The following is a 57,671-nucleotide window of genomic DNA, read 5'->3' as shown; positions in this document are numbered from 1 at the left end:
GATTGTCGAACAGGAAATATTGGAATGTACAACATAATATCTGTTATGTTGTTTATGGACAGATTAATTTTCGCAAGATATAATATTAAATAACACCCTGTTATCTGTTATGCTGTTCATATTACATAGTTCTTTTCTGATTTTTTTGGTAGCTGTGCCCTATTTAAGTACCGCTCTTGGTAAATTGGCTATAATCTTTATTATTTTTATTGCTTAAAGTTCTCTTTTAGAGGAAATGAATGACTTGCAGAAATAGGGTAGAACAGGTTAATAGAGGCACTGTACAACATAACAGATATTATGTTGTATTGATTTGGCAATGGATAAGGAGTAACGATGGGATATACTGTAAGAAAATTACTTGAATCAGAACAATTTCCAAAAATGAAGCTGCTTTGCGGTGAAAAAGGTCTAGATTTGGAAGTGAAAGGCATTCGAATAATCGAAATTGAAGATATGGAGCGATACCTGACGGGTGGTGAAATACTCATAACCAGTCTTCAGGTATATTTATCATGCAGTGATCGAGAAGTAGAGCAGCATTTTGAAGATTTAGTTAAAAGTGATATAAGTGGATTCATTGTAAAGAAAAGAATATGATCCTACAGGACGCAGATTGAGTTTATTAGAAAAACACTGCAAAAAATATGAAATTCCTCTGGTAGAAATTCCAGAAGATTTATATTACTGGGGAATTATCCGCCATGTTATAATGCAGGTATTCGATAAAGAAACTGCACGCTTAAAGTATTTTAAAATCACACATGATAATTTTAATACGTTTATTTTAAAAAATAATGGATCAAGCAATACAGCAAGTGATATTATCAAATTTTTAAGTATCATGATCGAGAATCCTGTTGTATTGTATTATGGTAATCTTAATTGTATGGTTTCAACAAACTCGGACAACTCCAAGTTAATATTGTCAGATGAAATTCAGCCATATAAACCCAATATTATTACGAAATTTCAATATATGAAGCAGATGAAGGGAAGCCGTGTTCAATATGTAGTGAAATTTGCCATATTGAGTGAGGTGGAAATATATATAACAATAACAGAAGAAAATAGAGAACTGATAGAACTTGATTATATGGCAATCGAGAATGCGATTATTAACTTGCAGTATGGATTTTTGAGTGAATTTGCACAGGATGAAGTGAAAAAGAAGTATCAGAGAGATATTATCCATAATATTCTGAATGGATTACTGAGTTCGAAAGAAATGACTGAAGCGGCAGCACAGCTCGGCATGAAAGAAAGCGATACTTACAGGGTTGTTGATTTTCATACCATCAAAAAAAATGTACAAAGAAAATATACAAAAGAACAGCTTCACGAAGTAGGTGTTATCGTGGGTGAATTGACGTATCTTTTGCCGGATGCGCTTATTTACAGAAATATGGATCAGATTGTTATGATTCAACAGGTAGATTCCAATCAGACAGAACTGGAGTATCAGAAAGAGATGGAAGAAGTAGAGGAGCTTATCCAGCGAAGCATCCTTTATAGAAAGAAAGATACAGACTTTCAGATTGGTATAGGAAAAAGTGTGGAAGGGTATCAACGGCTGAAAGAATCTTATCACGAAGCAAGTCGGGCTATCAAGTATATAGACATTATCCGCCTGGTGACTGGTGATAAGAATAAGTCAGTAGTACATTATTCGAACCTCGGATTTTTCCAGATATTCGGCGAAATTGATGATGTGATGGAACTGGAAAGATACATTCCGGAAACATTAAAGAAATTATATTTATATGATGATGAACATAAGGGAGAATTGATTACAACCTTGCAGATGTATCTTAGAAATAAGCAAAGTATTAGGAAAACTGCAGACGAAATGTTTGTTCATTATAGAACAATATCTTACAGGCTTGAAAAAATAAAACAAATTTCCGGAATAAATTTTGACAATGCAAATGAAGTACTGGCAGTCAGTAATGGCCTGATTATTTATAAAATGTTAAAAGAAATAGAATAGAAAAAGAAAGAGAAATCGTGTTGCGGCATGGTTTCTTTTTTTGAACGAAGTTCATAAAAAGATATTAATGGAAGAGTATCAATACAATGGAATAGATTTTACAAAAAAATAAAAAAACTTTTCCTGTTTGGAACATTATAAAAACAATTAAAAGGGTATACAATTTAGAAACATTGATGAGAAACATTCTCTGATTTAAATAGACAATGAGAAAAAATTATATTGAAAACCCATCATCGCATTACTATATGTTGCGATATTATTATTTATAGAATTCTAGATCTTATATCTGATGATAGAGTAGAACGATCCCCATATCTTGATGAAATTGATGGAAATTTCTGAATAATCGATTTCATCGTCCGCCAGGAACTCACTAATTTTTTTAGGACGAACTAATACTTGAAATAGTTTAGTTAAGGGAAGGGGGAAAACTATGCAGCTTACAATTACAACGGATTATGCTATCAGAATCGTATGTTATCTGGCAGCACAAAGGCAGATGATCTCTACATCAGAATTATCTCAGGAACTAAGTGTTCCATCCAGTTATATTCCAAAAATAACAAAAAAGTTAAAGCAAGCAGGAATCATAAAAGCCTGTGAAGGGATAAATGGTGGATATCAGATTGCAAAACAGCCAGAGAATATATCTTTAAGGGATGTGATATCGTGTACAGAATCCACCATGGCAATTAGTAGGTGCCTGGAAAAAGAAGGAGGTTGTTCCAGAAATTATATATACTGCTGTAAAGTACATCAGATTCTGCTGGAACTGCAAAATATATACAATAACCGCTTGGAAAGCGTAAAGATATCAGACATTATCCGTCCTGGTAAGGATGAATATTTTGGAAGATTTTATGTGGTTATAAAAGTTAATCTGAGAGAAAAAAATTATGAATGTATTTATTCTAATAATCATGATGTCTATGAACAAGTAAAAACAGCAGAATCATATGATGATTTTATAAAAAAATATGCAGAAAAATATATTTGTGAAGCAGACTGGGTGAATGTCCAGAAATGTCTTGCAGGTGAGAATTTAACAGAACATCTTGTAGATGGATGTGTGGAAGAAGAAATTTTCTATCGCGGAATCATCGAAAATAACGGTACATCGTATGTATGGATGAAAGCTAGTAAGTATGTGGATGTAAAGGAAAATACAGCAATTATTACATTTCATAATACAAAAGTGATTCCGAATACGATTGTAACAATAGAACAGGAGCTAAGAAAAAAAGAACAGGATGTTTGTATGGAACTCGAAAATGCGACTATTAACTTACATGATGGATTTTTGAGTGAATTTGCACAGGATGAAGAAAAAAAGACGTATCAGAGAGATATTATCCAAAATATTCTGAATGGATTACTGAGTTCGAAAGAAATGACTGAAGCGGCAGCACAGCTCGGAATGAAAGAAAGCGATACTTACAGGGTTGTTGATTTTCATACCATCACAAAAAATGTACAAAGAAAATATACAAAAGAACAGCTTCACGAAGTAGGTGTTATCGAGGGTGAATTGATGCATCTTTTACCGGATGCGCTTATTTACAGAAATATGGATCAGATTGTTATGATTCAACGGGTAGATTCCGATCAGACAGAACTGGAATATCAGAAAGAGATGGAAGAAATAGAGGAGGTTATCCAGCAAAGCATCCTTCATAGAAAGAAAGATACAGACTTTCAGATTGGTATAGGAAAAAGTGTGGAAGGGTATCAACGATTGAAAGAATCTTATCACGAAGCAAGTCAGGCTATCAAGTATATTGAGATTATCCGCCAGGTGACTGGTGATAAGAGTAAGTCAGTCGTACATTATTCAAACCTCGGATTTTTCCAGATATTCGACAAAGTTGATGATATGACGGAATTGGAAAGATGCATTCCGGAAACATTAAAGAAATTATATTTATATGATGATGAACATAAGGGAGAATTGATTACAACATTGCAGATGTATCTTAGAAATAACCAAAGCATCAAGAAAACAGCAGGTGCAATGTTTGTTCATTATAGAACGATATCTTACAGGATTGAAAAAATAAAACAAATTTCCGGAATTAATTTTGACAATGCAAATGAAGTGCTGGCAGTCAGTAATGGTCTGATTATTTATAAAATGTTAAAAGAAATAGAATAGAAAAAGATAAAGAAATCGTGTTGAGGCATGGTTTCTTTTTTTGAACGAAATTCATAAAAAGATATTATATGGAGAATATCGATATAATGGAACAGATTTTACAAAAAAACGGATAAATATTTTCATTGATTGTACATTATATTAACCGGTTTCAATCTGTATAATTGGGAAACTGATGAGAAAATATTTCAGGAAAAGAATGACTGCTACAGAGGATAGTATTTTTTTGATACAAACTAAGACTTTGCAGGGCTTAGATTAGAGGTTCGGATATGAAGAAAAAAAGAAGGATAAAGAACAGAATTATCGCAGTAATACTATGTATGGCTATCTTATTTTCTCAAGTGAATATTGCGGATGCGGCAGACGTAAATCCATCGGGTACCAACACTAGTCAAGTGACACTTTCTGATGATGCCAATAAGAGTAATGGTGAAGTATCAACCGAGTCCACAGTTTCAGATGAAATAAATGACACCACGGAATCCGAATCTAAGATATCGGAGGAAACAAGTGAAAACTCGAAAAATGACGAATCGGAATCGTCCGGTGGAAATGTTAAAGCGGAATCAACAGATAATATAGATGCTTATTATAAGGATAGTAAAATATGCATCTATAATTATGAACAATTAAAACAGATTGGTTCAGATGCTTATATTTACACAGGTGATAAGGATGGAAAGATTGGTTCTGGAGAAGTAGTAAAGAGTGAAGGCACAGAGCTGAAATACGGTGCAGATGCCCAGTACATTTTGATGAATGATATCCAGATGAACTTGGAACAGATGTGGTCAGTGCCGGATTCCTTTACCGGAACTATCACAGGTACGAAAGTAGAAGAAAACGAAACACCAACGCTGTATGATAAGGAAACGGATACCATCTACATATACAATCCATATCAGTTAATGGTACTTGCACAGGAAGAATCTGAAACGGAACCTGTTATGACATTAGATTATGATGCACCACAGTTTGGTATGGGGCAGATGATTTACCCGGATGGAGAAGATCAGGAGTATCTGACTTATAGTAAGTCTCATAATTATGTGTTATCGCAGAAGTTTAATTCGGATAAGCCAGAACTGGTTGCAGATCAATTGACAGAAAAATCAGCGAATGGAGTTCAGTGGCTAGATGGTGAGCATGCAGATGGAAGAACAAAACCGGGACAATTATATGTAGAAGTTTCCGGCAAGAAATATATTCTGATCGGAAATGAGTCACAGTTGCGGGCGATTGGAAGCAATAAGAGCGTAACTCCGAGACTGTATGTTTATTACCGTCAGGGGTTAGTAAGCGGATTACTTGGCGGAAAGCCTTTCTACACACCATACTATCCAGGCGATGCGGATCTTGGACTTGATGCTGTTGCTGCAGAAGGGGCAACTACCCATCTTTCTGGATTCCAACAAAAGCCAGATACAGTGAAAGGTGATAACTCGTATCTATATTATAAAGATAATGGTAAGTATAAGCTGGCAGATGTCGATTTGACAAGCGATGATATTGTTACGGGTCTGTTGAAGGGAGTAGGCGGACTGTTAGGGACATTATTGGGTGGTCTTACAGTAGGAACTGGTAGTTTATGTGGCGTTAACGACCAAGGGTTACCTGACAATGAAACAGCGAGTCTGATGAAGTTAAAGCAAGAATATGGTGGCTTAAAATATTCATCCAATGCAAATTACATCATTTTTCGAGATATTGACTTATCCAAGGATGGTGTGAACTCAAATAAAGAAGATGATCTGTGGACACCGCTTATGGTGTCGGGGGACATCAAAGGTGCAAAGTTAGCAGATGGACAGGCGACACTTACGGATGGAAATTCTATTTTGGCAACTGGAAAACCTGTAATTTCTAATGTGAATGTGAACCAGACAGAAGAAATGGATGGTTCTAAGTATATAGGAATTGGATTTTTTGGAACAATTACGAATGAGGTGAATGTAAACAACATTGGTGTCAGCGCCGGAACGGTTTCCGTATCAAACCTGGAATTACAAAATGTAAATGTACAAAATAACACGAATAAACATAAAAACACTCAGACCATAATAAGTGGACTCACATCAGGACTTGGATGGCTTGTAGGTGGTGTAGTTGATTTACTAGTAGGAGTTTTAACATTTGGAAACGTAAACCTGAATTTGAAAGATACATTATCAGCACTTTTAAATGCAAGAGCAAAGGATCCGACGATTTATGCAACAGGTGCATTCGCTGGAAGGCTAGTGGGTGATGTTTCCATTGAAAACTGTGATGTGACAGGAAAAGTCAGTGTTTCGAATATTAATGATCGTACTGGTGGGTTTGTCGGTTATACAGAAGGTGTAACAGAGTATGACGGATTGTCAAAAGCTCTTGGAGTAACGGTGAATGCATTATCATCATTGTTAAATGCAATTCCGGGACTTGGGCTTGGAGATTTGATCACAATTCTTCTGGACAATGCATTGCCGGTTGGTAGTTTAATCCCTACTGGATACAAAAATGTAAATATCAAATACTGTCATGTAGAGAATCTGGCAGGAACTATCGGAGCTGCGGATAAAGATTATGCAGGTGGTTTTGTAGGACAGCAGGTAGGAACAAGAATCTTTGACTGCTCCGTGAAAAACAGTAGTTATTCTGTAACGGCAAAAGAATACGGCGGAGGATTTGCAGGAATCAGCAGAGATGCAGAAATCCGAGGTTTGTTAAGTGATGTAGGTGTTGAACTTATTCGAGTAATGCAGCCACAGAGTATCTTGTTAAATTGCAATCTGACAGGATGTAATGTCTCAGTATCTGGTGAAAATTATCAAGGTGGTATTGTAGGAGCACAGACAAACAGCTATGCAGTCAATTGCGGAGTGAGCGGAAGCATTGCAGTTAAAGCAAGCGGAAGTTATGCCGGTGGTGTGAGTGGTATTTCAACAGTTGGATGGATTACAAACCTTGGAAATAAAGAAGTCAAGGATGCAAGCCTTTTAACAACAGTGAAAGACTTGTTGACAGGTCTTTTGTCGAGTAATCCGGAAAAAGCAGGTATGCTCTTGTCACTTGTAGGAATTGCACCATCAGCAATCTTGGGATGTAACATGGATTGTTCATCAGTTTCAGTTGAGGCTGGTAAGAGCTATTCCGGTGGTATTCTTGGTGGCGGTGATGGCGTCTATATTGCAGAATCCAGTTCCGAATATTTAAATAAACTTCCGTATTGGAAACATGGCGGAGGAGATGCGAGCAGTGTAGCCCAAAGAGATAATGTGCTTACAGGATTAAAAACAGTTACGGCAGGTGAAAATCGTGTCGGCGGTATTGCAGGAAGTGTAACAACAGCAAATGTCACAGGACTTTTAAATAATACGCTTGGAATCGGAAACTTCCTTGGATTTACTGTGCATCATGTAACGGTGACTGGAGTAAATGATGGATATACAGTAGAAGCAAAAGAAAATTATGCCGGCGGAGCGCTTGGTGAGGCTGTTGGTGGAGATGTGGATACTGTAACATTAAATCAGGTAAAATTTGTTACAGCAAAAAACAGAGTCGGTGGTTTTGCTGGTTGTGCAGGTCCAGGAGATCTGGCAGGTGGAAACGGACTGACTTTGAATCTGTTAGGACTGAATAACTTGCTGAAAGTAGAAAATCTGCTTTCTGTGGCAGAAGGTGTCAGAGTTAAAATCAACGAAGCTCATGTAAATGGCATCGCAGCTCATGTAAATGGCATCGCAGGAGGCATGACTGTAGAAGCAACAGGTACAAATTCCAACGGCGAAGTAGTGGATTATACGGCCGGTGGTTTCATCGGAAAGAGTAACAGCTGTGAGATCATTAAGTCCGATGTGAAAAATTTAAAAGAAGTAACAGCAAATGATACAGATGGTTTTGCAGGAGGATTTGTAGGTTCTTCACAGACCGGAGGGCTTGCAGATGTAGCTGGTGAAGCGGATGTTAAGGCTTTGTTAAATGCAAATAAGTTGTTAGGTGCTGTCACGTACTTGCTTCCTTCTTATACAGAGTGCACGGTTACTTATGTTGATAAAGGCGGAGTTGCTGCAGATACAGCAGGCGGTTTTGCCGGAAACTTCCAGAGTGGAACGGTTAACAACCAGGGCGCAGGAGAAGGTAACTATTATTCTGTATATAATCTTGACCATGTAAACGGGCAATCTTATGCCGGAGGCTTTGGTGGAAATGTTTACTCCGGAGCATTGGCAGATGCTGGAGGTGGAATCAGCATTCTTGGAAAACTCAACGGGCTGACTATTAATGTCGGTGATCTACTGAACCTGATCAATGCTTACATTCCATATGTACAGTATGCAGGAGTCAAGTCAGACAACGGATTTACAGTCACTGCGAACAAGATGAAATCAGAGGACAGCCATTCTGGAAGTGCCGGAGGATTTATCGGATATGGAAGTGGTGTTCAGGTAAGCTACTGTGATGTTACGAGTCTGAAACATACAAGTGTAACAGAACCTGTGAAAGGTTTGGAAGACACAGATGGCTCAACCTATTTTAATGATGTAAAGAGCCAGTATGCAGTAACCGGTGCAAGATATGCTGGTGGTTATATCGGCTATATGGATATTGGTTCCGCAGCTTCTGTTGGAAAAGGCTTGAGTATTCTTGGAAAATCGATAGGAATTAATAATGTGCTGGATGCATTAAATGTCGTTGTTTCTACAATTGAGCATTCAAATGTCACAGGAAATGTTGGAGGATTTGCAGTAAAGGCTTCTTGGAAAAATACTGCTTCTGATGCGTCAGAAAATGATGTTTTTGGAGATGCCGGTGGATTTGCCGGAAAGATTTCCGGTGGACACATTCAGGACTCCAACGCAAATAACTTTTCTTATATCATTGGTCAGATTACAGCCGGTGGTTATGTAGGAGACTTGCAGCCGGGAAATGTGGCAAATGTTCTTGGAAACACAACTATTTTAGAAGGACTTGTTAATGTAAAAAGTGCATTAGCATCTGTTGCAGAGGACTTTGTACCAACGATCAGAAACAGTTCTACAACATGTATTCCTTGCGGTGGTGCAGTTCGTGCAGATGCGGCTTCCACAACACAGGTACAACGAGGTATGGCCGGAGGTTATGCAGGACATAATGAAGGTGGTCACATCTGGGGAAACAATACAAAGAATTGGAAAGGTAAAGAATATACCGAACCAACAAGTACTTGTAAAGCAGTAAGAATCCGCTCGGTATACGGAAAAGAAATCGCAGGTGGTTTCACAGGTCTTATGGAGTCAGCCGATACGGCAAGTACCGGAAATCTGTCCTTATTATGGGGACTGGTAAAAGCAGATAACATCCTTGGAGCACTCAGCGTTGTCTATCCAACGGAAGAAAATACGGCAGTTTACGGTCCACTTGCCTTGATGGATTATAAAACTTGGAATGATTGGGTAGAATTCGTTGGTAAATATAAAGGTTACGGAAGTGATCTTGCAAAGAATGGTAAAGTAAACAGTCAAGAAGAACTTGATGCGATTATTGGGAAATATATATATGGATACAATATTGTAGCAGGAAGAGTCAATTACCGGGATGAGACAAAACTGGCAAATGGCGGAGCAGCCGGTGGCTATGTCGGATCAATGCAGACCGGAACTATTACAAATGGACAGGCTTATCAGGCGAAGACGATTAAGGGACTTCGATGCGCCGGAGGTTTTGCCGGAGAAATGGTGAATGGAGGAGCAGCAAATCTAGGAGACGTTGATATCCTTGGTCTTAATCTGCAATTAGGACGAATGATAGATGTTCTTAATGTATTTGTACCAGTAATTAAGCAGTCTTCTGTGGAAGGTTATCAGAGTGGACTGATTGTCCAGTCTGAAGGAATAAATGACAAGGATGCCTGTGGTTATGCAGGTGGTTATGTAGGAAAACTGATTGGTGGGCAGATATGGGGCGAAAATGATACACGCTGCAAGGTCACAAAGCTGAGACGAGTTGACGGAAGGAGCTATGTCGGAGGATTTGTTGGAAGCTCCAGACCGGGAAGTGTTGCGACGGTAGATCCATTGGCTGGGGAAGGATTATTTTTAAGCAAATTATTAAATAAACTGCTAGATGCTCCGTCAGATTTTATAAAAGTTATGGATGCGACCGTAGCAACAATCCGTTATGCAGATGTTATTTCCTGGGATGACTGGGGAATCATTATAAATGGAGCTTATTCAAGTGGAGGCAGCAACACTTCATACGCAAAAGCAGCAGGAGGATTTGGCGGAAGTCTGGTAGGAACCGTACTTGGGAAAAAAGACACAAAAGAAGCGGGAATTTCTGTACAGGGAATTCGGTCTGTTATCGCCGGTGAATATGCCGGAGGCTGCTTTGGAATCGCAGATGTCGATGCTGGAGTGCAGGTTTCAGGAAAGACAGAGACAGAACTATTAAAAAATCTGCTTCAGCTTGGGCGGACAGATGTCTTAGATGCGTTCCGTACCTATGTATACGATGGAGCTGTAAGTGGAAGTGCGGATGCGGGCTTAAGCGTAAGTGCTCATACAGCCGTGAAAAGTGGACAGAATGATGCCGTAACATACAGTGGAACAGCCGGAGGATTTGGTGGGTCTCTATTAAATAGCTCTGTAAAAAACAGTAGTGTTACAAAGCTTTCTAATGTAACCGGGCAAAACAGCACCGGAGGCTTTATCGGTTATTCAGGAAAAAGTGGTGTTGTGGACATGAACAAAATCGATGTCCTTGGCAATAATAAATGGCAGCTCCTCGGAGGAGCAGCAGGTGTCTTGGATGTATTCGGTTCACATATTGAGGACAGCACTGTAGCCGGAGTGGATGGCGGTTATACCGTACAAAGCAGTGGAGGCAAGGAACAGATTGCCGGAGGTTTTATCGGTTATGCAAATCTTGCAAGAATGTCAGGGTGTATAGCCGGAGACAGTAATATTCAGGCAAACGGGCTCAAACAGGTTGCATCCGGAGGAACAGCAGGAGGCTTTGCCGGAAGGACAAGCTACGAATACCTTGGAAATATAGATCTGGATTCCACATTAGTGAATTCATTACTTACAATTTTAAATCAACTAGTGAAAGCACTCTATCTGGATAAGCTTCAGGCAGCTAATCTGTTGAATATTGATCTGGGAATTATTCAGATCAAGGCAGCCTATGAAGGTGATTTGCTGAGTGTCAATCTGTTAGGATTAAAAATCTCTGTAGGCCTATCCAAAGCTTCTACAGAAAATCAACAGCAGACAGATTTTGCGATTATTAAAATCGGAGATTCCACAATCAAGCTTCCATGTGATTCAAATGGAATCAAACAGGATGATGATACAAAGTCGAATATCAGTATCAGTTTGATTAAAGCGAACCGTACAAAGATTACAGACAGCAATGTCTATGGCATCAGTTATGGATATGATGTCTATGCCGGTGGAGCCGGAAACGATAAAGATGGTTCTGTCGAGGCTGGTCAAAGTGGAGGTTTTGTTGGATTCAACGACGAAGGTCTTCTTCAGAATAACAACATGTACTACTGTGACGTAGTTCGAGGAACAAAAAATCTTGTCGGACCATTTAGCGGAAAAAGTAAATTGGATTCTGTATATGAATTTAATACACAGGAAAAGGTGGAAGGCGAGAATAACGATTATCGTATTTATAGAAAGCTGGATATGAGACTGGATCAAATCAAAAAGAATTCGAATAAGTTGAATCTCAGCTATGCAAAAGATACATCCAGTGGATGGGATATTTACACACTGGGACATATGAATACGGTAAAAAGCTATGATACTTTGCAAAATGCAAAGCTGACAGATGGAACATCGTCTACAACAGCGGAGCTTAAAGCTTACGAATCGTCAGCAAAAGCAGTATTGATGTCAGATACCAAAACAACATTGAACACGGGAGATAGTGATACACCGGAACCATCCGAGTCACAGGATCCATGTGATGAGAACATCAAGCTGACGATCAATAAAGTTTGGAAGGATTTAAACAATTTTGATAATTCAAGACCAAACAGTATTACGGTAACAATATCACGTACCTGGAAAGATAAGGCAGGAAAGGAAACGACAGAAACAGTTTCAGGTTACGGGAATTATAAAATAGAAGGTTCCAGCGATAAATCTAAATGGCAGAAGGTAATAAAAGGACTCCCGGCATACAAGACAGATGGAGATGATATTTATTATTACACGTATTCCATCACAGAAGCAAAAGTGGATGGTTATACAACAACGATAGATAAATCGCCAGATGGATTTACATTCACGATAACCAATCAACATTTCCCGGGACTTCCGGATACCGGAGGACAAGGAAGAAACCTTATTTATTTGATAGCTGTTCTGCTTTTCCTGGCATATTTCGTAATAAGATATAAAAAATGCAAGGAAAATAAAAAAGCAGAAAAACTATAAAAGAAAAATTCTCAAGAAAAGGAGACAATAGTTATGAAGAAAATGAAAAAAATCATGGCAGTGCTGATGACAGTAATTATGACAATGGCAATGGCAGTCACAGCGTTTGCTGATGAAGGAGTAGCAGCGGCTACAGGAACAAACACACTTACAGTTAGCGTGAAATCAACAACACCAGCACAGGATCTGAATGGTCAGACAATTAATCTGTACAAATTATTTGATGTGACAGAGTCTGGTACAACAGAATCAAAGAACTATGCATATACAGTGAATACAGCAACTGGTTATAAAGATGCAATTAAATCAGCCCTTGGAACATCATTTACGGGAACAACAGATGAGGAGTATGCAGCAGCTGTTTTAGCTCTTAAAGATACAGAAGGTGCAGTACAGAAGTTTGCAAATGATTTTACTGCAGAGGCACTGACAAAGAATTTATCAGCTACAGAAAATTCTGGAAAAATCGCAGAAGAAAATAAAACATCTTATACATTTAATAATTTAGCAGCTGGTTACTATCTTGTATATGTAACAGGTGGAAAAGAGATTCAGTCTTCTTTAGTTACAGTTGATGAGACAACAACTACAGTAAACTTAAAAACAGAAGCACCAAGTATTGAAAAAACAGCTGATAAAGCAACAGTAAATATCGGTGATGTTGTAACATATACCGTAAAAGGTTCTATCCCGGATACAACAGGATATGCACAGTATGTGTACAAAATCCACGATGAATTATCAACAGGTCTTGATTTTGTAAATGATGCAACAGGAACAGCTCTTGGAGAGGGTGCTACAACAGTTAATGTAACAGTAGCATTTACTGATAATAGTGTTACAGCAGCAGGAACAACACCAACAGCAGCAACACTTGATATAGCAAACAATAGAAAAATGTCTCTTGACCTGTCAGAATGGGTAAGAGATAACCAGGCAAACAAGGGAAAAGAATTTACCGTTACATATTATGCAAAAGTAAATAAAGACGCAGTTGTAACAGAAAAGAACAAGGCTCAGTTAGAGTATGGTAATAAACCAGGTGAAACAACAACTACAACACCAAGTGAAGCAAAGACACCGACTTATCCATTAGATATCTTAAAAATTAAAAAAGGTACAGAAGAAATCTTAGCAGGTGCACATTTTACTTTATACGCTTCAACTACAGCAGGTGCAATTGATGAAAGCAAACCTATCAAAGTAACAAAAGTAGATGATGGTAAATATTCTTATGCTGCTGATCAGACATCAACAGATCCTAGTGTGATTACTGATATGGTAACAGTTGCAAGTAAAATTGAGGGACAGGGATACAATTTACACATTAATGGTCTGGCAGCAGGAACTTATTATCTGAAAGAGACAAAGGCTCCAGATGGTTACAATAAGCTGACAGAAGCTATTAAAGTAACAATCACAAAGAGTACTACTGCGGATGAGAATGACTGGACTCTTACTGTAGATAAAGGAACGGTAGATGGCAAAATTGTCAAAGTTGAAAACAGCACAGGTTCCCTCCTTCCATCCACTGGTGGACGTGGAGCAATTGCATTTGCTGTGATTGCAGCTCTTCTTGTATTCGGTGTAGCAGTAAGCTTCATCCGTGATAAGAGAAAAGAAGCATAATAGTTTTACCAGAGATATAAGATAATATTTAAGGGATGGGCGGTTATCTTCCACGGAAGGTAACCGCAATTCCAAGTATAACAACAGGGAGAATGAAATGAAGAGTAAGAAGAAAAAAAAGAAGATAACAATAAAAGATATTATTCGTCTGATCGTGCTTTTGGTTGCATTCTCCGTATTGTTATATCCAACGTTTAGTAGTTATCTGAACGAAAAGAATGGTTCCAAAGTTGTATCCTATTATGATGAGGAAAGTGTAAAGTTAAGTAAGGAAGAAAAAGAGCAGATGCTGGAAGATGCGAGAGCATACAATCAGGAAATGCTGGGGAATATTGATTTGATTGATCCATTTTCGCAAGAAGATACGGAAATAGATGCTCGTTATGAGAGCTTGTTAAATGTAGATGGTTCGGGAATGATGGGATATATCCGTATTCCTAAGATTAATATAGAACTTCCAATTTATCACGGAACAAGTGAATCCGTTTTGCAGGCAGGTGTCGGACATTTCTGGGGAACGTCCCTTCCGGTTGGTGGAGAGAGTACCCACACAGTTCTGACCGGACACAGAGGGCTGCCGACAAAAACACTATTTACAAATATGGATAAACTGAAAATCGGGGACATTTTTTATATTAAAGTTTTAGATGAAACATTGGCATATCAAATAGATCAGATATTAACTGTTTTGCCGGAAGATACAGATGGGTTATCTATTGAATCAGGCAAGGATTATGCTACACTTGTTACCTGTACTCCATATGCAATCAATACACACAGACTTTTAGTTCGCGGACAGCGAATACCATATGAGGAGGCAACGAAACAAGAGCCGGATACAAACGTAAAACCGAAGTTATCCTTTACTGCAAAAGTATTGATTGTAACCATCATAGTTATTTTTATAGGTCTGATTTTAGCGGTGATTTATTGCATAAGGGATAGGAAGAGGAGGAAAGCAGGGTGATAAGGAAGATAAAAAATATTCACATTATTTTAATTGTCACATTTCTTCTTGTCGGCAGTTTTATAGAAGTTTCGACGATTCATGTCGAGGCAGGAACTCGAAAAGGAAGTATTCAAATCATTTATAAAGGAAGAGATAATACGGATAAAGAAGTAATTCTTTCTGGAGCAAGGTTTTCGATATTTCCGATTCAATATGTGAAAAATAATGGATTCATTTGGGCAAGTGATTTTGAGAATGCCGGTGTGTCCTTAGAAGGCAGCAGTGCAGAAGAAAGAGAGAAACAAGCAAAACATTTATTTGAATATGTGAAGAAAAATAATATTTCAGGTTTAACACAAGAAACGGATGTGTTGGGACGTACAAGTTTTGGAAATTTAAATGAAGGAATTTATCTTCTTGCGCAAATCGGAAATGTGCAGAGTGGCACAGATAAATTTGAATCAGCACCATTTCTGGTAAATATTCCATCTGAAATCAATGGAGATGTAGAATATGATGTAATTATAGAGCCAAAAGCGGAATGGGTTTCACCGGAGATGCCACCGGCTTCACCGACAAATCCAGATAATCCAGCTAAGCCAGCTCCACAGAATCCAAAACCATCAAAACCTGATACGCCAGGTAGTATTCAGAAAATTATTAATATTGTGAAGACTGGCGATATGACTAGCATAATCGTTTTTGGGGTGACTGCAATTGTTAGTCTTAGTTTGATTATTGCAGTTTGTAGAAAAAAGAGTAGTGAGTGAAATACAGATAGAAACGATCAGTTATAATTTTGCTGATCGTTTTCTTATATGGAAAGAGATATTGGCAGCATTAAATAACGATTCGATTTCAAAATAATTTTACTTGAATTTAATTAAAAAATGAAATGTCAATGATATTCTATAATGGTTTGATTGGGTTACAACAAAATATATTTACAGAGGCAGAGAAAATGAAAGTAAAAAAAGTAGAGGAATTATATAAAATTTTGGAAAGAAAAGCGATATATCCAGTATTTCAGCCGATTGTAAATCTACAGACCGGTGAGGTGGTGGGATATGAAGCACTTAGTCGTATTAATAAACAGGACACGAATCTTATGATTTCTGATTTATTTGTGATTGCTGAACAGATGGGCTGTGTCTGGAAATTGGAGAAATTATGTAGAAATAAAGCATTAAAAGCAGCTGCAGATAAACCGGAAAAGGCAAAAATATTTCTTAATGTAGATGGGAATATCATTCAGGACAAATCTTTTATACAAGGATTTACAAATCGTAAGGCAGCGAAGGCAGGAGTTCCGGCAAGTGATATTGTATTTGAGATAACAGAACGTTCGGATATAGAAAACTATCAGATTTTACAACAAATTATGAATCATTATGCAAATCAGGGATATGAAATAGCTCTGGATGATGTGGGGGCTGGATACTCTGGTCTGAATCGTGTAGTAAATACGTCACCAAACTATTTAAAAGCCGATATAGAGTTGGTCAGAGATATTCATAAAGATAAGAAGAAAGAGCTTATGATGAAATTTCTATTGCAGTATTGTAATGAAACAGGAATAACTTTAATCGCAGAAGGAATAGAAACAGATGCAGAATTAGAGTGTCTGCACAGATTAGGAGTCCATTATGGACAAGGATATTTTCTTGGAAGACCGAATAAGGGATTCGAAAGTGTAAGTGAAGAAGCAATGGGGGTATTGCAGAAGTTAAATATCAAGTTGTATAATTAATAGTTTGTCACATTAATGAATCACTTGGGCAACGAAAAAAATCGTTGCCTTTTGTTCTATCTAAAATTAATTGCTAATATTCCTTTTTACGATTATAATATGCAGTAGACGTATAAATAAGACTTATAATATATATAAACAGAATACTGTGTAAAGGAGAAGAATTATGCCAAAAAGACTTATAGATACTACAGCAAGTGAATTAGTACGATACAGTAAGTCGGAGCTTTTGACTGCTATTGCTGAGAGTGAAGGTAGAACGTTGGCGGCGGAGACGATAGGAACAGTAACTCCAATGTTAGTTAATATTACCAACGCAGAATTTGTAGCATCTCTTGGAACCGATTTGATTATGCTAAATATTTTTGATGTGAATAATCCAATGATTCAGGGACTGCCGCAGGTGGCACCGGAAGATACAATCCGCGAGGTGAAACGTCTTACAGGAAGAATGGTTGCAATTAATTTGGAACCGGCGGTGATAAAAGAAGGAGAAGAAGAATCTGTCTGGAATCTTACAACGGGACGTCAGGCTACAGTGGAAAATGCAATAAAGGCTGCAGATATGGGAGTAGACATGATTGTCCTGACGGGAAATCCGGGAGTAGGAGTAGATAACGAAGCAATCATACAGGCACTTTCAACATTAAGAGAGGTCGTTGGTGACAGAGTGATTCTTACAGCTGGTAAGATGCATGCATCCGGAATTATTTCAGAGGCTGGCGAAAAGATTTTAACAAAAAAAGATGTAGAGGCATTTGTCGATGCGGGAGCAGATGTGATATTGCTTCCGGCACCGGGAACAGTTCCTGGAATTACCATGGAATATGCACGAAAGCTTATCAAGAAAGCACATGAAAAAGGTGCTTTGGCGATGACAACCATTGGAACATCTCAGGAAGGTGCGGATGAAGCTACAATCCGTCAGATTGCACTTATGTGCAAGATGGCAGGTGCAGATATTCACCATATTGGGGACAGTGGATATATGGGGATGGCATTGCCGGAAAATATTACAGCGTACAGTGTGGCTATACGAGGAAAACGCCATACATATCGTAGAATGGCAATGTCGCTTGAGCGATAAACGCTCCGCGAGGATGCGCAGTGATTCTGTAAAGAATGTGTCAGTTTACGCTGACCAGAATCACGCGCCAAGTCTCGCGGCTGCTCGACTTGAATAGTTTCGAGGGATAAAATCAGCAGATAGCCGGTCTTCGGTTATCTGCGTAAAATTTTAATGAAAATGAGGGGTGGTTTTATGGGTGGAGAGAGTAAAACGAGGATGACGGAGGGAAGCATCTCCAAAAAAATCATTTTATTTGCAATCCCATTGTTTCTTGGAAATTTATTTCAACAGTTATACAATACAGCTGATTCACTGATTGTGGGGAATTTTCTTGGCAGTAATGCGCTGGCAGCAGTCAGCTCTTCGGGAAATTTGATTTTTCTTATGGTAGGATTTATTAATGGAATAGCCATGGGAGCAGGTGTTGTTATTGCCAGGTATTATGGGGCGAAGAAGAAAGACTCTCTGCAGAAATCAATTCATACAACAGCGGCTTTGGGGCTGGTGTCTGGTTTAATATTGATGGTTGCAGGGATGGTATTAGCACCGAAGATATTGGTGCTGATGGGAACGCCTGCAGATGTATTGCCGGAATCGATAGTGTATTTCCGGACATATTTTGCCGGATCTGTCGGTGTTGTTATGTATAATATTTTTGTGGGAATCCTGCAATCAGTAGGGGATGGACGTCATCCGTTGATTTATTTGATCATTTCATCCTGCATTAATGTCGTGCTGGATATATTTTTTATTGCAGGTCTTGGTATGGGAGTTGGTTCAGCGGCATTGGCTACGGTGATATCCCAGTTTGCCAGTGCAATTTTCTGTATGGTCCACCTGATGCGTGTGAAGGCAGAATATCGTTTGGAATTGCGGCAGGTTCGTTTTGATAAACGTATGTTACAGCAGATTATTCAGAATGGTGTACCTTCTGGTTTTCAGAATTCAGTCATTGCGATTGCAAATGTTTTTGTACAATCTAATATCAATGCATTTGGGAAAATGGCGATGGCAGGATGTGGTTCTTATTCCAAAGTAGAGGGATTTGCATTCTTGCCGGTAACCTGTTTTACTATGGCGTTGACAACGTTTGTCAGCCAGAATCTTGGTGCAAAGCAATATGAGCGTGCAAAAAAAGGTGCAAGGTTTGGGATTCTCTGTTCGATTTCCATTGCAGAGTTGATAGGAGTCATCATTTACACAGCAGCGCCGGTATTGATCGCAGCATTTAACAGAGATCCGAATGTGGTACATTATGGAGTAATGCAATCTAGAACTATTGCATTATTTTATTTTCTATTAGCATTTTCCCACTGCATTGCGGCAGTGCTTCGAGGTTCAGGAAATGCAGCAGTACCGATGATCGTTATGTTCTGCGTCTGGTGTTTGTTCCGTGTAAGTTACATTGCTGTAACGGTTCGTATTATTCCGGATATCAGAGTAATATTTTGGGCTTACCCGTTGACATGGAGTATTAGTTCTGCTATTTTCCTGTTTTTATTTTTACGGGGAAAATGGGTCTATGGATTTGAGAAAAAATGAAAGGATTATTTATGAAAAAAGAAAAACGAAACAGAATAATTTCCGTGCTTATGGTACTTGTAATGGGTGTCCTTCTTATGACAGGATGTGGAGACAAAAGTACAGAAAAAGAAGAAAAAGAGACGCTCACGGTATATTTATGGAGTACGAGTTTATATGATAAATATGCACCATATATTCAAGAGCAGCTTCCGGATATTAACATCGAATTTGTAGTTGGAAATAACGATTTGGATTTTTATAAGTTTCTTGATGAAAATGGTGGGCTGCCGGATATTATTACCTGTTGCAGATTTTCACTTCATGATGCAAGTCCGTTAAAAGACAGTTTGATGGATCTTTCAACAACGAATGAGGCAGGTGCTGTCTATAATACATATCTTAACAATTTTATGAATGAAGATGGTAGTGTAAACTGGCTGCCGGTATGTGCAGATGCTCATGGATTTGTAGTGAATAAAGACCTGTTTGAAAAGTATGGTATTCCACTGCCTACAGATTACGACAGCTTTGTTTTTGCATGTCAGGCATTTAAGGAAAAAGGAATCCGCGGATTTACAGCAGACTATTTTTATGATTACACTTGTATGGAGACTTTGCAGGGACTTTCAGCAGCAGATCTTACTTCTGCAGAAGGCCGTAAGTGGCGTACAGCCTATAGTGATCCTGCCAATACAGAAAAAGTGGGATTGGACGATGTTGTCTGGCCAAAGGCATTTGAACGTATGAATCAGTTTATTCAGGATACCAACTTGGGACCGGATGATTTAAATATGACGTATGATGATGTGATCGATATGTTTCAAAATGGTGAAGTTGCTATGTACTTTGGCAGTTCTGCCGGTGTGAAAATGTTTCAAGATCAGGGAATTAATACTGGATTCTTACCATTCTTTGAGGAGAATGGAGAAAAGTGGCTGATGACTACACCATATTTCCAGGTTGCATTGAATCGTGATCTTGAACAGGATGAAGCACGCAAGGAAAAAGCAATGAAAGTGTTAAATGTAATGCTTTCTGATGAAGGTCAGAATAAAATTATTTCTGAAGGGCAGGATTTGTTGAACTATAGTCAGAATGTGACTCTTAAACTTACTGAATATATGCAGGATGTCAAGCCTGTGATTGAAGAAAATCATATGTATATCCGTATTGCGTCGAACGATTTTTTTGCAATTTCCAAAGACGTGGTTTCGAAGATGATTTCTGGAAATTATGATGCAGAACAGGCGTATCAGGCATTTGATGCTCAGCTTTTAGATGATGAAAATGTTTCGGAGGATGTTGTGTTAAGTTCGTCGAAGTCATACAGTAATTATTTCCATTCAGAAGGTGGAAATGAATCCTATTCTGTCATGGCAAATACATTACGGGATATTTATGGGACAGATGTGTTGCTCGCAACAGGAAACAGTTTTACCGGCAGTGTATTGAAGGCTGATTATACAGAAAAAATGACAGGCGACATGATCATGCCGAATGGTCTTGCTGCTTACAAGAAGGAAATGAGCGGAGCCGAACTGAAAGAACTGGTGAAATCTTTTGTGGAGGGTTACGAAGGTGGTTTAGTTCCATTTAATCAGGGTTCGCTTCCTGTAGTTAGCGGTATTTCTATGGAAATCAAAGAAAATGAGGATGGATACACACTGTCTGAAGTAAAAAAGGACGGGAAAAAGATTCAGGATGATGATAGCTTTACAGTAACTTGCCTGGCAATACCACGACATATGGAGCCTCTTCTTGCTGATAAAGACAATACATTTGAGGCTGAAGATACAGTAGTGAAAGATACATGGATTAATTATGTTTTAGAAGGTGATGTGGTTTTAGCAGAACCTGAAGACTATATTACTTTGAGGTAAGAAAATGAATGCTAAAAATCATAACACGAGAAAGAGAAAAAATTTTATAAGGAAACGTTCAGAAATAGTAGCTATTATTGTTTTACTTAGCTGTATCATTTTGGCAGGTATTCAATATTATAGATTTGTTTCAAAGGTTGTTTATCAAGAAAGCGTTTCTCATTTGACAGAGATTTTACATCAGTCAAATAATGCATTAACGGAGATGTCAAATAAGAATTTGACCTATCTTCATATGTTGAGTGAATACTTACAAAACATTTCAAGTGAAAATGAAATTGTGGATTATATAAATAGAGCACAGGAAGAAACAGAGTTTTCAGATTTCTATTTTCTGTCTATCGATGGTAATTACAAGACAGTAACAGGAGAGACAGGTTATCTTGGTTTGCAAGGGACAATTGCAGATGAGATTATTCAAGGAAATGATATCATAATGAATGCGGTACTTCCGGGAAAATCACAATTGCTGGTTTTTGCCAGCCCTGTACCTCGCGGATACTATGAGGGATTCGAATATGATGCGATAGCGATTGCTTACGAAAATTCAGATATTGTAAAAATACTGGACATTTCTTCGTTTCATGGACAGGCGAGCAATTATGTTATCCATTCCGATGGCCGTGTTGTGATCGATCATTCTTCGGAGAAACTGGAATCAGTCTATAATTTCTTTGGTGTTTTGGGAGAACGTTCGAATTTGTCTGAAAAAGAGATTCTCGCACTCACAAAGAAATTAGAACAGGGACAAAGTGGTTCTACGCTTATAAAACTGGACGGAACAAAATATTATCTGATCTATGAAAAATCAAAGATCCAGGATTGGTCAGTACTTGGGATGGTACCGGTTAATGTAGTTAACGCAAGTATGAATATATTACAGTTTACTACGATGATACTTGTCGGTATTGTAGTACTTAGTATTGCAGGATATATTATTGTAGTTATTCTTCGAAAAAATAAAGTAAGTCTGAAGAAAAAGAATACTGAAATTTTATATCGAGACGAATTATTCCAGAAGCTGTCAATGAATGTGGATGATGTCTTTTTAATGTTGGATGCAAAGACATCAAAAGTGGATTATGTCAGTCCAAATGTTGAGAAACTACTAGGTATCACGGTAGAACAGATCAAGCAGGATATTCATGTTCTTGGAAAACTACATCCAAAGAACTCTGCAAATCGTAACAAAAATTTTCTGGAAGAATTGATGGTCAGAGAACAGCGCGAGTGGGAGTTTGAGTATGTCTACCAGAAAACAAAAGAACATCGCTGGTTTCATATTGTTGCCATGGGCAGTGAGGTGGAGAAAAAGAAAAAATATATTTTAGTTATGTCAGACAGAACTGCTGATAAACAAATGAATCATGCACTTTCTGAAGCCGTACATGCTGCTGAAACAGCTAATAAGGCAAAGAGTATGTTCCTTTCCAATATGTCGCATGATATTCGTACACCAATGAATGCAATTATAGGTTTTGCAACATTGGCTGTAAGTAATATTAATAATCAGGAGAAAGTCAGAGATTATTTGAGTAAAATTCTTTCTTCAAGTAAACATTTACTTTCACTTATCAACGATGTATTAGATATGAGTCGTATTGAGAGTGGTAAGATCCATTTAGAAGAGACGGAGGTTAGTCTTCCGGAGGTTCTGCATGATCTGAAGACCATTGTAAGCGGACAGATTCATGCTAAGCAATTGGAACTTTATATGGATGCCATAGATATTACCGATGAGGATGTTTATTGTGATAAGACACGACTTAGTCAGGTGCTGCTAAATCTTTTATCGAATGCAATTAAATTTACTCCGGCAGGTGGAACAGTTTCTGTCCGACTTAGACAGCTTCCATGTACAAAAAAAGGAAGTGGATGCTATGAAATCCGGGTAAAGGATACTGGAATCGGTATGAGTCAGGAGTTTGCACAGAAAATTTTTGACCCATTTGAACGTGAACGGACGTCTACAGTCAGCAAGACGCAGGGCACGGGGCTTGGCATGGCTATTACAAAAAATATTGTGAATATGATGGGTGGTACGATCGAAGTTAGGACAGAGCAAGGAAAAGGTACAGAATTTATTGTTCGAATAGAGCTTGGTATTCAGTCTGAGCAGCATCACGTAGAAAAGATTGCAGAACTGGAAGGTCTCAAAGCGTTGGTTGTAGATGATGATTTTAATACTTGTGACAGTGTGACTAAGATGCTTGTGAAAGTAGGAATGCGTTCAGAATGGACACTTTCCGGTAAAGAGGCTGTTCTTCGTGCACAACAATCAATAGAACTTGGGGATGCTTTCCATGCATATATCATCGACTGGCGTTTGCCGGATATGAATGGTATAGAAGTGACTCGTCAGATTCGCAGTCTTGGTGATGACACACCGATTATTATTCTAACTGCTTATGATTGGTCTGATATTGAAGTAGAAGCAAAGGCAGCAGGAGTAACAGCGTTTTGTTCGAAGCCTATGTTTATGTCAGATTTACGTAATACTTTAATGACTGCGATTGGACAGAAACAGGCCGAGGAGAATGAAATTTTCCCTGTTGCAGATAAGGTCTTCAAAGGCAAGAGAGTATTACTTGTGGAAGATAATGAATTAAATAGTGAAATTGCGATGACAATTCTTAATGAGTATGGAATTCAAGTGGATACAGCAGGAAATGGAGTTGAAGCCGTAGAGAAAATCAAAATCTCAACACCGGGAGATTATGATTTGGTATTGATGGATGTGCAGATGCCGATAATGAACGGATATGAGGCAACGAAACGTATCCGAAAACTTAACGAACCAAAGCTGGCAGGCATACCAATTCTTGCTATGACAGCAAATGCATTTGATGAAGATCGGAAAAATGCATTGGAATCAGGAATGGATGGTTTTTTATCAAAACCAATTGTTGTGGATGAGCTGCTCCATACATTGCAGGAATATTTTGGAAAAAATAAAATGAATTGACAGGTAGTTTTAGGGTTTTCTTAAGAAAATTGATATGATAAAATAAGAATTGGAATTTCTAAATTTAAGGAGGATGAGAGATGATTAAAGTATGGATAGCAGGATCGAACGGACAGATCGGACATGCGTTGAATGAGGTCCTCGACCCATTAGAGATTGAAGTATTGAATACAGATAAAGACGAACTGGACATTACAGATACAGAAGAAGTGCTCAATTTTGGTATTGTAAACCGTCCGGATGTGATTATCAACTGTACCGGTGTTACAGATACACAGTTGTGTGAAGAAGAACCGGAGCTTGCTTATCGGGTGAATGCACTTGGAGCGAGAAATTTAAGTATTGTTGCAAGAAAAAATGGTGCGAAGATTGTTCAGCTTTCGACAGATGATGTATTTGACGGAAAGAGTAAGAAGCCATATACAGAATTTGATGATACAAATCCGTTGACTGTTTATGGATCCTCTAAAAGAGCAGGAGAAAACTATGTAAAGGAATTTACACACAAACATTTTGTTATCCGTAGCAACTGGGTTTACGGAAAAGTAGGACAGAATTTCGTGAATCAGGTATTGGAAGCGGCAGAAAAGGGAAATGCCCTTTCTGTAGCAGCAGACCAGTTTGGTTCGCCGACAAGTGCAAAAGATCTTGCAAGAATGATACTGTATTTAATTAATACAAATGAATATGGTACTTACCATGTAACTTGTAGCGGAGTCTGCAACCGATATGAATTTGCACAGGAAATCCTTAGGTTGTCAGGAAAGGAAATTGAATTAAAGGCGGTTCCGACAGAACAGTCGGATCTTTCAGCGGTAAGACCACCATATGCGGTATTGGATAATTTTATTCTCCGTATTATCGATATGTATGATATGCCGGATTGGAAAGAGTCATTAGAAGAATATATGAATGAAAGAACGGAGAAATAGGATGAAAAACAAGAATGTGAAAGAAAAAAAGAAAGAGAAAAAGATCGGACTGACGACGAAGATCTTCATAGCTTTGCTTTTAGGTGCTGTTTTTGGAATTGTACTTTGTTATCTGATTCCTGACAGCAAGATTAAACATGATATTATTGTAGAAGGTGTGCTTTATGTAGTCGGGCAGGGATTTATCCGTCTGATGAAAATGCTTGTTGTACCACTTGTATTTTGTTCTCTTGTGTGTGGAAGTATGGCCATCGGAGACACAAAGAAGCTTGGAACAGTCGGTGTCAGAACTTTGATTTTTTATCTTGCTACAACAGCACTTGCTGTAACAGTAGCATTGTCAATTGGTAATTTGATTAATCCTGGTATCGGGCTTGACATGAGTGCAATCCAGACAAGCGCTTCGACTGTCGAGACAATGGAAGCAACTTCACTGACGGATACAATTTTAAATATTATTCCGGATAATCCGATCAATTCACTGGCAAGCGGAACAATGCTTCAGGTTATCGTTTTTGCGCTGATCATTGGTGTTATTCTTGCAAAAATGGGAGAACGTGCAGAGACAGTTGCAAACTTCTTCAGTCAGTTTAATGATATCATGATGGAAATGACAATGATGATCATGAGTCTGGCACCAATCGGTGTATTCTGTCTGATTAGCAGAACATTTGCAAATATTGGATTTAGTGCATTTATTCCACTTGCAAAATATATGCTCGCAGTACTTTTAGCACTTGCAATTCAGTGCCTTGGAGTATATCAGATCCTTTTGAAGATTTTTACAGGATTGAACCCAATCCGTTTTATCAAGAAATTCTTCCCGGTTATGGCATTTGCATTCTCTACAGCGACATCAAATGCAACCATTCCACTTTCTATCGATACACTTTCTAAGAAGGTCGGAGTTTCTAAGAAGATTTCTTCATTTACGATTCCACTTGGAGCAACCATCAATATGGACGGTACATCCATCATGTAGGGAGTTGCAGTTGTGTTTGCGGCACAGGCATTTGGAATCCATTTGAGCATGGCAGATTATATTACAGTAATCGGAACAGCAACACTTGCATCTGTCGGAACAGCCGGAGTACCAAGCGTTGGTCTGGTTACACTGACAATGGTATTTAATTCTGTCGGACTTCCGGTAGAGGCAATTGGTCTGATCATGGGTATCGACCGTATTCTGGATATGACAAGAACAGCTGTTAATATCACTGGTGATGCAGTATGTACAACAATTGTTGCACATCAGAATAAAGCGTTAGATAAAAAAGTATTTTATGAGACAGAATAAATAATAGGGAGATGATTCGGAGCATTCGAATCATCTCCCTGTTTAAATTTGTAAAATGTTTTGTTTATACTCAGAAACTGTCATTTTATAATAATTTTTAAAAGCGGTATGAAAATGGTTCGGATAAGAATAGCCCAACCGGTCGGATATTTCAGAAATTGAAAGCTTACCTTCCTTTAAAAATGTAACAGCTGCAGCCATTCTGGCTTCTGTCCTTTTTTGGAGAAAGTTTTGTCCATATCGATTAAAGAGAATCCGACTGGTCTGTCTGGTGCTTAATCCTAAACGGCGTGATAATTCATTTAATGTAATCGTATCGTATTCTAGTAAAAAGCTATCTTCAATGAGGATATAAGCTTTCACCAAAGGAATCGGAATATATGTGATAGCAGCATTTGAAGCCGGTTCGTAGTTTCGCAGTATTTTAACCAGGAACTGCATAAAAAGAGCACGCAACATGATAGTGGCGGCGGAGCCGGGAGCAGAAAACTCCTGATAAATTGCTTCGAGGGTAGCTTGCAACTTAGCACAGTCCTTTCCGTACCAGAACGGATAATGTAAAAATGGTTCTATAATAGCGTTTTCGGAAGAGTTCTTTTTTGTGTCGTGTGCTTTTTCAATTCTTAAATAAATACAATACTCATATGTCGGATCATCTGAGTCGGAATATTGTTGATGCTCGATATGAGGACCGGTTGTATAGAGTATATTTGGATATAATTCATAGGAGCATTGATTGCTGATCAATGTTCCCTTACCTTTTGGAATATAATGAATCTCATAACTGTTCGAGCTATGGGCATGTGAAGGTGTATTCCACGTCTGGCATTCATATGTAAATTTCAATATATTGATCTGATAATCACCTATCGAAAATGTAATATATAAGTTATCATTTTTCATATTGTAGCCCCCTTTTTAAAAGTACGCTAATCGGACATGAATAAGTCTGTTTTGTCTGCTGTTCCAATATTATTATCGTACTATAGATTTTATAATGAAATCAAGAACAAGATAGAAAAAAACAAAAAGGAGGATGACGATGATTATTGATGCACATTTACATCTTTGGAAAAAACAATCGGGATGTGTAAATGGAAAACCAGTCTTTGCATTAAGCGGAGGAAAAAGTGATTTTGGCGGAGCGATACGTCAAATGATGCCACCCTATATGCTGGATGGAAGTAATACAGTAGAAATGCTGATTGCAAATATGGATTATGCGAGAGTCAGTGGATGCGTGGTGACGCAAGAGTATATCGATGGTAATCAGGATGCATATTTATTAGAATGTAGAAAGAAATATCCGGAAAGAATAAAAATTTGTTGTCTGTATGAAGAAAAAGAAATAGACGATAAATGGATAGAACAGTTTGATGGAATTAAAATTTGTGCAGGCAGATTAAAAGATCAAAACTTGTTACATCATAAAGATATTTTTGAAAAAGCAGACAAGCTGAATAAATTTATTTCAATCGATATGGCGGATGGAGAGCTTCAAGTAGGTGATATGGAAAAATTGATTGAGATGCATCCGAATCTGCGGATTGCTATCGGACATTTTGGAATGGTTACGGTAGAAGGCTGGGAGAAGCAGATTGCATTGGCAAAGCATAAAAATGTTTATATTGAAAGTGGCGGAATTACATGGCTATTTCACAAAGAATTTTATCCATATCCATCTGCTGTCAAGGCGATACGCAAGGCGATAGAAATTTGCGGAGTTGAAAAATTGATGTGGGGAAGTGATTACCCGCGTACAATGACTGCTATAACTTATGGGATGAGTAAAGATTTTATAGAAAAATCGACTGCTTTATCGGATGAAGAAAAGAAAAAAATCTTAGGAGAAAATGCAAAAGGATTTTATGGTTTTCCAGAATTAGAAGTTCCGGAAAAAATAATTAACATGGTTGAGTAGGAGAAATAAGATGATTGTAAAAGGAACATATTTTCAGAATAGCGAAGAGAATCCATTGGTATATGGAGATGTTGAAATTAATAATATCCCAAGAAGACGATTAAGAGGAGAGGAAGAAAAAGAAGGTGTGATTGCAGAGAGTGTTCTGGTTGGATTTTGCGGAACAGATTACACATTGATGAATATGGGGCGAGAAGGAAAATTAAAACCTAAATTTCCGGAAGGCTGTAACAGATTGATCAATGGTCATGAGGGCGTTGTATGGGTACCGTCACAAGAGCGTTTTGCAATCGTGTTGATCCGTGGCGGAAATAGCTATGATCCAACCAGATATACAGAAGAAGAAACGTATTTTGAATATGGATGTGATCAGGCTGATGGTTTGTTTTCAGATAAAAATTATTACAATCCCGACATGCTATTGAAAATTCCGGATGGTTATGTGAAGGATGGAAAAATCTCTCTTAATCTATGTAAGAAGCTGGTATTCAGTGACCCATATGCCTGTATGATTTTCCAGAGAGAACGAATGGAAGATATAGGAGAGGCTCAGAATTTCAGAGTGAAAATGGCTCAATATAAATGCAGCGAAGAAGAGGCAAGAAAAATTGCGAAGAAGGAAACCTTTGACAGAGTATGTATTTTCGGGCTTGGAACAACAGGTATGTTTATCGGAGATTTGATTCGTCAGAAATATCCGGAGGCGAAGATTGTTTTCGTGGCAAGAAGTGAAGAAAACAGTCCAAAAGTCGCATTTGCGCTAAAACAGGCAGGGGCATCTTATGTCAGAAGTGCATTTGATACAAAAGAAGAACTTGCAGATGCAATTAAAGAAAAATTGGGTGGTACCGCAACTGTATTTATCGGTTCCAGCGGAGCAGCGATTGAACATGAAATTGCATTCCAATACGGCGTACTAGGCTGTAATGGGATTTATAATTCTTTCTCATTAGGACCGGAAATTACAGTCGATACAATGCCGTTTGGATTTAAAAATCAGGTGATATTCGGCTCCATAAATTTCCGTCAGGATCATATGGAGGAGGCTATTCAGATACTTCAAAACAGCTGCTATGATGAAATCGTTGAATTGATAGACAAAGATGAATTTACAGAGGATCCGATTGATGCATATGAAAATAAAATTTATGCAAAAGGTGCACCAATGAAAACCGCAGTTATATGGAATGAAAAATATGTTGATAGAGAACGTTAAATAAAAGAATGTATTGAGAGGAAAAAAACATGAGAACAATTATAATTTCTGAACCGGGAAAGGTTGCAGTTACAGAAAATGAAATGCCAAAAGTAAAAGAGGGAGAGGCATTATTAAAATTATTATATGGTGGGATTTGTGGAAGTGATCTGGGTACATATCGCGGAACTTTTGCATATGCAAGCTATCCGAGAATACCGGGACACGAGTTTTCTGCGCAGATTGTAGAAATCGGTGAAAATGACAGAGGATTAAAGCCGGGAATGATCGTAACCTGCAATCCATATTTCAATTGCCAAAAATGTTACTCTTGTGAGAGAGGACTGGTAAATTGCTGTGAATCAAATGAAACAATGGGGGCACAGAGAGACGGAGCATTTTCCGAGTATATCACAATGCCGATTGAGCGGATTTATGATGGAAAAGGATTGAATCCAAAACAGCTTGCACTGATTGAACCATTTTGTATCAGTTATCATGGGGTATCAAGAGCAGATGTTAAAAAAGGCGATAAAGTGCTTGTCATCGGTGCAGGAACAATCGGTGTTCTTGCTGCAATTGCCGCAAAAGCAAAAGGTGGAGAAGTATACATTGTAGATGTTGCCGAAGAGAAACTTCAATATGCATATGAAACATTTGGACTTGCCGGTATGATAAAGAATGACAGCGAGGAAGCGTTTATGAACCGTGTAAATGAAATTACAGGGGAGCATCATGGATTTGATGTTTGTATTGAAGCTGTCGGACTTCCGTCTACATTCCAGAATTGTATTGATGCGGCAGCCTATGGCGGACGTATAGTTCTGATTGGAGTAGGCAAGAAAAATCTGGATTTCAATTTTACATTAATCCAGAAAAAGGAGTTAAATATATTCGGATCAAGAAATGCGTTGAAAGCAGATTTTACAGAACTGATTGATTTAGTAAACAGTGGAGAAATTGATTTGGAAAAGATTGTAATGAATCCGGATTCGACAGATGTGAAGAAGAAATCAGAATATGAATTGGATGAAGCAGACAGAGCGTTTGAAGAGTTTAGTAAATATGGTGGCAGTAAACTGAAAGTATTAATTCACTTTTCTGATCCTTCATAGGAGTAAAAAAATTCGCAGTTGACAATACTATAAAAGTGAGTTATATTAAAGTTGATAATAATAGTAATTATTACTATAATGAACAAAGGAGGTATGTCAAATGGAAAAAAAGGCACTTTATAATCTGTCGTATGGAGTATTTATGTTGTCTACTCGTTCTGGTGAGAAAGTGAATGGCTGTATTACAAACACTTGTATGCAAGTAGCGAACAATCCAATTCGAATTGCAATATCCGTTTTGAATAGTAATTATACTTGTGATTTAATTAAAGAGAGTGGTATATTTGCATTGAGTCTGCTGGATGTGAATTGTTCTTTTGAGACAATTAAGCATTTTGGTTTTCAGTCAGGAAGAGATGTGGATAAGATGAAAGATCTTTCGTTGCCGCTTGATCATAACGATATACCATATTTGGGATATCAGACATGTGCTGTTATTAGTGGGAAGGTTTTAGAACAGCAGGATCTTGGCACACACACATTGTTTATTGCAGAAGTGACAGATGCGAAGTTGTTGAATGAGAACGAACCACTTACTTACGCTGATTATCAGAATCGCGTAAAACCAAAGAAGAAAGAGATACCTCAGGATAAGAAGATTGTTGGCTGGAGATGTAAGATTTGTAATTATGTCTATGAAGGAAGTGAGCTTCCACCGGATTATACATGTCCTCTTTGTGGACACGATATCAGTGATTTCGAGCCAATATATGAAAGGAGATAATGAATTATGAAGTATGTATGTGATTTATGTGGATGGGAATATGATGAGGAGCAGGGATATCCAGAAGGCGGTATTGAACCAGGAACAAAATGGGAAGATGTGCCGGAAGATTTTGAATGTCCGTTATGCATGGCCGGAAAGGATCAATTCTCAGAAGAATAAGAATTTTTAGTAGAATGGAAAAACAAATTGATTATAAAAACCTTGTAAGGGAGATAGTTACGTTGACTGTAGCAGTATTTATTATTGCTGCGGCGGTATATTTCTTTTTGGTTCCCAGCCACACTTCGGTTAGTAGTATTTCAGGTCTGGGAATCATCCTTACAAATTTTATACCATTGCCACTCTCTGTGATTACAATGGTTATGAATGTAGTACTTCTGTTGATTGGATTTATTACATGTGGTAAAGAATTTGGGACAAAGACAGTTTATACCAGTGTTGCATTGCCATTTTTTTTATGGATATTTGAACGTATTCTTCCGGATATCGGCTCTTTGACAGATAGTCAGGAATTGGATGTGCTTTGTTATGTTTTAGTAGTCAGCATAGGTCTGAGTATTCTTTTTAATATGAATGCATCTTCCGGAGGTCTTGATATTGTAGCAAAGATCATGAATAAATATTTGCATATAGAGATGGGAAAAGCTATGTCATTAGCCGGGATGTGTGTGGCATTGTCAGCGGCACTTGTGTACGATAAGAAGACGGTTGTTTTGAGCGTTCTTGGCACATATTTTAATGGCATGGTAGTGGATCATTTTATCTTTGGTCAAAATCTGAAGAGGCGAGTTTGTATTATTACTCAGTATGAAGAAGAACTTCGAAAGTTTATTATCCATGATCTGCATAGCGGGGCAACGATATATGAGGCTTTTGGTGCTTACAATAAGGAAAAGCGGCATGAAATTATCACCATCGTAGATAAGAATGAGTATCAAAAATTGATGAGCTATATCAATAAGCTTGATCCGAAGGCATTTATTACAGTTTATACAGTAGCAGACATGCGTTATCAGCCTAAAACAATAGGAGCTTCAGCAAAATGAAATCATTCAAATTTAGTCAGATAGATATCAGTGCAGCGGTATTACATATTATTGCAATGGCACTTATGTTAATGGATCATCTATGGGCGACACTTTTTCCAGCGCAAGATTGGATGACTTGTGCAGGAAGAGTAGCATTTCCCATTTTTGCTTTTATGACAGTGGAAGGGTATTTTTATACACATAATTTGAAAAAATATATTTTTCGACTCTTATTATTTGCAGTACTTTCAGAAGTTCCCTTCGATTTGATGTATGGAGGTACATGGTTTTATCCGGTCCATCAAAATGTTATATGGACGTTCCTTATAGGACTGCTTGGAATCTATTTGATGGAGAAAACACGGAAAATGCAAAAGAAATGGGTGTATTTACCGATAGCAATTATTGTTGTTGTAGTGGGAATGATGCTGGGAACAATATGCATGGTAGATTACTATGGTGCTGGGGTTTTGACAGTGTTTCTTTTCTATTTTTTTAGAGGACGAAAATGGTGGTGTCTGTTAGGGCAATTTCTTACACTTTATTGGATAAATATAGAATTACTAGGAGGCTTGATGTATCCGGTCCAATTGTTTGGTGTGAAATTTGAATTTTGCCAGCAAGGATTAGCACTGCTGGCTTTGATTCCTATCTGGCTATATCGTGGACGTCAGGGATATCACAGCAAGTTATTCCAGTATAGTTGTTATGCGTTTTATCCGGTGCATATGTTAGTGCTTGTGTTGATATTGGAGTGTGTAAATTAACAATAAGAAGAACAATAAGAAGATAAAAAAAGGAATGGACTTTTTCATACAGAAACTGTATAATTATTAAAAAAATAATTGAGTCAGTTGAAAGTCTAAGACGAAATGTTACATGTCTATAGAATAATAGTTAATTGTAATGTGTAAGATGCATTGTCTGGAAGGACAATGCATCTTTTGGGTTTGAAGAGTTAATTTGAATGAAACTGAAGGAATAAAAAACAGCAAGGTGGGAACAACATGAAAGGAAGAAGAATTATTGCAGGGATGCTGCTTGTGGGTATATTAATTACATCTTTGACAGGATGCAGTGAATCAGTGCATCAAAAAAAAGAAAAAAATAAGCCTACAATTACACTTGGAAGTGATAGCTATCCCCCATATAATTATCTGAATGAAGATGGAATTCCGACAGGAATTGATGTAGATTTGGCAACGGAAGCATTTGAAAGAATGGGCTATAAGGTAGATGTTGTACAGATTAACTGGGAGAAGAAAAAGGAACTGGTGGAAAGTGGCGAAATTGACTGTATTATGGGATGCTTTTCCATGGAAGGAAGACTGGATGAGTACCGCTGGGCAGGACCATATATATCAAGTCGTCAGGTGGTTGCGGTGAATGAAAACAGTGACATTTATGAACTGAAAGATTTGGAAGGAAAAAATGTTGCAGTTCAGTCAACGACTAAGCCAGAAGGTATCTTTTTGAAACGAACGGATGAGAGAATTCCGAAGATTGCTAATTTGATCAGTCTTGGCCATAGAGAACTAATCTACTCTTTTCTTGGAAAAGGTTATGTAGATGCAGTAGCAGCACATGAAGAGTCTATTGTACAGTATATGAAAGATTATGATACAAACTTTCGTATTTTAGAAGAACCGTTGATGACAGTTGGAATAGGTGTTGCATTTGCTAAAAATGATGACAGAGGCATTTGTGAAGAGCTGGATCAGATATTAGAAGAAATGCGTCAGGATGGGACATCGTTGAAAATAATCGGAAAATATCTGGATGACCCGGAAAAATATCTGGAGGTGGATGGTTTTGAATATTAAAAGAAACCCAAAAGAAATGAAAAAGCGCTTCTGGATGTTTGGGGCTTTGATAGGTGTCTGTGTAGTGATAGTTTCTGGATTGTATTTTTTTCATAAAGAAAAAACAGATGCAGAGGCCAGACTGATTGAAATCGTAAATTATGTCAAGGTTCAGTGTTCTACTTATACACATTACAATGAGGCTACAGAATCCAAAAGTCTTCTCAGAACGATTGAGAGTGCTCGTCAGATGAGCACGAACATCGATATCGAGATAGAAAATGGCGGGCAGTTAAGTCAGGAATTATTAAAAGAAAATTTGCAGACACTGTGGGTGGATGGAATTCTTGTACTTAATGCAGATGGAAGAGTAGTTTGTGAATATAGTGCAAACGAAAAATATACGGAAAAAGCAGTTCGTTATTTACAAAAAGATGTCATTATGGATTTTATAGAATATGAAGAACGTTCGTATTCTGAGAGAATCAATCTTGATGATGGCAGTTGTATTGATCTTGCAGCCTGTGCCAGAAAAGACGCTCCGGGAGTGGTTGCTATATATTATTATACTCCGTCAGAATATATGCGAAATTATACATTGACAATGCAGAGCCTTTTAAATGGTTACAGTACGGAAAAGGACGGAACAATTGTTGTTGCAGATAGCGGGATGATTATTGCCAGCAATGACGAAAATCTGTTAGGACAGTCTACAGCTGAAAATGAGGTTGTCCAGACAATGAAACAGCATACGGATAGTCATCATATTTTTCATTTGAAAAATGAAGGAACCGGATGTTATGGAATTATGCTAAAACAAAGAGATTATTATATTTATGCATATATTCCAGATAAAAAAATATTTCAGAATCTTCCGTTAAATATAATTTTTGTGACGTTTTTATATTTGCTTTTGCTTAGTGTTTCATGGGTGAGGATACAGAAAGCAAGTGCAGAGCGAGAAAAACAAGAAATAGAAAAAGAAGAGAAGTATAAAGAAGAGCTTCTTAAGGCAGCAAAAAGAGCGGAAGCTGCTAACAGAGCAAAAACCGAGTTCCTCCAGCGAATGAGCCATGATATCCGCACTCCGCTCAATGGAATCTGTGGTATGCTCGATGTGGCAGATCATTATGCGGAGAGTTTGGATAAACAGACAGAATGTCGCGAAAAAATCAAAGAGGCTTCGCATTTGTTATTAGAGCTGGTAAATGAAGTTCTGGATATGAGTAAGCTGGAATCCGGTGAAGTTATTTTGGAAGAGAGTCCGTTTGATTTGTATAATATTTCAGAAGAGGTATTGACTGTAATCGAGTTACTGGCAGATGAGAGAAATATTAAGCTGATTTGGGAAAAACAGGAAATAACTCATTGGAATCTGCTGGGAAGTCCGGCACATGTAAAACGGATTTTAATGAATATTCTAAGCAATGCGGTGAAATACAATAAGGATAATGGAAGTATATATATTCAATGCAGAGAAGTTCCTTATAATCAGGAAGGTATGACGATGATGGAATTTATTTGTCGCGATACCGGCATGGGTATGAGCAAGAAATTTCAGAAAATAATTTTTGAACCGTTTGCACAAGAGAACGCAGGAAGTCGTTCTAAATATAATGGAACAGGACTTGGAATGCCTATCACGAAAAATCTTGTGGAAAAAATGGGAGGAACGATTCGTTTTGAAAGTGAAGAAGGAGTAGGAACTACATTTGTAATTCGGATTCCATTTAAGATTGATGTAGAGATTGATAGAATGGAAAAAGAAGAAAGACCTGTGATCTCTCTTCATGGATTGCATATTTTGCTTGTAGAAGATAATGAGCTGAATATGGAAATTGCGGAGTTCATTGTGACAAATGAAGGTGCTGTGGTTACAAAGGCGAAAAATGGAAAAGAAGCGGTGGATTACTTTGAAAATTCTTCCGTTGGGACATATGATGCAATTCTTATGGATGTAATGATGCCGGTTATGGACGGATTAACTGCTTCAGAAACAATTCGAAAAATGGGCAGAGCAGATGCAAAGACAATACCAATCATAGCAATGACAGCCAATGCATTTACAGATGATAAGATGAAAGCAAAAGAAGCAGGAATGGATGCACATATAGCAAAACCATTGAACAGGGAAGTGCTGGTTGAGACTGTTTTCAAGGTTATCACTAAGAAAAGCAGAGGGAATAAAGCAGAAAATGAAATGCACGTTAGAAGTGATGAGAATGAAATATAAATAGTCTTAGACAAGGAAGTTGTGGCAAAGATGGACAAAACCAAGAAAAGAATTAATTTAAATAATCAATTTTTAGAGCAGGCGGTTTTTGCAATTGCAGACGGATATTGTAGTATAAATCTCACGAAAGATTTGGTGCCGGGGGTTATGCATCAGGTTGTAGATGGAGTAGACTATGATTTAAATGAGCAATTGGGAATGCCGGAAAATTCCAGTTTTTCAGAATTGGTCAAGATGTGGGCTTTAACGATTCCGAAAGAGGAAAGAAAAGAATTCTTAGAAATTTTGAACCGAGAGAAACTTTTAGAACGTTTTTATAAGGGTGAACAGCACATTACGTTTAATTACTGGACGAGAACAGTAAAGTATGAATCGATGTTTGCGGAACATCATATGGCAATATTTGAGGATGAAGAAACAGAAGATGTTCTGGCGGTTAATTATGTGTTAGACCGGACAGAACAATACCATCTGGAACAATATAAAAAAGAGCTGGAACAGAAAAACAAAGAACTGGAAAGACTGTTAAAAAGAGAAAAAAATTACAATAATAAAATATATCGAGATGCATTGACCGGAGTATTTAATCGACGATATTATGAGGAAGTTGTAAAAAACTCTGTTGAGGATGCCGGAATTGCCTTAATGGATCTGGACGATTTTAAGGTCAGTAATGATACATATGGACATCATGTTGGTGATGTTGCACTCAAGACTGCAGCAGAGGTGATTTTATCTTGTATCGGGGAGGAGGATATATTGATCCGATATGGTGGAGATGAATTTTTACTGATTCTTTCAGATATCAGGGAAGAAGATTTGAAAAATAAATTAAATCAGATTCGGGATAAAGTACGGAATGTAGTAATTCCGGGATATTCATATTTACATCTGTCTTTGAGTATAGGCGGAACGATAAAAACCAAGAAAGACGCGATAAAAGATGTTGTGTGTTATGTTGATCAGTTGATGTATCAGGCAAAGAATAAAAAGGATGAAGTTGTTGTATATCAGGATGGTGAAAAGCATTATTTACATGCATCTGTACAGGAAAATATGAAACAACAAATCTTAATCGTAGATGATTCGATGATGAATCGCGAGTTGCTGGCTGCAATTTTGGAAGATGATTATCGGATATTGGAGGCGAAAGATGGACAGGAGTGTTTGAACATACTTTATGAAAACAAAGGGGATATCGCGTTAGTACTGCTGGACATAAATATGCCGGTGTTGGATGGATTTGAAGTTTTACGTGCGATGAATGAAAATCAAATGATAGAGGATGTTCCTGTTATTATGATTTCCAGTGATGATTCAGAAGAGGCCATTCGAAGATCGTATGACCTGGGAGCATCAGACTATGTTAATCGACCATTTGATGCAAGGATTGTTTATCGACGCGTAATGAACACGATAAAACTTTATTCGAAACAACGAAGATTAGTACAAATGGTTTCAGAACAGATACAGAAACGTGAACACAATACGTCTGTGTTAGTAGGTGTTTTAAGTCAGATTGTTGAATTCCGTAACGGAGAAAGCGGAGATCATGTCCGTCATATCAGTATGATCACAGAAATGCTGCTGGAGCATTTACTTAAGATGACGAGTAAATATAATATCAGTCCTGAAGAGAAAGAAAATATCCCTCTTGCATCGGCACTTCATGATATTGGAAAAATTGCGATTGATGAAAGAATTCTCAATAAACCGGGAAAACTGACAGAGGAAGAATTTGCAATTATGAAGACACACAGCATGCAAGGGGCAGAGATATTAGATAAACTGGATAATTATAAATCTGAGCCTTTAATACATACAGCATATGAAATTACAAGATGGCACCATGAACGATGGAATGGTCAGGGGTATCCGGATGGTTTGAAGGGGGATGAGATTCCAATCAGTGCCCAGATTGTTTCGATGGCAGATGTGTATGATGCCTTAACCAGTGAGAGATGCTATAAAAAAGCATTTTCACATGAAACAGCTATTCAGATGATTCAGAACGGAGAATGTGGAGCGTTTAACCCAGTGCTTATTGAATGTTTGACGGAGATTCAAGATGAATTGAAAAATTATACGCAGCATCTGGCAGATAAATAATAAAATAAAAAATGCACTTGTAAGTTTTGAATGTCTTACAAGTGCGTTTCTTTTTTTATAAAATATCACTTCCGTCCGGAATCGTTGAAATAATAGTACGATAAATTCGGAAAAGAAACAATAACGAAACCATAAGGGATACAATTTCTGCAATCGGGAAAGACCACCATACTGCGTGAAGTCCTCCAAGCTTAGATAAAATGTAGGCTGCAGGAACCAAAATAATAAGTTGACGCATAATGGATACGATCATGCTGAATACTGCTTTTCCAAGAGCCTGGAAAACGGTACCGCAGATGATACAGAACCATGCGATCAGATAGTGGATACCGATAATCCGAAGTGCAGGGACACCAATTTTGAGCATATCTGCTGATGCACTAAACATTCCAAGTAATGTCTGAGGAATAAACTCAAAACAAAGAAATCCGACAAATGTCAGGCAGAATGCAGTAATCATACTTAATTTAATTGTTTTAATCATACGTTTTCTATTTTGTGCACCATAGTTGAATGCAATGATTGGAGTAATACCATTGTTCAAACCAAATACAGGCATAAAGAAGAAGCTTTGCAGTTTGAAGTACACACCAAAAACAGCAGTGGCAGTTGAAGAAAATTCAATCAAAATACGGTTCATGGAGTATGTCATAACAGAACCAATGGACTGCATGATGATAGAAGGAATGCCAATCGCATAAATTGTTCCGATAATTCTTCCGCTTGGACGAAAACCGCGGAAGATAAGTTTTACCTCGTGGTTGTATTTGTGATTGCACGTAAATGCAACGACTGCGGCAACGCATTGTCCGATCACGGTTGCGACAGCAGCACCGGTCACACCCATCTTAGGGAGTCCGCATAATCCGAAAATTAAGATCGGATCAAGAATGATATTTGTAATCGCTCCACATAACTGTGAAGTCATGCTGAAGATTGTCTTTCCGGTTGAAGTCAGAAGACGCTCAAAATAAATCTGTGAAAGTAAACCGAAAGAAAAAATCATAACAGTACTTAAGTAGTCGATTCCCATCTCCATAATCTCAACATCGGCATGTCCCATCTGACTCATGTAAAAAGGTTTGACAATAGTAAACCCGAGAATACAAATTACGACGTAACTTACAAAATAGAGAAATGCCGCATTGGAAGCAATTCGATTTACTTCGTCTGAGCGACGCTCACCAAGTGCTTTGGAAAGCAATGCATTCATACCGACGCCGGTACCAGTTGCAACAGCGATTAAGAGCATCTGCAAAGGGAAGGCGAGTGAAACGGCAGTAAGTGCATTTTCAGATAATTTAGATACAAAAATACTGTCTACAATATTATAAAGTGCCTGCACGAGCATGGAAATCATCATAGGTAAAGACATGTTAAACAGAAGTTTACCAATCGGCATGGTTCCCATTTTATTTTCTGCTGCAGGGGCAGTTTTCATTTCTTGACTCATGTTTTCCTCCTTGTGGTTATTTTTTTGAAGTTGTATAAAAACACTAATTAATTATCATAGCATGGTGAAAAAAAACATACAAGGTTTTTTGTGTATATTTTGAGGTACATTTTTAGTAAAACAGATTTTGAAAGCATGTTAGCATTATCTTGAATTTATAGCAAAACAAGAGTATAATCAAAACATTGATGAGAGTTAAAATAAAGGGTGTAAGAAATAGGAGGATTAATTATGATCACTTGGAACAACTTAGATAAGCTTACTTCTTATCAGGAACTGGCAAAGACAAATAAAGTAAAACTTGCAGAGGTAATGTCAGGAGAGAATGGTGCAAAGAGAGTAAAAAATTACAATATACCTATGGCAGCCGGACTGGCATACAACTATGCAGCAAAACAGGTTGACGAAGAGGTACTTGCAGCACTTGGCAAATTGGCAGAAGAAGCACAGCTGACAGAAAAATTCGAAGCTCTTTACAACGGAGAAGTAATTAACACAGGAGAAAAACGTCTTGTTCTCCATCACATGACACGCGGACAGCTCGGTGATGCAGTAGAGGCAGACGGAGTAGATAAACGTGCTTTCTATGTAGAACAGCAGGAAAAGATTGCAGACTTTGCAAATAAAGTACATGCAGGCGAGATTACAAATGCAGCTGGAGAGAAATTTACAACAGTTGTTCAGATTGGTATCGGCGGAAGTGACCTTGGTCCTCGCGCGATGTATCTTGCACTTGAAAACTGGGCTAAAAAGAACAATACATTTAAGATGGAAGCAAAATTCATCAGTAATGTAGACCCGGATGATGCAGCAGCAGTTCTGAATTCTATTGATGTTGCACATTCTATTTTCGTACTTGTGTCAAAATCAGGTACAACACTTGAGACATTGACAAATGAATCATTTGTCAAAGATGCATTGAAGAATGCAGGATTAGACGCTTCTAAACATATGATCGCAGTTACAAGTGAGACATCCCCATTAGCTAAGAGTGATGATTATCTTGCAGCATTCTTTATGGATGATTATATCGGAGGTCGTTTCTCTTCTACATCAGCAGTTGGAGGAGCTGTATTATCACTGGCATTTGGACCGGAAGTATTTGCACAGTTCCTGGAAGGTGCAGCAGAAGAAGACAAGCTTGCTATGAATAAAGACATTCGTCAGAATCCGGAGATGCTGGATGCATTGATCGGTGTATATGAGAGAAATGTACTTGGTTATCCAAGCACAGCAGTTCTTCCATATTCACAGGCACTTAGCCGTTTCCCGGCACATTTACAGCAGCTTGATATGGAATCTAATGGTAAATCAGTAAACCGCTTTGGTGAGCCGGTAGATTATGTAACAGGTCCGGTTATTTTTGGTGAGCCAGGAACAAACGGACAGCATTCATTCTATCAGCTTCTGCATCAGGGAACAGATATCGTGCCGCTTCAGTTTGTTGGATTTAAGAACAGCCAGATTGGTACAGATGTTGTTATCCAGGATAGCACAAGCCAGCAGAAATTATGTGCGAACGTAGCTGCACAGATTGTAGCATTTGCATGTGGTAAAGAAGATGAGAATCGTAATAAAAACTTTGAAGGTGGACGTCCATCAAGCATTATCGTTGGTGATCAGTTGACACCACAGGCTCTTGGAGCATTGCTTGCACACTTTGAGAACAAGATTATGTTCCAGGGATTTGTATGGAATGTAAACAGCTTTGACCAGGAAGGTGTACAGCTTGGTAAAGTTCTTGCAAAACGCGTACTTGCACACGAGACAGACGGAGCATTGAAAGTATTTAGTGATCTGTTAAATATTTAAGAATCCGATAGGTAAAAAGGTAGTGGCTCTTATTCATGGAAAAAGAGCCGCTGCCTTTTTTGTTTCGTTGGCTTTCATTTGACAGTACAAGGTACCCATGCTAAGATAATACTGCTTTACATAAAGAATAATACAATTGCATAGAAATGTGTGAGGTGTCAGTCAAAAGTAATTTTGACTGGTGAAAAGGGAAACAGGTGAGAATCCTGTACGAACTCGTCACCGTATTTTGCAAGCTTATGCGATACTCCACTAGGAAACTGGGAAGGAGAAAAGAAGCGATTGAGCAATGAGCCGGGAGACCTGCCTTTCACAGTACAGGAATAGAATATTCAGGCCACGAGGAACTGGCAGTACGAAATAGACTCCGAAAAATTGCATTTGTATAAAATGTATGGCAAAAACAGTTATAAACAGGAGGACAACAATGAAAAAGAAACTGGTAATCTTATGTATCGCAGCAGCAATGAGTGTATCTATGTTAGGTGGATGTGGAAATTCTGCAAAAACAACAGACAGCACGAAAACAGAGGATACGACAAAAGACAGTGATCAGGCGGCAGCCGATAAAGTTGCAAAGCTGATCGACGACATTTATGTACAGGAAAGAACAGACAAAACAGATGAGCAGTGTAAAGCGGCTAAAGAGGCCTGGGATGCACTTACGGATGCACAGAAAGAATTGGTAGAGGGAGAGAATGCAGATCCCGATTATTTTGGAAGAGACACAGGCGATGCATCAAAGGATGATCCTCTCAATGCAGATGACATCGGAGAAAATGAGCTTTTAGTAGTAAGCTTTGGAACATCATTCAATGACAGCCGTGCAACAGATATCGGTGGTGTGGAGAAGGCGCTTCAGGAAGCTTATCCTGACTGGTCCGTAAGAAGAGCATTTACAGCACAGATTATTATCAATCATGTACAGGCTCGTGATGACGAGAAAATTGATAATGTGGAACAGGCACTGGACCGAGCAGTAGATAATGGTGTTAAGAATCTGATCATTCAGCCGACACATTTAATGCATGGAGCAGAATATGATGAACTGACAGGGGTAGTTGAGAAATATCAGGATAAATTTGAAACTGTAAAAATTGCAGAACCACTTCTTGGAGAAGTTGGATCAGATGCATCAGTAATCAATGAAGATAAAGAAGCTGTAGCAAAAGCAATCACAGCAGAAGCTGTAAAAACAGCAAAATATGATAGTTTAGATGCAGCAGCTGAAGATGGAACAGCATTTGTATTTATGGGACACGGAACATCTCATACAGCAAAAATCAGTTATTCGCAGATGCAGACACAGATGGAAAATCTTGGATACAAGAATGTATTTATCGGAACAGTAGAAGGTGAACCGGAAGATACATCATGTGAAGCAGTGATTGAAAAAGTAAAAGATGCAGGATATAAAAACGTAATCCTTCGTCCACTTATGGTTGTGGCAGGAGACCATGCAAACAATGACATGGCAGGTGATGATGACGATTCATGGAAGAGTCAGTTTGAGGCATCTAAGGAATTTGACAGTGTAGAGACACAGATTGCAGGTCTTGGAGAGATTTCTGACATCCAGCAGTTATACGTGGCACATACAAAAGCAGCAATGGACGCAGAAGGAATCAAAACAGAGCAGACATCAAAAACAGCATTGGAAGATGGAACATATACAGCAGAATTTAATACAGACAGTTCTATGTTTCATGTAAATGAGGCAATGGATGGAAAAGGAACACTAACAGTAAAAAATGGTAAGATGACAATTCATGTCAGTCTTGTGTCAAAAAATATTGTAAATCTGTTCGAAGGAACAGCAGAAGATGCACAGAAAGATGGAGCAAAGCTGTTAGAACCTACGACTGATACAGTAAAATATAGTGATGGAACAAGCGAAGAGGTGAATGGATTCGATGTTCCGGTTCCGGCACTTGATAAAGAATTCGATCTTGCTTTAATTGGAACAAAAGGAAAATGGTACGATCATAAGGTGAGTGTATCCAATCCGGTAAAAGCAGAATAGTAAATACAAAGAAGATATTTGATTTAGGAAAATGAATCGAATATCTTCTTTTTTGGTTGCATAACATAGGATAAAAAAGTAAAATATTTATAGAAATCTAATACCGAACATGATGAAAATTTCAATATAAAGGAGTCGATATGAAAGATATCTATATTATTTTAATTCCGTTTCTGGGGACTTCGCTTGGCGCAGCATGTGTATTCTTTATGAAAAATTCGCTGAGTGATTCTGTAGAGCGGTCGTTGACTGGATTTGCCGCAGGAGTAATGATAGCAGCATCCGTATGGAGTCTGTTAATTCCGGCAATCGAGCAGTCAGAAAATATGGGAAAATGGTCGTTTATTCCGGCAGTGATAGGATTCTGGGCCGGGGTACTTTTTTTGTTGTTACTAGATCGTGCAATTCCGCATTTGCATCGGAATAGTGAGAAAGCAGAAGGACCAAAGAGTAAATTACAGAGGACAACGATGATGGTGCTGGCAGTAACGCTTCACAATATTCCGGAAGGTATGGCAGTCGGAGTGGTTTATGCAGGATACTTATCTGGAAATGAAAAGATTACAGCAGCAGGTGCACTTGCCTTATCTATTGGAATTGCAATACAGAACTTCCCGGAGGGGGCAATTATTTCATTGCCGCTTAGAGCAGAAGGAATGAAGAAACCAAAAGCATTTGTGGCTGGTGTATTGTCTGGAATTGTAGAACCGATAGGAGCAGTACTGACAGTTTTAGCAGCAGGATTGATCATTCCGTCAATGCCATATCTTTTAAGCTTTGCGGCAGGCGCAATGATATATGTGGTGGTTGAAGAGTTAATTCCGGAGATGTCTCAAGGTGAACATTCCAATATAGGGACAGTATTTTTCGCAGTTGGATTTACTGTTATGATGATGTTGGATGTGGCACTTGGATAGTAAAAGTATGATTTTGGCAGAGAAAGAAATAAAAATGCATATTATAGACAAAAATATACATTTATCTTATAATGTATAAGGTTTACACACCAAAGAGGTAAAAAGATGAAATCAGATGTGGTTATGACAAGACAACAAGCTGACGAATGGATTGCACATTTAGAAAATATATTTTCAGTGGTTCGTCTACTCGATGCGGAAGATATTAAAAAGAGAATAGATGGGTTGGAAACAGATACACCTGTTACATGCCAGTGCTATTCATTCTGGAACAGGAAAGAACAATGCAGCAATTGTATATCAATCAAAGCTCTGCAAGAGAAAAGTCAATATACAAAGCTGGAATATCTCGGCTCGCAGATATTTTATGTGATTGCAAGATATGTAGAGATTGATGGAAAAGCATATGTAGTAGAAATGTTATCCTGTCTGGAAGATGAAACAGTATTGGATTCTAAAGGGAAAAGTCTTTTGATCAGTAAGTTGACTCAATATAATGAAGAGTTATATCAGGATGCACTGACAGGAGTATATAATCGTCGCTATTATGAAGCTTATGTGAAAAAAATGAACGGACGCATGGGCATTGCAATGATGGATTTGGATGACTTTAAATTATATAATGATACTTTGGGACATAATGCGGGAGATATGGTTTTAAAAACCGTATCCAGAGAAATTCAGGCATGCATCAGGAAAACCGATATATTGATCCGATTTGGAGGAGATGAATTTTTACTTTTACTTCCGGATATTGATGAGACAGTATTTGCAAAAAAATTAAGACAGATACAAAAGAGAATCTATGATGCAGAAGTACCGGAATACTCCTGGTTACACATTTCTGCAAGCATTGGCGGGGCATTGAAGGGCGAAGAGCCGATTGAAGAAACAGTTGCAAGAGCGGATCAGTTGATGTATCAGGCAAAAAAGAAAAAGAATATGATCGTGACTGATACAGATAAAACGAAAAATCTGGAAACAACAAGTAAACAACGCGTTTTAATTGTAGATGATTCAGAGATAAACAGAGAACTGCTTGCGGAAATGTTAAAAGATGATTTTGATATTATGGAAGCAGCCAGTGGTGAAGAATGCGTTGAAATATTGCAGAAGCAAGGGGCAGAAATTTCAATTATCTTATTAGATATCATTATGTCAGGAATGGATGGCTTTGATGTTTTGGAATATATGAATGAAAATCAATGGATCAAAGACATACCGGTTATAGTTATTTCACAGGATAATTCCATTGCAAGTGTGACGAAAGCATATCGGATGGGTGCATCGGAGTATATTGGCAGACCATTTGATGCAAAGGTTATCTATCAGAGAGTTTGTAATGTAATCAAGCTATATGTAAAGCAGAGAAGATTGATTGCGCTTGTGACAGAACAGATTTATGAGAAAGAAAAAAATGAACGAATACTGGTAGATTTGTTGAGTCAGATCGTTGAACTTCGTAATGGCGAAAACGGAGCACATATCCGTCACATGCACATTTTAACAGAGATGTTGTTGGAACAATTGGTTCAAAAGACAGACCGTTATAAGCTGAACTGGTCGGATCAGCTTGTTATTAAAACAGCGTCAGCGTTACATGATATTGGAAAAATCGGAATCAGTGAAAAGATTTTAAATAAAAAAGAGCCGCCGACAGAGCGGGAGAAAGAATTGGTACAGGCACATACCTTGCTCGGAGCATCGATGCTTGAAAATCTCGATTCACATAAAGAGGATGAGTTGGTAACAACAGCTTATGAAATATGCAGATGGCATCATGAAAGGTATGATGGAAAAGGCTATCCGGATGGACTTAAAGGGGAAGAGATTCCGATTTCAGCACAGATTGTTTCATTGGCAGATGCCTATGATAAATTGACGCGGGACCGTGTGAATAAGAAAGGTGTTTCTCACAAGGAAGCAATGCGTATTCTATTGCAGGAGAGAGCTGAGGAATTTAATCCGATTCTGTTAGAATGTCTTGAGGAAATCCAGGAAAACATCAGTAGAGCTATGCAGGATGGAGGCAGGGATTTAGAAGTATTCAACGAGGGCTCTGCTTATAAAAAAATGATAGAAGAGGCTGAGGAATAGAACATCTATGATGACAGAACTTGAAAAATATTACAATAAGTTTAACGAAGAAAAACGTCTGACAAGCAGACATGGTCAGGTGGAGTTTATTACTTCTATGAAATATATTCATAAATATTTGCCTGTGGATAAGTCTGCAAAAATTCTGGATGTGGGTGCGGGAACCGGAAGATATAGCGTTCAACTCGCCGAAGAAGGATACGATGTGACAGCAGTAGAACTTGTGAAATACAATCTGGGAATTTTGAAAAAGAAAAACAGTGCTGTAAAAGCATATCAGGGAAATGCAATGAAGCTTTCCCGTTTTCAGGACAAAGAGTTTGATCTGATTCTTATATTTGGACCGATGTACCATTTGTACTCAAAGGAGGATAAGGTGAAAGCTCTTACTGAAGCGAAACGTGTGTTAAAAGATGAAGGTGTGATTCTGGTGGCATACTGTATGAATGAGTATAGTGTTTTGACTTATGGGTTTAAACAGAATCACATTTTGGAATGTATGGAAAACGGTAAGATAGATGAAAAATTCAGAGTACAGCCGGAAGAGGCCGATTTGTATGATTATGTGAGACTGGAAGATATCGATTCATATAATGATGCGGCAGGAATGGAACGTATACAGATCATTTCTGCAGATGGTCCGTCGGATTATATGCGACCGGTATTAAATGCGATGGATGAAAAAACATTTCAGACATTTATAGAATATCATTTGTCTACTTGCGAGCGCCTGGAACTGGTGGGGGCCGGTTCACATACGGTAGACATTATAAGGAAAAAGGATAATAAAAAACATGAATGATTTAAAACCAAAGTTGTTTGAAGTATTAAAAGATTATAATAAAGAACAATTGATGAAGGATATCATTTCCGGAATCATTGTTGCGATTATTGCATTACCACTTTCAATTGCGCTTGCAATTGCTTCCGGAGTAGGGCCTGAGCAAGGTCTTTATACTGCAATCATTGCAGGCTTCTTTATTTCGTTTTTTGGTGGAAGCCGTGTGCAGATTGGAGGCCCAACGGCGGCGTTTGTCGTAATTATATATGGGATTGTTGCCCAGTATGGAACAGACGGGCTGGTTGTAGCGACGATTTTAGCCGGAATTATTCTGGTAATCATGGGATTGTGTAGATTTGGTTCCTTGATCAAATATATTCCATATACAATAACGACAGGGTTTACCTGTGGTATCGCAGTGACCTTATTTGTCGGACAGTTGAAAGATTTCTTCGGTCTTGAGATGGGAGCAGTTCCATCCGAGTTTGTGCAAAAAATCATTGCGTATGCAAATCATATTTCAACAATTAATGTAGTTGCCCTGGGGATTGGCGTACTTGCTGTTGTAATCATGCTTGTGTGGCCGAAGGTGACAGATAAAATTCCGGGTTCTTTAGTTGCTATTATTATAACAACAGCAATCGTATATTTTGCTAATCTTCCGGTCAATACGATAGGAAGTGTTTACGGAGAATTAAATTCTTCATTCCCGGCATTTCATATGCCATCCGTGTCTTTTGAGTTGGTACAGGAGATGCTTTCACCTGCATTTACAATTGCAATTCTGGCTGGAATCGAATCTCTTTTATCAGCAGTTGTTTCAGATGGTATGATAGGAGATAATCATAAGTCGAATGCAGAACTTATCGGACAAGGACTTGGAAATATTTTCTCAGGACTTTTTGGAGGAATTCCTGCTACAGGTGCAATTGCCAGAACAGCGGCAAATGTAAGAAATGGGGGACGTACTCCGATTGCCGGAATTGTACATTGTATCACACTGGCAATTATTTTACTTCTTCTAATGCCGCTTGCAGCATTGATTCCGATGACAACGCTTGCAGCAGTACTTCTTGTTGTAGCAGCAAATATGGCAGACTGGAATTCGTTTTTCAGACTGTGTAAAACAGCACCGAAGAGTGATGTGATTGTGTTAGTTGCAACCTTCTTCCTGACAGTATTCTTTGATCTTGTAGTTGCAATTGAAGTAGGTGTTGTGCTTGCATCCTTGTTATTTATGAAACGTATGGCAGAAACAGCAGATATTAAAACATGGAAATACGTTGATGAGCCGGATATCACACCTGGTGAAGCTGAAAAATTAAGAGATATCCCTCGAAGTATTCGTGTGTTTGAGATTTCAGGACCATTGTTCTTTGCAGCAGCAGACCAGATATTAAGCATTAACAGTGATCACAGAACAAAGGTGATCGTAATTCGAATGAGAAGTGTACCGGCCATTGATGCAAGTGCGATGAAAACGTTGAGAGAGCTTGCAAAACGGGCTGAGAAAAAACATATTACAATTATATTCTCTCATGTAAATGAACAGCCGATGGCAGTTATGGAGAAAGATCATTTTGTAGAAGATGTTGGTAAAGATAATTTCCGTACAAATATCGTTGAAGCATTGGATTATGCAGAGTCTCTTGTAAAATAGTATGAAGAAGGAATAAGGTATAGAATGAATAAAAAGAAAATAGGCCGAATAATAGAGTTCTTACTAATTATTCTTTGTATTATGTCGCTTGTGTTTTTGGTGATACAGACATATCAAAAAAAGGAAGAGATGGAGAGTAGGGTAACAGAAATTTCATCAGATTGGTTTTATTATCAAGATGGCAAAAAAATAGAGGTAAATCTGCCCGTAACGATTACGAATTATAAGGAAGATACTCTTAATCTGTATCATGTAGGTATTACCGGTGAGGAGGATTTGAAAACAATTATTACAAAAGGTGCATATTATCGGATTCAGATTAAATTGGGAGCACGGGTATTATATGAATATAATGACGAAGTGTTTCCAAGAAACGCTCAGATGCGGCATAAATTAGAGTGTCGAACGCAGCTTCCGGATCATGTTGGCGGAAAGAAAATAACCTGCGTGTATAAAAATGATGGCAGCAACACTTTTAAAATCGAACCCATATATATTGGATATAGTGATGCAGTTCTGCGTTATCAGCTGACTTCTGAAGGTTTGGTATTGTTGCTTGTGTTTATCATGTTTTTAATCAGCATGGCATCATTAGTAGTTCATATTTATTTAAAATACAAGAAGGTTGTAGAAACACGATTTTTACATGCAGCGATTTACTTGGTCAGTTGTGGAATATGGTGTCTGACAGATACCTCTCTGTTTCAGAACTTGTTTGATTACTCTCCGGCAGTAGCTTATGTTTCGTTTTACATGTTTATGTTTTTCCCTATTCCGATGATTCATTTTATTGGGGATACCAGAGGAATGGAGAAATATAGGATTCTGAATTGGTTGAAGTATATTTTTTATGTAAATATTCTGGTACAGAGTGTATTGAAACTGCTTCAAGTATTTGAGCTTATCGATATGCTGAGAATTACGCATATACTTATTGTAATCGCAATTATAATATTGGAAATATGCTTATATAAAGAATATCAGGAAAAAAGGACGGAAGAAATCAGAACAATTTTATTTGCATTTGTAGTAGTATCTGTAATAGGAATCACTTCATTGCTGCTCTACTGGGTATTTGATATTACGAGATATGGTTTCATATTTGAGCTTGGAAATCTGATCTTTTCCATTATTTTGATGAGTGGATTGTTACATACAGCATTTCATAATATGCAGTTTCGAGTAGAGGCAACGATTTATAATAAACTGGCACGTAGAGACAACCTGACACAGTTGCCGGATATTCAGTATTTTCAAGAGTGGCTGCCAGAACAGAAGGTTTCTAAAATCTATATGACAGCAGTTGTGCTGTTTCAATTAAAACGTGTGAATACGATTTATGGAACAAGCTTTGGAAATGAAATGCTTCGGAAAGTATCAGAGTACATAAAGGAGCGTGTGGATGTAAACCAGATGTTCCGTGTAGGAGGAAATCAGTTTATTCTTACTGCATATTCAAAATCTGAGGCAAAGCGGATGCAAAAGGAACTGAAAGAATTATTTGACGAAGAGCTTCGGATTGGTGAAGAACAAATTCATATTCCGGCAATCATATGTAGTGTGGAATATGAACATGGTCAGGAGAGTGAGGTAGTCCTATCATATATTGAATATCTGACGGCGCAGGCAGTAAAAAGTGGTGATACAATCGTGATCCAAGGCAATCAAGAAACCATGGATGGCTTTCAATATGAAAAGGAAATCGAAAGCTTTCTGCCAAAAGCAATCCGTGAGGATTTATTTGAAGTATATTATCAGCCGATATATTCATTAGAAAGACAAAGGTTTGTAGCGGTAGAAGCACTAAGCCGTTTAAGACATCCGAAATTTGGTATGATACCGCCGGATGTATTTATTAGAATTGCAGAAAATACGGGTCAGATTAATGCGTTAAGTTCTCTTCAATTTCGAAGAATCTGCCGTTTTATGAAAGCAAATCCTAAGTTGCGAGAAAAGTTACTAAGTGTGAAATTTAATCTTTCCCCGGCACAGTTTTTGAAAAAGGGATACTGTCATAGTTTGATAGCTATGATCCGCGAATACGATCTTCCGGTTTCATTTTTCCAGTTCGAGATTACGGAGACGGTGGCAACAGAATATAATGAAGAACTTTATCGTTTTGTAAAAGAATTACAGGCAGAAAGAATAGGATTGTGTCTGGATGATTTTGGTTCAGGGTATGCAAATCTGAATACTGTATTAAAACTTCCGTTTGCATGTGTTAAGATGGATCGTTCATTACTTCAGGGAATTATGGAAGATGAAAAAGTAGCAAGGTTCTATCGAAATATGTGTGCAATTCTAAAAAATCAGGGATATAATCTGATCGCAGAAGGTGTGGAAGAAAAGAAAGAAGTAGAATTGCTAAACCAGTGGGGAATCGACCTGATTCAGGGATATTATTTCTCCAGACCGGTATGCGAGGAAGAGCTATTGAGACAAATCGTGGACTAAAATGAATGGAGATTAGCATGAAAATTGTATTTTTAGACGTAAAAACAATTGGTGAGGATATTGACCTGTCACAATATGAAACACTGGGAGAAGTTGTCAAGCATGACTTTTCTTCCACAGAAGAAGTGCCGGAGAGGGTGAAGGATGCGGATGTAATTATTCTGAATAAAGTACAGATTAATGAGCAGACGATCGGTACTGCAAAGAATCTAAAATTAGTTTGCGTCACAGCGACCGGTACAAATAATCTGGATAAGGAATATCTGGAAAAACGAGGGATCGCATGGCGGAACGTGGCGGGATATTCTACAGAGACAGTGACGCAGCATACATTTGCAATGTTGTTTTATTTATTGGAAAAGATGCGTTACTATGATGACTATGTGAAAGAAGAGCATTATGTAAATGATGTACAGTTTACACATTTTGCAGAACATTTTACAGAGATTCATGGAAAAACATGGGGAATTATCGGGCTTGGAAATATTGGAAGAAGAGTAACGGAGATTGCAAGAGCATTTGGTGCACATGTGATTTATTATTCTGCATCGGGAAGTCCGGCACAGGAAGGGTATGAGCAGGTTGACTTAGACACATTGTTATCCACATCGGATATTGTGTCGGTGCATGCTCCGCTTAATGAGTATACAGAAGGGCTGATGAACCGGGAAGCATTTGTCAAAATGAAGAAAAATGCGATATTTCTGAATCTTGGAAGGGGTCCGATAGTAGTGGAGCAGGATTTATATGATGCGTTAGAAACGAGTGAAATTGCTGCGGCTGGTCTGGATGTGTTGACAAAAGAACCGATGAGTGTGGATAATCCTCTTAGAAAAATCAAAGACAGTGGAAAACTTTTGATTACGCCGCATATTGCATGGGCGAGCGTCGAGGCAAGAACGAAATTGATGGACATTATATTTGGACAGGTGAAAGAATTCTTTGCGTAGAGTTTGAGAAATATAATAAAGCAGGACATACATTTTAAGAGAATGTATATCCTGCTTTTTATGCTTTTAAGGAAGGCTGTTTATTTTGCTTCAGCCATAACACCAACTTTATTTTCTTTTGCTTTATGTTTATCATACATTGCAAACATACCGGCTAACAGAGTACCGGAGATGGAGTGCCATGTACAAGATACAGCACAGATGATTGCTGACTCCGGAGTAGAAGCAAACTGAGCTGTTGTAGTTGCAAGGTTAGTTGCAAGTCCTGCGTTCTGCATACCGACTTCGATGGCAATGGTTCTTTTTTTAGAGGTATTCATACCTACAAGTTTTCCGGCTCCGTAGCCAAGTAAATATCCGAGTCCATTATGAAGTAATACAGCGACGAAGATGACAACACCTGACTGGAAGAATTTAGAACCCTGAGAAGAAACAACTCCACCGACTACACAGGCAAGGCCGAGTACAGCAACACCAGGCATCATTTGCTGAATCTCATGGAACATTTTCTTTTTGCCATAGAGATAATTTAACAAGAAACCAACACCGACAGGGAGAATTACAGTTTCAATGATAGATACGAACATTGGAAGTCCTTTAATGCTGATCTGTGTGCCGCTGGCAAGCAATGAGACCATAAGTGGTGTCATGATTGGGGAGAGCAGTGTAGAAACGGTTGTCATTCCGACAGAAAATGCGACGTCCCCACCGCACAGATAAGACATAATGTTGGAAGATACACCACCTGGGCAGCAGCCAACAAGAATCAAACCAAGTGCGATACCATCAGGCAAATGCAAAGCTTTTGTAAGTGCAAATGCGAGGAATGGCATAATCAGATACTGGGCAAGTGCACCAACGCAGATATCAAATGGGCGCTGAGCAAGAATTTTAAAATCTTCAGTTGTAAGAGTAAGTCCCATGCTGAACATGATGATACCGATGATAATAGATTGACAGGTAAATTTGTTAGATACCGGGTCAGTGAAAAGCTGAAAATTAACCCATCCCATCATGGTAGGGATGAAGAATGTGACAACTGCGATTGCGATGACGACCACAGAAGTATAATCTGATAAAAATTTGCTTGCTTTTTGTAATGCTTTCATTACGAGTACCTCCTAAAATATATTTGTTCACGTTGCGGTTTACAAGAATTTGTAAATCGTTACTTGTTCACCAAATCCAGAGGAATGAAAAGATAAAAGTGAAATAAAAAATCCCTTCTCAGACCAAGAATCTGAAAAGGGACGAATAAATCCGCGTTACCACCCTAATTTTGCAAATAAAATCTGCAACACTCTAACGTACTATCATACGCGTTCCCTATAACGGAGGAGACCGGCGAGGTTTACTTAATCGTGCTTTCAACCTGCTTCTTAGAGAGGATATCCTTATCTGTTTATTACCTGCTTCCAGCAAACACAGGCTCTCTGTGAAATAAAATAAGATATGGCATTGTTCTCATCGACGAATTTCGGTGAACTGTATTTGTTTTACAATTACGCATTATAGACCTCTGAAATGAAATGTCAAGAACAAATTTTGTATGAAACAAAAAACAGAGTATCTTTATGATTGACTTGAATTGTATTTTTGAGTAGTTTATAATAAATCGAATTCATTTATAGAAACTGGAAAGGAAGATGGAAGATGTTGAAGGGAAAAACAGTGTTATTAGGTGTAACAGGAAGCATTGCAGCATATAAGAGTGCATCACTTGCAAGTGCATTGAAGAAGTTTCATGCGGATGTGCATGTGTTGATGACACAGAATGCAACGAATTTTATTAATCCTATTACATTTGAGAGCCTTACGGGAAATAAATGTCTGGTGGATACGTTTGACCGGAATTTTCAGTTTCAAGTAGAGCATGTTTCAATAGCAAAGAAAGCGGACGTAGTAATGATCGCACCGGCAAGTGCCAATGTTATTGGAAAGCTGGCACATGGAATTGCAGACGATATGCTGACTACTACGGTGATGGCATGCAAATGTAAGAAATATATTTCACCGGCTATGAATACGAATATGTTTGAGAATCCTATCGTGCAGGATAATTTAAAAACATTGGAGCGTTATGGATATGAGGTGATCCAGCCGGCAAGCGGATATTTGGCATGTGGAGATACGGGGGCAGGCAAGATGCCGGAACCGGAGACTCTGCTTGCGTATATTGAAAAAGAGATTGCACGTGAGAAAGATCTGCAAGGCAAGAAACTTCTCGTTACGGCAGGACCGACACAAGAAGCAATTGATCCGGTAAGATACATTACGAATCATTCTTCAGGTAAAATGGGATATGCAATTGCAAAAGCCGCGATGCTTCGTGGTGCAGAGGTTACGCTGGTAAGTGGACGTACTGCGATTGAAGCCCCGCTTTTTGTAAATGTTATACCAATCGTTACTGCAAAAGATATGTTTGAAGCGGTGACAGGAATCAGTAATGAGCAGGATATTATTATCAAAGCTGCGGCTGTTGCGGACTATCGTCCGGCAGTTGTTAGTTCTGAAAAAGTTAAGAAAAAAGAAGGTCAGATGTCTATAGAGTTAGAACGGACAGATGACATTTTGAAATATTTGGGAGAAAATAAAAGAGAAGGACAGTTTTTATGTGGCTTTTCTATGGAAACCCAGAATATGATCAGTAATTCCAGAGCCAAACTTGAAAAGAAAAACTTGGATATGGTTGCAGCCAACAATGTAAAAGAGGCTGGCGCAGGCTTTCAGGGAGATACCAATGTATTGACTCTGATTACGCAGAAGGAGGAAACATCACTTCCGCTTATGAGCAAGGAGGATGCAGCCAATAAACTTCTGGATAAAATTCTTGAATTGACGATTCGCTAAGAAAGTCAGTTACAAGAGAATCGCCCATATGTGCTTCAAGTGATAAGAGGATACAAAGAATGGGCGGCAACTTAATAACACACACCGTATTGCATCCGCACAAAGCGGAGCGGTAACAAGGAGGAAAACATGAACAACAAAACAAAAAAATTCAACACGATGCAACTTGCTACATTGGGACTTATGACAGCAGTCCTTATCATTATGTCCTGTACACCATTAGGTTATCTGAACATTGGACCACTGGCAATTTCATTTAATGTAATTCCGGTTGCAATTTGTGCAATCGTATTAGGACCGACAGGTGGTGCAATTGCCGGACTGATCTTTGGACTGACAAGCTTTGGTCAGTGTATTGGAATCGGCGGAGTCAGCGTAATGGGAGCAATGCTCTTTAGTATCAATCCGGTTCTGGCATTTATCCAGCGTGTAGTTCCACGTCTTTTGGATGGTTTGCTTATCGGATTTATTTATAAAGCAACAAGAAAAAGAACGAATGCATATGTGGCAAGTGCAGTGACAGGATTCTTTTCAGCATTTTTAAATACTTTGTTTTTTATGACATTTTTAGTAGTATTATTTGGAAATACAGAATATGTGCAGGGGCTTATGAACGGAAGAAATGTGATTATCGGATGCTGCATGATGGTTGGTGTGAATGCTATCAGTGAGATGGTTGCATCTACAGTTATCACAGGTGCAATAGGAGCGGCACTTTCCAAAGCACGTTTGCTGCCTTCAGAGAAATAGAATTGCTTGCGTTGTTGGTCACAGTTACTGTGAACAGTAACTTGCTTGCTTTAGAGAAATAGAATTCTTGCCAGAGAAAGTATTTTATGTTAGAATCAGTCTGTAATTGTGTGTATCTGTTCAAGAATAACGGGTACAAGGACGTTTACAAAAGCGGGGTATGAATAATGGAAATGGAACAAGAAGTAACAATTATGAAAGAGTTCGAGCAGTTGAAACCATTTCTTTTGAGTGCACAATTAGGAAGCTATGTAGTGCTTCCGTTGAAGTACAGAAAAGAAGAGCTTGACCAGGTATGGCTGAAGGCAAATTGTGAGAAACAAGATATTACAACGACGAATCTGACAGAACAGGCAAAGATATTATTTAAAGAAAATGATCCAATGCATGTTGGTGTCTGCTACAAGTTCCTGCGTGAGACATTTATTAAAGAATTGCTAGATAATATAGAAGTAGAGAACGTAATGGGATTTGCCGTTACAGATTTGGATCAGGATAGAATCGAACTTGGAATAAACTGGGAGAAGGATGGATTTGATATTCATTCTGCTTATTTATATGTGTTTGAGACAGGAGTTGCATTCTTATGTATGGGACTTCGTTATAGTCGAATGGATGCGATCGCCCAGATTTGTAATCCGGGAAGTGCAGATACACAGTCTCGATATTTTTATCTGGATAATGAGAAAAAGACACATGAATTTTCGCTGGATGAAAAACTGGATATATTACTGGATACAATTGGTCTGGAAGTATTTCATCGTAGTGGAACATCTGTGTTCTTAGATGCATTTACATATAATCTGGCTATGATCGGAAGAAGATTCCGTGACTTAGATACGATAAGACGAGTAACTTGTAATCAGAATAATATGCTGCCTTTATCTACAGATGTGGATGAAGACATGACAGGTGCACTGCAGTACCTGTATGCAGCACAGGATAAGATTCATCTGGCATATAACTGGGGAGCATGTGTTTCAGATCAGGCAGTATCCTATGTTATGGCAGACTATAATCTGAACATGGAAGGTCAGATGAAGCAGCATGCAGAAGATAAACTTCCGGCAGTAATCATCGCACTTTATGAGAAATATACATGTCAGTATCTGACAGAACAGGCAGCTGCGGAAGATATGAAAGCGAAAGAAAAGCAGGAAATCAAAGATATACTGATGCATTTTCAGGCATTCGGTGTAGTGCGTGCTATGAATCTTTCAAGAAATTATGAGATTAAGATTAT

General features: G+C 38.2%; 37 protein-coding genes, 2 pseudogenes, 1 riboswitch and 1 other annotated feature (2 of these 41 running past the window's edge). Of the genes and pseudogenes, 36 read left to right on the top strand and 3 right to left on the bottom strand.

All coding sequences use genetic code 11. The annotated features are described in order from the left end of the window. The 15 genes and pseudogenes from D8Q48_RS06160 to D8Q48_RS06095 all read left to right on the top strand — a co-directional run. On the top strand, positions 1-37 hold the 3' end of the coding sequence (locus D8Q48_RS06160) for a tyrosine-type recombinase/integrase (protein ID WP_243116244.1). 839 nt of this gene lie to the left of the window's left edge; only the last 37 of its 876 coding nucleotides appear in the window; its start codon lies off the left edge, out of view; the stop codon is at positions 35-37. Positions 38-336: 299 nt separating this feature from the next. Continuing rightward, entirely contained in the window at positions 337-600 is a 264-nt protein-coding gene (locus D8Q48_RS17510; RefSeq protein WP_243116243.1) for a PucR family transcriptional regulator ligand-binding domain-containing protein, read from the top strand. A gap of 16 nt (positions 601-616) precedes the next feature. Then, on the top strand, positions 617-1,990 hold the full coding sequence (locus D8Q48_RS06155; protein ID WP_243116242.1) for a helix-turn-helix domain-containing protein: 1,374 nt from the start codon (positions 617-619) through the stop codon (positions 1,988-1,990). A gap of 436 nt (positions 1,991-2,426) precedes the next feature. Further along, positions 2,427-4,145 (top strand): Rrf2 family transcriptional regulator, encoded by a 1,719-nt coding sequence (locus tag D8Q48_RS17120; RefSeq protein WP_191855114.1) that lies wholly within the window; start codon positions 2,427-2,429, stop codon positions 4,143-4,145. 272 nt (positions 4,146-4,417) lie between these two features. Beyond that, a complete protein-coding gene (locus D8Q48_RS06145) occupies positions 4,418-12,556 on the top strand; it encodes a Cna B-type domain-containing protein (RefSeq protein WP_121055887.1) in 8,139 nt (2,712 codons plus the stop codon). Between the two features lie 33 nt (positions 12,557-12,589). After that, positions 12,590-14,185, top strand: a complete 1,596-nt coding sequence (locus tag D8Q48_RS06140; RefSeq protein ID WP_121055885.1) for a SpaH/EbpB family LPXTG-anchored major pilin — start codon at positions 12,590-12,592, stop codon at positions 14,183-14,185. Between the two features lie 97 nt (positions 14,186-14,282). Further along, positions 14,283-15,152 (top strand): class C sortase, encoded by an 870-nt coding sequence (locus D8Q48_RS06135; protein WP_121055883.1) that lies wholly within the window; start codon positions 14,283-14,285, stop codon positions 15,150-15,152. After that, positions 15,149-15,904 carry a hypothetical protein gene (locus D8Q48_RS06130; protein ID WP_121055881.1) on the top strand — a complete coding sequence of 252 codons (756 nt, stop codon included), beginning with the start codon at positions 15,149-15,151 and terminating at the stop codon, positions 15,902-15,904. The genes D8Q48_RS06135 and D8Q48_RS06130 overlap by 4 nt, the downstream gene beginning before the upstream one ends. A 191-nt stretch (positions 15,905-16,095) precedes the next feature. Next, complete coding sequence (locus D8Q48_RS06125; RefSeq protein ID WP_121055879.1) at positions 16,096-16,884, top strand: EAL domain-containing protein; 789 nt, start codon at positions 16,096-16,098, stop codon at positions 16,882-16,884. A gap of 166 nt (positions 16,885-17,050) precedes the next feature. Continuing rightward, on the top strand, positions 17,051-17,971 hold the full coding sequence (locus tag D8Q48_RS06120) for a haloacid dehalogenase-like hydrolase (protein WP_121055877.1): 921 nt from the start codon (positions 17,051-17,053) through the stop codon (positions 17,969-17,971). 174 nt (positions 17,972-18,145) lie between these two features. Next, complete coding sequence (locus tag D8Q48_RS06115; RefSeq protein WP_121055875.1) at positions 18,146-19,495, top strand: MATE family efflux transporter; 1,350 nt, start codon at positions 18,146-18,148, stop codon at positions 19,493-19,495. 11 nt (positions 19,496-19,506) lie between these two features. Then, complete coding sequence (locus tag D8Q48_RS06110) at positions 19,507-21,357, top strand: ABC transporter substrate-binding protein (protein WP_121055897.1); 1,851 nt, start codon at positions 19,507-19,509, stop codon at positions 21,355-21,357. 4 nt (positions 21,358-21,361) lie between these two features. Continuing rightward, positions 21,362-24,322 (top strand): response regulator, encoded by a 2,961-nt coding sequence (locus D8Q48_RS06105; protein ID WP_121055873.1) that lies wholly within the window; start codon positions 21,362-21,364, stop codon positions 24,320-24,322. 80 nt (positions 24,323-24,402) lie between these two features. Then, on the top strand, positions 24,403-25,254 hold the full coding sequence (gene rfbD / locus D8Q48_RS06100; protein ID WP_118737206.1) for a dTDP-4-dehydrorhamnose reductase: 852 nt from the start codon (positions 24,403-24,405) through the stop codon (positions 25,252-25,254). Between the two features lies 1 nt (position 25,255). Continuing rightward, positions 25,256-26,551 (top strand): annotated as a pseudogene (locus D8Q48_RS06095) (dicarboxylate/amino acid:cation symporter). 42 nt (positions 26,552-26,593) lie between these two features. Here D8Q48_RS06095 and D8Q48_RS06090 read toward each other — a convergent pair. After that, positions 26,594-27,454, bottom strand: coding sequence for an AraC family transcriptional regulator (locus tag D8Q48_RS06090; RefSeq protein WP_118725057.1), 861 nt, complete (start codon positions 27,452-27,454; stop codon positions 26,594-26,596). 139 nt (positions 27,455-27,593) lie between these two features. Here D8Q48_RS06090 and D8Q48_RS06085 point away from each other — a divergent pair, with 139 nt between their 5' ends. The 10 genes from D8Q48_RS06085 (at position 27,594) to D8Q48_RS06040 (ending at position 38,681) form a co-directional block, all read left to right on the top strand. After that, positions 27,594-28,472: an amidohydrolase family protein gene (locus D8Q48_RS06085; protein WP_117990169.1), complete on the top strand. Its 879-nt coding sequence runs from the start codon at positions 27,594-27,596 to the stop codon at positions 28,470-28,472. A gap of 10 nt (positions 28,473-28,482) precedes the next feature. After that, positions 28,483-29,688, top strand: a complete 1,206-nt coding sequence (locus tag D8Q48_RS06080; RefSeq protein WP_117990170.1) for a hypothetical protein — start codon at positions 28,483-28,485, stop codon at positions 29,686-29,688. A gap of 29 nt (positions 29,689-29,717) precedes the next feature. Further along, the gene (locus D8Q48_RS06075; protein ID WP_118688508.1) at positions 29,718-30,782 is read left to right on the top strand and encodes a zinc-binding alcohol dehydrogenase family protein; all 1,065 of its coding nucleotides are present in this window, start codon (positions 29,718-29,720) and stop codon (positions 30,780-30,782) included. A 100-nt stretch (positions 30,783-30,882) separates the two neighbouring features. Then, complete coding sequence (locus D8Q48_RS06070) at positions 30,883-31,506, top strand: flavin reductase (RefSeq protein WP_117990172.1); 624 nt, start codon at positions 30,883-30,885, stop codon at positions 31,504-31,506. Positions 31,507-31,512: 6 nt separating this feature from the next. Then, a complete protein-coding gene (locus tag D8Q48_RS06065) occupies positions 31,513-31,668 on the top strand; it encodes a rubredoxin (protein WP_022075017.1) in 156 nt (51 codons plus the stop codon). A gap of 14 nt (positions 31,669-31,682) precedes the next feature. After that, the gene (locus tag D8Q48_RS06060) at positions 31,683-32,555 is read left to right on the top strand and encodes a YitT family protein (protein WP_121055871.1); all 873 of its coding nucleotides are present in this window, start codon (positions 31,683-31,685) and stop codon (positions 32,553-32,555) included. Next, positions 32,552-33,304: a TraX family protein gene (locus D8Q48_RS06055; protein WP_117990174.1), complete on the top strand. Its 753-nt coding sequence runs from the start codon at positions 32,552-32,554 to the stop codon at positions 33,302-33,304. Before D8Q48_RS06060 ends, D8Q48_RS06055 begins: the two co-directional genes overlap by 4 nt. Before the next feature lie 240 nt (positions 33,305-33,544). Next, positions 33,545-34,360, top strand: coding sequence for an ABC transporter substrate-binding protein (locus D8Q48_RS06050; protein ID WP_118688511.1), 816 nt, complete (start codon positions 33,545-33,547; stop codon positions 34,358-34,360). After that, positions 34,344-36,572, top strand: coding sequence for an ATP-binding protein (locus D8Q48_RS06045; RefSeq protein ID WP_121055869.1), 2,229 nt, complete (start codon positions 34,344-34,346; stop codon positions 36,570-36,572). The genes D8Q48_RS06050 and D8Q48_RS06045 overlap by 17 nt, the downstream gene beginning before the upstream one ends. Positions 36,573-36,602: 30 nt before the next feature. Further along, complete coding sequence (locus D8Q48_RS06040) at positions 36,603-38,681, top strand: diguanylate cyclase (RefSeq protein ID WP_121055867.1); 2,079 nt, start codon at positions 36,603-36,605, stop codon at positions 38,679-38,681. 55 nt (positions 38,682-38,736) lie between these two features. Here the strand turns inward: D8Q48_RS06040 and D8Q48_RS06035 are convergent, their stop codons facing one another. Further along, positions 38,737-40,134 carry an MATE family efflux transporter gene (locus D8Q48_RS06035; RefSeq protein WP_121055865.1) on the bottom strand — a complete coding sequence of 466 codons (1,398 nt, stop codon included), beginning with the start codon at positions 40,132-40,134 and terminating at the stop codon, positions 38,737-38,739. A gap of 231 nt (positions 40,135-40,365) precedes the next feature. On the opposite strand from D8Q48_RS06035, the gene D8Q48_RS06030 reads away from it, so the two are divergent. From D8Q48_RS06030 to D8Q48_RS05995, 8 genes and pseudogenes are all read left to right on the top strand, one after another. After that, positions 40,366-41,946 (top strand): glucose-6-phosphate isomerase, encoded by a 1,581-nt coding sequence (locus tag D8Q48_RS06030; RefSeq protein WP_121055863.1) that lies wholly within the window; start codon positions 40,366-40,368, stop codon positions 41,944-41,946. 136 nt (positions 41,947-42,082) lie between these two features. After that, positions 42,083-42,272: riboswitch (cobalamin riboswitch) on the top strand. Between the two features lie 101 nt (positions 42,273-42,373). Next, positions 42,374-43,564 (top strand): annotated as a pseudogene (locus D8Q48_RS06025) (sirohydrochlorin cobaltochelatase); the annotation flags it as partial. A 545-nt stretch (positions 43,565-44,109) separates the two neighbouring features. Continuing rightward, positions 44,110-44,886 carry a ZIP family metal transporter gene (locus tag D8Q48_RS06020; protein ID WP_117990181.1) on the top strand — a complete coding sequence of 259 codons (777 nt, stop codon included), beginning with the start codon at positions 44,110-44,112 and terminating at the stop codon, positions 44,884-44,886. Between the two features lie 105 nt (positions 44,887-44,991). Next, positions 44,992-46,983 (top strand): diguanylate cyclase, encoded by a 1,992-nt coding sequence (locus tag D8Q48_RS06015; RefSeq protein ID WP_121055858.1) that lies wholly within the window; start codon positions 44,992-44,994, stop codon positions 46,981-46,983. A gap of 7 nt (positions 46,984-46,990) precedes the next feature. Further along, entirely contained in the window at positions 46,991-47,785 is a 795-nt protein-coding gene (locus D8Q48_RS06010; RefSeq protein ID WP_121055856.1) for a class I SAM-dependent methyltransferase, read from the top strand. Further along, positions 47,778-49,424 carry a sulfate permease gene (sulP, locus tag D8Q48_RS06005; RefSeq protein WP_121055854.1) on the top strand — a complete coding sequence of 549 codons (1,647 nt, stop codon included), beginning with the start codon at positions 47,778-47,780 and terminating at the stop codon, positions 49,422-49,424. The genes D8Q48_RS06010 and sulP overlap by 8 nt, the downstream gene beginning before the upstream one ends. Before the next feature lie 24 nt (positions 49,425-49,448). Next, positions 49,449-51,878 (top strand): GGDEF domain-containing phosphodiesterase, encoded by a 2,430-nt coding sequence (locus D8Q48_RS06000; RefSeq protein WP_121055852.1) that lies wholly within the window; start codon positions 49,449-49,451, stop codon positions 51,876-51,878. A 17-nt stretch (positions 51,879-51,895) separates the two neighbouring features. Further along, entirely contained in the window at positions 51,896-52,828 is a 933-nt protein-coding gene (locus D8Q48_RS05995; protein ID WP_121055850.1) for a D-2-hydroxyacid dehydrogenase, read from the top strand. An 80-nt stretch (positions 52,829-52,908) separates the two neighbouring features. Here D8Q48_RS05995 and D8Q48_RS05990 read toward each other — a convergent pair whose 3' ends face one another. Then, positions 52,909-53,937 (bottom strand): bile acid:sodium symporter family protein, encoded by a 1,029-nt coding sequence (locus tag D8Q48_RS05990; RefSeq protein ID WP_121055848.1) that lies wholly within the window; start codon positions 53,935-53,937, stop codon positions 52,909-52,911. A 134-nt stretch (positions 53,938-54,071) separates the two neighbouring features. Then, positions 54,072-54,308, bottom strand: a binding site (T-box leader). A 173-nt stretch (positions 54,309-54,481) separates the two neighbouring features. Between D8Q48_RS05990 and coaBC the strand changes: the two genes are divergently transcribed. From coaBC to D8Q48_RS05975, 3 genes are all read left to right on the top strand, one after another. Continuing rightward, entirely contained in the window at positions 54,482-55,678 is a 1,197-nt protein-coding gene (gene coaBC / locus D8Q48_RS05985; RefSeq protein WP_121055846.1) for a bifunctional phosphopantothenoylcysteine decarboxylase/phosphopantothenate--cysteine ligase CoaBC, read from the top strand. A gap of 129 nt (positions 55,679-55,807) precedes the next feature. After that, positions 55,808-56,428, top strand: coding sequence for an ECF transporter S component (locus D8Q48_RS05980; RefSeq protein WP_022074998.1), 621 nt, complete (start codon positions 55,808-55,810; stop codon positions 56,426-56,428). Positions 56,429-56,595: 167 nt separating this feature from the next. Next, a protein-coding gene (locus D8Q48_RS05975; protein ID WP_121055844.1) for a hypothetical protein crosses the window boundary here: on the top strand, positions 56,596-57,671 show its 5' portion. 556 nt of this gene lie beyond the right edge of the window; only the first 1,076 of its 1,632 coding nucleotides appear in the window; its start codon is at positions 56,596-56,598; its stop codon lies off the right edge, out of view.

It is taken from the genome of Ruminococcus sp. B05, from assembly GCF_003628495.1.
GTDB lineage: Bacteria > Bacillota > Clostridia > Lachnospirales > Lachnospiraceae > Schaedlerella > Schaedlerella hominis.
Note: the sequence above shows the minus strand (reverse complement) of the source record. Positions and strands in the feature narration are given on the sequence as shown.

What these genes read in the sequence shown, in the direction of transcription:
- D8Q48_RS06030 (WP_121055863.1), top strand. Translation starts at nt 40,366, where the DNA reads ATGATCACTTGGAACAACTTAGATAAGCTTACTTCTTATCAGGAACTG.
- D8Q48_RS06070 (WP_117990172.1), top strand. Translation starts at nt 30,883, where the DNA reads ATGGAAAAAAAGGCACTTTATAATCTGTCGTATGGAGTATTTATGTTG.
- D8Q48_RS06115 (WP_121055875.1), top strand. Translation starts at nt 18,146, where the DNA reads ATGGGTGGAGAGAGTAAAACGAGGATGACGGAGGGAAGCATCTCCAAA.
- D8Q48_RS06110 (WP_121055897.1), top strand. Translation starts at nt 19,507, where the DNA reads ATGAAAAAAGAAAAACGAAACAGAATAATTTCCGTGCTTATGGTACTT.
- D8Q48_RS06040 (WP_121055867.1), top strand. Translation starts at nt 36,603, where the DNA reads ATGGACAAAACCAAGAAAAGAATTAATTTAAATAATCAATTTTTAGAG.
- D8Q48_RS05995 (WP_121055850.1), top strand. Translation starts at nt 51,896, where the DNA reads ATGAAAATTGTATTTTTAGACGTAAAAACAATTGGTGAGGATATTGAC.
- D8Q48_RS06105 (WP_121055873.1), top strand. Translation starts at nt 21,362, where the DNA reads ATGAATGCTAAAAATCATAACACGAGAAAGAGAAAAAATTTTATAAGG.
- D8Q48_RS06080 (WP_117990170.1), top strand. Translation starts at nt 28,483, where the DNA reads ATGATTGTAAAAGGAACATATTTTCAGAATAGCGAAGAGAATCCATTG.
- D8Q48_RS05990 (WP_121055848.1), bottom strand. Translation starts at nt 53,937, where the DNA reads ATGAAAGCATTACAAAAAGCAAGCAAATTTTTATCAGATTATACTTCT.
- D8Q48_RS05980 (WP_022074998.1), top strand. Translation starts at nt 55,808, where the DNA reads ATGAACAACAAAACAAAAAAATTCAACACGATGCAACTTGCTACATTG.
- sulP (WP_121055854.1), top strand. Translation starts at nt 47,778, where the DNA reads ATGAATGATTTAAAACCAAAGTTGTTTGAAGTATTAAAAGATTATAAT.
- D8Q48_RS06065 (WP_022075017.1), top strand. Translation starts at nt 31,513, where the DNA reads ATGAAGTATGTATGTGATTTATGTGGATGGGAATATGATGAGGAGCAG.
- D8Q48_RS06055 (WP_117990174.1), top strand. Translation starts at nt 32,552, where the DNA reads ATGAAATCATTCAAATTTAGTCAGATAGATATCAGTGCAGCGGTATTA.
- D8Q48_RS06020 (WP_117990181.1), top strand. Translation starts at nt 44,110, where the DNA reads ATGAAAGATATCTATATTATTTTAATTCCGTTTCTGGGGACTTCGCTT.
- D8Q48_RS06000 (WP_121055852.1), top strand. Translation starts at nt 49,449, where the DNA reads ATGAATAAAAAGAAAATAGGCCGAATAATAGAGTTCTTACTAATTATT.
- D8Q48_RS17510 (WP_243116243.1), top strand. Translation starts at nt 337, where the DNA reads ATGGGATATACTGTAAGAAAATTACTTGAATCAGAACAATTTCCAAAA.
- D8Q48_RS06010 (WP_121055856.1), top strand. Translation starts at nt 46,991, where the DNA reads ATGATGACAGAACTTGAAAAATATTACAATAAGTTTAACGAAGAAAAA.
- D8Q48_RS06125 (WP_121055879.1), top strand. Translation starts at nt 16,096, where the DNA reads ATGAAAGTAAAAAAAGTAGAGGAATTATATAAAATTTTGGAAAGAAAA.
- D8Q48_RS06075 (WP_118688508.1), top strand. Translation starts at nt 29,718, where the DNA reads ATGAGAACAATTATAATTTCTGAACCGGGAAAGGTTGCAGTTACAGAA.
- D8Q48_RS06085 (WP_117990169.1), top strand. Translation starts at nt 27,594, where the DNA reads ATGATTATTGATGCACATTTACATCTTTGGAAAAAACAATCGGGATGT.
- rfbD (WP_118737206.1), top strand. Translation starts at nt 24,403, where the DNA reads ATGATTAAAGTATGGATAGCAGGATCGAACGGACAGATCGGACATGCG.
- D8Q48_RS06015 (WP_121055858.1), top strand. Translation starts at nt 44,992, where the DNA reads ATGAAATCAGATGTGGTTATGACAAGACAACAAGCTGACGAATGGATT.
- D8Q48_RS06060 (WP_121055871.1), top strand. Translation starts at nt 31,683, where the DNA reads ATGGAAAAACAAATTGATTATAAAAACCTTGTAAGGGAGATAGTTACG.
- D8Q48_RS06120 (WP_121055877.1), top strand. Translation starts at nt 17,051, where the DNA reads ATGCCAAAAAGACTTATAGATACTACAGCAAGTGAATTAGTACGATAC.
- D8Q48_RS06050 (WP_118688511.1), top strand. Translation starts at nt 33,545, where the DNA reads ATGAAAGGAAGAAGAATTATTGCAGGGATGCTGCTTGTGGGTATATTA.
- D8Q48_RS06045 (WP_121055869.1), top strand. Translation starts at nt 34,344, where the DNA reads ATGGTTTTGAATATTAAAAGAAACCCAAAAGAAATGAAAAAGCGCTTC.
- D8Q48_RS06090 (WP_118725057.1), bottom strand. Translation starts at nt 27,454, where the DNA reads ATGAAAAATGATAACTTATATATTACATTTTCGATAGGTGATTATCAG.
- D8Q48_RS06135 (WP_121055883.1), top strand. Translation starts at nt 14,283, where the DNA reads ATGAAGAGTAAGAAGAAAAAAAAGAAGATAACAATAAAAGATATTATT.
- coaBC (WP_121055846.1), top strand. Translation starts at nt 54,482, where the DNA reads ATGTTGAAGGGAAAAACAGTGTTATTAGGTGTAACAGGAAGCATTGCA.
- D8Q48_RS06145 (WP_121055887.1), top strand. Translation starts at nt 4,418, where the DNA reads ATGAAGAAAAAAAGAAGGATAAAGAACAGAATTATCGCAGTAATACTA.
- D8Q48_RS17120 (WP_191855114.1), top strand. Translation starts at nt 2,427, where the DNA reads ATGCAGCTTACAATTACAACGGATTATGCTATCAGAATCGTATGTTAT.
- D8Q48_RS06140 (WP_121055885.1), top strand. Translation starts at nt 12,590, where the DNA reads ATGAAGAAAATGAAAAAAATCATGGCAGTGCTGATGACAGTAATTATG.
- D8Q48_RS06035 (WP_121055865.1), bottom strand. Translation starts at nt 40,134, where the DNA reads ATGAGTCAAGAAATGAAAACTGCCCCTGCAGCAGAAAATAAAATGGGA.